Source organism: Mesorhizobium sp. M1273, assembly GCF_040318195.1.
GTDB lineage: Bacteria > Pseudomonadota > Alphaproteobacteria > Rhizobiales > Rhizobiaceae > Mesorhizobium.
In genome coordinates, this window is sequence record NZ_JAMYLV010000007.1 from 167,972 (window position 1) to 224,756 (window position 56,785).

Here is a 56,785-nt window from a genome sequence, read left to right on the forward strand (position 1 = left end):
CCAAATCTGGCTGGACCGACATCATGCTGATCGAGCGTTCGGAGCTCACTTCCGGCTCGTCCTGGCATGCGGCGGGCGGCTTCCATACGCTGAACGGCGATCCCAACGTCGCCAAGCTGCAGGCCTATACGGTGCAGCTTTACAAGGAGATCGAGGAGATTTCCGGCCAATCCTGCTCGCTGCACCTGACCGGCGGCGTGATGATGGCCGACACGCCCGAGCGCATGGACTTCTTGCGGCTCGCCCACGCCAAGGGCCGCTATCTCGGCATGGACACCGAACTGATCACGCCGTCCGAAGCCAAGGCAATGTTCCCGCTGATGGACGAGACGAATTTCGTCGGCGCCATGTGGGATCCAGTCGAGGGCCATCTCGACCCTTCCGGCACCACCCATGCCTATGCCAAGGCCGCCAGGAAGCTAGGCGCCGAGATCGTACTGCGCAACCGCGTCGTGGAACTGACGCAGGAGGTCGACGGCACCTGGAACGTCGTCACTGAGCAAGGCACAGTCAAAGCCGAGCATGTGGTCAACTGCGGCGGCCTGTGGGCGCGCGAGATCGGTCGCATGGTCGGCGTCGAACTGCCAGTGCTGGCCATGGAGCATATGTATCTCCTGACCGAGCCGATGCCGGAGGTCGAGGAATTCAACAAGTCGACCGGCCGCGAGATGATTGGCGTGCTCGATTTCAAGGGCGAGATCTATACCCGCCAGGAGCGCAACGGCATCCTGCTCGGCACCTATGAAAAGGCCTGCAAGCCGTGGTCGCCGGTCAGCACGCCCTGGGATTTCGGCCACGAGCTGCTGCAGCCAGACATCGACCGCATCGCGCCGTCGCTCGAGATCGGCTTCAAGCATTTCCCCGGCATCGAAAAGGCCGGCATCAAGCAGATCATCAACGGCCCCTTCACCTTCGCGCTGGACGGCAACCCGCTGGTCGGCCCGGTGCAGGGCCTGACCAATTTCTGGTGCGCCTGCGCCGTCATGGCCGGCTTCAGCCAGGGCGGCGGCGTCGGCCTGGCGCTGTCGAACTGGATGGTCCATGGCGACCCCGGCTTCGACGTCTGGGGCATGGACGTTGCGCGCTTCGGCGAATGGGCAACGCTGCGCTATACCAACGCAAAGGTCCGCGAAAATTATTCGCGCCGTTTCTCCATCCGCTTTCCCAACGAGGAATTACCGGCGGCAAGACCAGCGCAGACGACCCCGCTTTACGACACCATGATCGCCAACAACGCCGTCATGGGCGACAGCTGGGGTCTCGAAACCCCGCTCTGGTTCGCGCCGAGAGGCTCGGAGCCGAAGGACGTTGTGTCCTTCCACCGCTCCAATGATTTCGGCCCGATCAGCGAGGAAGTGCGCGCCACCCGCGAGAAGGTCGGCGTCACCGAGATCGCCAACTTCGCCAAATACGAAGTCTCCGGACCAGGGGCCGAGGACTTCCTCAACCGTCTGATGACCAATCGCATGCCGAAGACCGGCCGCATCGTGCTGACGCCCATGCTGAACGAGTTCGGCCGGCTGATCGGGGACTTCACCATCGCCAAGGCGAGCCCAAGGGGTGGGGAAGAACGCTTCATGATATGGGGTTCTTCGGCAGCGCAAAAATACCACATGCGCTGGTTCGAGAAGCATCTGCCGAAGGACGGAAGCATCCGCATCCACCGCTTCGACCAGACGCTGGTCGGTCTCTCCATCGCCGGGCCGAAATCCCGCGACCTGCTGCAGAAACTGGTCGATGTCGACATCTCGACCACGGCCTTCCGCTTTATGGATTTCCGCGAAATGGCGGTCGGCGGCGCGCCCTGCATGGTCAATCGCATCACCTACACCGGCGACCTCGGCTACGAGATATGGATGGCGCCTGCCTACCAGCGCTTGGTCTACAAGGCGATCAAGGAGGCTGGCGAAGAGTTTGGGCTTGTCGATTTCGGCATGCGGGCTTTGCTCTCTATGCGCCTTGAAAAGAACTTCCCGACCTGGTTCCGCGAGCTACGTCCGATCTACGGACCGTTCGAAGGCTCGATGGACCGCTTCATCAAGCTGGAGAAGAACGACTTCATCGGCCGGGAAGCAGCGGCCAAGGAACAGGCAGAAGGGCCGAAACTGCGCCGTGTCTCCTTCATCGTCGATGCCGCGGATGCAGACGTCATGGGCGACGAGCCGATCTGGGCCAAGGTCGGCGGCAAGGATTACGGCACCGTGGAAAAGCCGCATGGCTATGGCGCGCCGCGCTTCGACGCGGGCGGCAAGGAAGTGCGCGGCTCGAACGCCGCCGAAGGCGCGTCTGCCGTGCGCGGCATTGTCGACGGCGACTGGCGCGTGGTCGGCTGGGTCACCTCCGGCGGCTATGCGCATTATGTCGAGAAGTCGATGGCGCAGGGATATGTACCGGCGGCGCTTGCCGAGAACGAGAGCGCCGGCCTGTTCGAGATCGAAATCCTCGGGCACCGGCGTCCCGCACGCGTCAATGTCGAACCGCCTTTCGACCCGAGCGGCGAAAAGATGAGGACGTAGGCGCAGCCAGCCGGTCGCATTGTGCGGAGCATACTCTTCATGCTAGCGCAGCCGGCAACACTCTGCTGGCAAGGGCGATGAGATTTCATTGAAGTACAATCTGAGATGGGCCGAGTGGCTGGCCGAGGGACGGATCGGCCCCTTCCCGGCGGCGATCGTCATGGTCGCGGCTTACTTTGCCTTGCAGACCATCATACTGTCCCTGTTGAGCTCTTGGGCGGGAACCGGCGTCGGCATCGATGATGCGGAGCAGCTGATCTATGTTCCGTATCTCTGGGCTGGATATGGCGGCTCGCAACCACCCCTGTACACCTGGATCAACTGGCTGGCCGCGCATGTTTTCGGCACCAGTATCTTCACGCTGAAGCTCGTCAAATACTCCGTGCTGTTCCTTGCCGCCTGCAGCGTGTTCGCCGCCATGCGGCGGTTCAGCTACACCAAAGCGACAGCGGCGGCGGCCATGTTCGGCCTGTTTACGATCCCGCAGATCGTCTGGGAATCGCAGCGCGCCTTGTCGCATTCCGTCGCCGTCGTCGGCTTCTGCTCGCTGCTCCTGCTGGCCATGGCCTATCTTCTCGAGCGGCGAAGCATGATCGCCTATGCGGCGTTTGGCCTGGCCACGGCGGCGGCAATTCTTGCCAAATATAATGATGTCTTCCTCGTGGTGGCCCTTGTTGCGGCCGTGCTGTCGCTGCGCGAATGGCGCAGCGCGATTCTCGATCCGAAGTTCGCCATCAGCATAGCGGTCGCGATATTGGTGCTGGCGCCAACCACCTATTGGAGCCTCATGCATCCCGCCGATTTATTGTCGAGAGGCGAGAAGTTCGGAATAGACGCGCAACAAGGGCGCGTGGCGGCGGCCTTTGTCGGCGCCGGCAAGTTTATCATGGGCACCTTCAATTTCGCGGTCTTGCCGATGCTCGTTTCCGCCCTCACGTTCTGGCTGGCGAAGTTCCGTTTCTCCGAGCGGCACCCGAAAGGTCCGGCAAGGGAAATTCTGTTGTGGCGTACCTTGGCGCTCGGCTTGGCCATGCTTGCAGTACTTGTACTTGCCACCGGCGTGACGGTGGTCAAGGACCGCTGGCTGCTACCGGTCCTGTTCATGTTGCCGCTGGCCATCGTCGCCACTATGGAACGGCTGGCGCCGCGCGGCAGGAATGCGCAGCTCCTGGTGATCGCGGCTGGAGCGATCATCGCCGTGCTGCTCGCGCCCGCCACCTGGTACGTCCAGATAAACGGGACCAGTGGCCTCTCGCGGATGATCCGCGTGGATTACCCCGCCCTCTATCGCCAACTGACTGCGGACGGACCGGTCAAAACCGCAATATCTGATGGTGCATGGGTCGGAAACCTGCGGTTGGTCGACGAAAAACTGGTCGCACTTGACCAGGAAGTGCCTAATTTCGAAACGCTGATGCAGGAACCAGCCGTACTCGTCTGGCTTGACCGAGACGATCCGCGTCCGGTCATTTTGGAGCAGCTCAAAGCGGCCGGCTATGAGCCGGACGGCCAACCACGGCAAATGATGGTTCCGCTGTTGCGCGGCACCGGCAAGTCCGCCCGGGCCGGCGCCTATGTAAGATTGAAGAGAATGGCGGTGGGAGAAGCCACGGCGCCCAAGGAAGGCGTTAGCGGAGGAGCCGAGGGTGGACAGGAACCCGACTGACCGGCCCCGTCATCACCGCAAGATCATGCCGTTCGAGCCCGACGGATCGAATGATGTGCTGCGCAAAAAATCGCAGCTGAAGGCCGCTGAACTCAACCAGCATGCGCTGGGCTATGGAGCGCTGGCGGAAGCCGAATGGCAGGCGGCGGGCATTGCTGCTCCTGACCTGCCCGCCATGCGCCGATACCGGCTCGAGCGCATCCGCGCCGAGCTGAAGCGCCGCGACTATGCGGGAGCCCTGCTCTACGATCCGGTCAACATCCGCTACGCAACGGATGCGACCAACATGCAGCTCTGGGTCTCACACAATCGGACCAGGCATTGTTTCGTCGCCACCGATGGCCCGGTGGTGCTGTTCGACTATTTCTCCTGCGAGCACCTTTCCGATCATTCCGGCGTCGTCGACGAGGTGCGGCCGGCGGTGTCGTGGGCTTATCTGTACAGCGGCGAGCTGACCGGCCAAAAAGCCCGCCGCTGGGCAGCCGGCATCGCCGAACTGGTATTGGCACATGGCGGCGGCAATCGCCGCATCGCCGTCGATCATATCAACCCTGAGGGCATCGAAGAGCTCGCCCGTCTCGGCATTTCGACCGGCAATGGCGAGGCGGTGATGGAAAATGCGCGGCTGATCAAATCGCCCGACGAAATCCTTGCCATGCGCCGGGCGATCGTCGCTTGCGAGGCGGCGATGAGCGAGATGGAGCAGGCGCTGAGGCCTGGCATCTCCGAGAACGAATTGTGGGCCGAACTCCATCGCGGCAACATCGCGCGCGGCGGCGAATGGATCGAAACCCGGCTCCTGTCGTCGGGTCCGCGCACCAATCCATGGTTCCAGGAGTGTTCGTCGCGGACGATCAAGGCCGGCGAGCTCGTCGCTTTCGACACCGACCTGATCGGTCCTTACGGCTTCTGCGCCGACCTTTCGCGCACCTGGCTTTGCGGTGACGCGCCGCCGTCGCAGGAGCAGCGCGACCTGTTCCGCATCGCCGCGGACCAGATCGCCCACAACACGGAGCTGATGCGGCCGGGCATATCGTTCCGCGACCTCGTCGAGGGCTCGTCAGTGCCACCGGGAGACTGCTTCCCGGCCCGTTACGGGGTGCTCTATCACGGCGTCGGCCTTGCCGACGAATACCCGACTTTGCCGCATGCTAGCGACTGGACCGACGACACACCGGACGGAGTGCTCGAACCTGGCATGGTGCTGTGCGTCGAGAGCTATATCGGTCGGCTTGGCGGCTACGAAGGCGTCAAGATCGAAGAACAGATCCTGATCACTGAAACCGGCAACGAGAAGCTTTCGACCTACCGGCTCGACAATCGGCTGCTTGGCGGCTGAGCGACGCTAATGCGTGTCGCGCAAAACTGTGCAGCGGCTTTGCGATAACGACATGTATAAAACAAGAATCTAAAGCGCGTTGCATGAGGCCGATCGAACGCGACGCGCTTTACGTGAGCGCGGCGATCGCTTCGCGCATCGTGGCGACGATCGTTTCCGGCGTCGTCCTGGCGGTGATGAACGGCAAGCCTTTGCGCCGCCTTGTCCAGCCGACGACCGTCACCTTCTGCGCCGCCGGCTCGAAACGCTGCGCCAGCGCCCAGCTCTCGCAATCGATCGCCGCCACATCCGCCCTGCCCTCGGCAACGGCAACGACCGAAGCGCGGTGCCCGCAGCTCTCGCTCAGCCCGGAAAAGATATCCAGACTCTCGCCCAATGCTTGCAGGTCGCGTGCTGGCGCGATGATGCCCGACATGGAATCGAGGCTGTTGAAGGTGAAGCGCTTGCTGCGAAGCTGATCGAGCGGAATGACGGCACCGCCGTCGGCCGGCGCCCTTGCCGGCGGTGCCTCGCCCGCCCTCATGACGATGGCGCTCGAATAGAGTTCGCCCTGTCCACCCTCGAAGGCGTCGTAACGCGGCTGGCCGATGAGCTGGACACGCTGCGACAGGCCGAGTTCCATCGGTCCCCAGCAGGTTTGTGCAAAGAGCAGCGCCGGATGCAGCCAGAGCTGGTGAAAATCCAGTTCGTCCGGCGGCAATGTCGCCGGATCGGGCGCGATGGGTTTTCCCTGATCATCGCGAATACCGCCAGGTACGGGGGGCAAATCGCCGGTGCGGCGGATGATCGTCTCCGGCGCATCGATGCCTTTTTGTCTGAAAGCATCGCGCAGCCGCGCCCATTGCGCGTCGACATCGTCCCGCGCTTCCGGCCAGTCGTACATCGGCAAAGCCGCAATGAATTCGCTCATGCCGGGATTTGACCGTTATGCGGGGAAATTGACAAGGTCAGGAAAGCGTCGTCCGCGCGGCACCGCCTGCAACAACGCAAGAATCATTCTTTCGGCGGCTCGGCGGGTACCGGCGCGCTGCCAAGCCCATTGAGGCTGCGTGCCCTGACGCGCGGCTTGAATGCGCGTCCTGGTTCCGGCATGCGCCGCAGCACGGGATGGACGACCGGCTCCTTCGCCTTGAAGGCATAGGCCTTGAGCAGCGCGAAATAGTTCGGATAGGCGTAGCCATTGTTCATCCGCAGCCATTCGTCGCGGCGGTCGCGAAACACCTTCGGCAGCCTGTACCAGGCCACCGTCGGGCTCTTGTGATGGACGAAATGCAGATTGTTGTTGAGGAACAGGAAGGACAGCGGCGAGCGCTCGACGATGATCGTGCGGCCTTCCGGATGTTCAGACCATTGGTGCTCGGCGTAGGTGCGGATCGAAATCAGCGACTGCCCAAGCCACACCGACACCAGTATGTAGAGCCATAACGGCATGCCGAAGCCGAACTGCACGACAGGCAGCACCACGACGAGGCCGATCGCATGCAGCAGCCATGCCTTGCGGATGGACTTGTCGCCCGCGGCAACCTGCTTGGCGTCGTCGATGAAAAAGCCGATGCAGGAAAGCCACGGGCCTAGCACCAAACGCCCGATCATCGTGTTGTTGACCTTCAGCAGGAATTTCATCGCCGACGGCAGCTCCTCGTGCTGCCAGAGAGCCTTGTAATAGCTTTCGGGATCATCGAGCGGATCGGTCAGGCGCTCGTCTGCATGGTGGCGCAGGTGAATGGTCTTGAACCGGCGAAACGGCCAGACAAGGCCAATCGGCAGGAACACAAAGGCTTCGTTGAGCCGCGCATTCCGGGTTGGGTGGCCGTGCAGGACCTCGTGCATCAGCGAGGATTGTAGCGCCGCAATCAGGGTCAGAAAGGCGAGTGCCAGCAACGGGTAGGATGGCCACAGCAGAAAGCCGGCAGCGAGCCAGCCGCCGTAGCATAGAAGTGCGAGAAATACGGTCGGCCATTCGATGGTCGCTGCGCCGTGTCGCCTGTTGCCAATGCTCGTCATGCTATCGACCACTGCCTTCCAGTCGCCGGAACCCGTTTGATTCCTGACAACATTGTGTCAGGAGCGTTGCGTCGGCGCAACGCGATAAAGCGCACAAACTGTTGCGATTGCGCATTTTCAGCTACATATGTTATGTATTGTAAACAGCCAACAGGATTCATTTACGCCTGAAGCCCGCGTTCGCGGCTTTAAGCGCAAATTTTTCCTCCTATTGAATGGGGTAGCGATTTGGATAAGCGCGACCTGTCGACGATCTTTCGCGAGCGCCTGAAAATGCTCTTGACAAGGTCCGATTTGAACCAGTCGGCCTTCGCCGCCGCGGTTGGCATCGACCGTTCGGCGCTGTCGCAGCTGCTCTCCGGCGCGTCGATCCGCCTTCCCCGCGCCGAAACGCTGCTCAACATCGCCGCCGAATTCAAAGTCTCGCTCGACTGGCTGCTCGGCCTCAGCCACGACGAGGGCGTCACCGGTGAAATCCGCGAGAGCCTTGAGATCGAGGAGGCGCCGGACGGCTTCGACCGCACGCTGCTGGCTCGCTGGCATGCCGAGGCGGCGGGAACGAAAATCCGCTACGTGCCGGCCGGCATTCCCGATCTTCTGCGCACCGAGGCGCTTGTCGACTACGAAGCCGTTATCGCCAACAAGAGTCGCGAGGCACAGGCCGGCGAAACGCAGTACCGCATCGACTACAACCGACGGCCCGAAACCGACATGGAAGTCTGTATGCCGCGCCACACGCTGGAGATCTTCGCACGCGGGCTGGGCGTGTGGGACCGCTTTCCGGAGGCCGACCGCCACCAGCAACTCCTGCACATGGCGACACTGCTCGACGACCTCTATCCCACCTTCCGCCTGTTTCTCTATGACGGGCGGATGCGCTATTCGATCCCCTACACCATCTTCGGGCCCTATCGCGCCGCCATTTACGTCGGCGACATGTATCTGGTGCTGAATGCCACGCAGCCGATCCGCATCCTGACCAGCCATTTCGACAATCTGATCCGTGCCGCGGACGTCAACGCGCATGAAGCGGCCAGCTTCACGCGAAAGCTGGCGGAGATGCGATTTTGACCGGTTGCTCTACGTGCCGACATTGACGGCACATAAAGAATTCTTTATATCCTTATCTCAGTTATTCTTCCGGGAAGGCGTATTTCACATGACCAATCCGATCAACGCTCTGCTTGCCGAAAAGGGCGTCCTGCTCGCCGATGGCGCCACCGGCACGAATCTGTTCGCCATGGGCCTTGAGGCCGGAGAGGCTCCCGAGCTCTTGAACGAGACCGCGCCCGACACCATCACCAGCCTGCACCAGAACTTTGTCGATGCCGGCGCCGACATCATCCTGACCAACTCTTTTGGCGGCACCCGCCATCGGCTCAAGCTGCACCACGCGCAGGACCGGGTCTATGCGCTGAACAAGCGCGCGGCCGAGATCGCAAGCGCCGTCGCCGGCAACGCCGGCCGCAAGGTGATCGTGGCCGGCTCCGTCGGCCCGACCGGCGAGCTGCTGGTGCCGCTCGGCGCCATGACCTATGACGAGGCGGTCGAAGCCTTTGCCGAGCAGATTGAGGGGCTGAAGGCCGGCGGCGCCGAAGTCGCCTGGATCGAAACCATGTCGGCGCCTGACGAAATCCGCGCCGCCGCCGAAGCCGCCATCCGCGTCGGCCTGCCCTATACCTATACCGGCTCCTTCGACACCGCCGGCCGCACCATGATGGGACTGCTGCCGAAGGACATCCACGGCGTCGTCGATGGCCTGTCGCAGACACCGCTCGGTGTCGGCGCCAATTGCGGTGTCGGCGCCTCCGACATTCTCGCGTCGCTGCTCGACATGACCGAGGCGAAGCCGGAAGCAACGGTGATCGTCAAGGGCAATTGCGGCATTCCCGAATTTCGCGGTGCCGAGATCTACTATTCCGGCACACCCGAGCTGATGGCCGACTATGTGCGCCTCGCCGTCGATGCAGGCGCCAAAATCGTCGGCGGCTGCTGCGGCACCTCGTTCCAGCACCTCGCCGCAATGCGCAAGGCGCTCGATGCGCACACCAAGTCGGATCGCCCGACCGTCGAGCAGATCGTCGAACGCATCGGCCCGATGCGCAACAAGCAGGCTACGGTCAATGTCGCCGAGACCAGCGAAGCCCGCCGCGAGCGGCGCCGCGGACGCGCCTGACGCTTTCGTCTGCGACATGGTCCGCGCGAAGCGGTGCGGCCGCGAAAAAAGGCCGGCAAGGTTTCCCTCGCCGGCCTGCCTCACTCGCCCGTAGGCCGGCTCCCCCTATCAGAACGATCCCATCTGAAAGAAACCGGCCGTCATTGCCACTACCGGTTACCGCCGAGCGCCGAGGCAAGGCGCACAAGCGAGAGGAACTCGGACCGGTATCCAAACGGATCGGCTCCTCTGGCGGCGGTGGCAATCTGCATGATCTTGTCGTAGCCGAACTTCGCGGTAGCATCCTCGTCGCGCAGCTTCTGGCCGAAGGCAGCAACGGCAACAGAGAAACGCTGGTCGGTGCTGGCCTGGTCGAACGACGCCACCTCATTGGCTGACGTTACCGGCGTGGTGATCAGCTTCGAGGTGTCCTCGTTCGGCAGCTTGTAGCGGATCTTGACGAAAGCATATTCGTCGGCATTGGCGACACCGCCATTGTTCACCGAGGCCTGGCCGTAGCGCAACTGGTCGATCTGTTCGCCGCCGCTGCCCTTAGGCGTGATCTCGTAGATCGCGGTGACTGAATGACCTGAGCCGATCTCGCCGGCATCGACCCGGTCATTGTTGAAATCCTCTCGATTCAAGGCGCGGGTTTCGTAGCCAATCAGCCGGTACTCCGAGACCTTGTTCGGGTTGAACTCGACCTGGATCTTCACGTCCTTGGCGATGGTGAACAGTGTCGAGGAGGCATCCTCGACCAGCACCTTCTCGGCCTCCGCCAATGTATCGATGTAGGCAGCAGTGCCATTGCCGTTCTGGGCGATGGTCTGCATCATCTGGTCGTTCAGATTGTCGCGGCCGAAGCCGAACACCGACAGGAATACGCCTGTCTTGCGCTCCTTTTCGATCAGCCGCTTCAGGTCGTCGTCGTCGGTCTGGCCGACATTGAAGTCGCCATCGGTGGCGAGCATCACCCGATTGATGCCGTCCTTGACGAAGGATTTCTGCGCCAGCCTGTAGGCTTCCTTGATGCCGGCCTCGCCTGCCGTCGAGCCGCCGGATGTCAGATTGTCGATGGCAGCGAGGATCTTGTCCTTTTCCGAAGCCTTGGTGGGCTCCAGCACGGTACCGGCATCGCCCGCATAGGTGACGATCGAGACGGTGTCGTCAGGTCTCAGCTTGTTGACCAGCAGTCGGAAGGCCGACCGCAGGAGCGGAAGCTTGTCCTGCTCGTTCATCGACCCCGACACATCGATCAGGAAGACCAGATTGGCCCTGGGCTGCTCGGCCGGCTTCACGTCGAAACCCTTGATGGCGACATGCATCAGCCTGGTGTGTTCGTTCCACGGCGTCGGCATGACGCTGACGGTCGAGTTGAACGGCGTCGAGGCGGAGTCCGGGCCTTTCCAGTCATAGGGGAAGTAGTTGACCATCTCCTCGACGCGAACCGTGTCGGCCTGCGGGATAAAGCCTTCCTTCAGCGAGCGCCGGACGAAGGAATAGGAAGCGGTGTCGACATCGATCGAGAAGGTCGAGACCGGGTCTTCAAGTGCGGCATGCACCGGGTTGGTCTTGAAATTCTCGACGCGGTCGCGCTTTTCCTCTTGCGGCAGCATCTGGTCGGCCGGCGCAGCGGCGGGCTGCTGTGCCATCAGCTTGGGCTCGGCAACCGTGCCAGGCATGCGGCCGACCCGCGCGCCGCCATCGGCTGAAGGGGCCGCGGAGCTTGCGTCGCCGTTCAACGCAAGCTCGCTGCTCGGCTGCGGTTCGGGTGCATTGCGGCTGAGCACATCCTGCTGCGTCAGCCCGCCGACTGCGGTCGATTCCGCCTTCGGCGGCGATGTCGGCGCCACAAGCGCCTCGCCGGTGTCGCGGCTTTCACTGTCGGCGTCCGCCTTCTTCTGCTTGTCCGCTTCGGCAACGACCGGCGGTTTGACGGTCGTCGGCTTGTCAGCCAGCGTTTCGGTGATCTTATCCCTGCCGAATTCGGGCCCGCCGAATTTGGATTCCCCCAGCATGTAAATGGTAGCGTATCCGGCGATCGGCAGGGCAACGAGCCCGGCAATGGCCGGCGTGGCGAAGAGTTTCTTTTGCATGATTTCGCTCCAGAGCCTTTGTGCTCGCTCTGTGAGACGAACCCCGCCTGCCGATCCTTGGGCGGCAGGCAAAGTTTTTTCTTCCATGTCATAGGCGCGCAGCGCGGCCTGGAGGGCACGCGCCTTTGCGTCCGCGTCCGGCGCCGGTGCTGCGATGTCGCGCAGTCTGTTCAGTTCGTTGTCGTCGACCATGGTCACACTTCCCCGGCTGAACGCATCAGCGTCTTCAACCGTTTCTTCGCTTCATGGATGTGCCAGGAAACCGTCGTCTCCGAGATCGCCATCGCCTCGGCGGCGGCTGCGTGGCTCAGCCCTTCGCCATAGACCAGCAGCACCGCGTCGCGCTGCTTGTCCGGCAGCTTGCGTACCGCTGCCCAGAGCGCCTCGGCCGGGTCTTCCGGCTCGGCCGAGATTTCCGCCGAAATCAGCGCATAGGCGCCATAGGCCTCGGTCTTGATCGTCTCGCGGGCGGTCTTGCGCATCATGTCGCGCGCCGCATTCAGCGTCATGGTGTAGAGCCACGTCGTGAAGGCACCGCTGCCGTGATAGTCGCGGATCGCCCGCCCGAGCCGGACGCAGACTTCCTGGGCGATATCCTCGGCGTCGGCCTTTTTCCCGCACCAGCGATAGGCGGCGCGATAGACGAAACCATAGTGCCTTTCGAGCAACTTGCCGAAAGCACCCCGGTCTCCGCCCTTCGCCCGTCCGATCAGTTCGGCGTCGGAGGCTTCGCTTTCGTCCAGCATCATCGCCATCATTTGCCTGTTGGACGAAGGCTAATGGCGGTTCCTTGGGGCGATGGAAAGAATTTTTTGGCGGGCGGTCACGTCGTAATGGTTGGCGTGCCTTGGCCGAGCGTCTCCGCAAACAGCATCGTCAGCCGCTTCCAGTGGCGTTCGGCGCCGGCTGCATCGAAGGCACTATGGTCCGGCATGCACCAGCCATGCGCCATGCCGGCATAGTTCTCTATGACATGATCGACCTCGGCGGCGCGCAGTGTTTCGGCCAGCCGCGCCGATTGCTCCGGCGGAAAGCTGCGGTCGACACCGGCGGTGCCGATATAGACCCTTGCCTTGAGTGAGGCGGCCTTCCGGTGCGGACTGTCGGCGGCGTCACCGGCCAGATTGCCACCGTGGAAACTGGCAGCAGCGGCGATGCGGTCGGAATAGCTGGCCGCCGCGTTCAGCGCCCGCGCTCCGCCCATGCAGTAGCCGACAATGCCGACCGGCCCGGTCAGGCCTTGCGCAGCGAGCGCATCGAGGAACGCGCCGCTGTCGCGGATCGTCATCTCCTGGGTCGTGCCGCCGACGAGACCTGTGATTGCGGCCTTGCTCCTCTCGTCACTGAACGCAGTCTTGGCTTCGAAAGGGCCGTAGGGCGCGTTGCGGTAAAAAAGGTCCGGCACCAGCACCGCATAGCCTTCGTCGGTAAGCCTTTCCGCCATCTGGTCGAGCGCCGGTCGCGGGCCAAAAGCGTCCATGTAGAGGATGATCGCTGCCTTGGCTGGGGCTGCCGAGCGGAACAGCCCGGCTTTGGCCATGCCGTCACTCGTCTTGATCTGGATCGCTTGCTTGGCCATCGCCCGCTCCGTTGACGTGTCGTGCGATAGATATCCGCGCTGACCGTCGCCGCAAGCTGTAATGAGGCGATCTGCTTCAAGATTTCGTGCGGCATTCGGCGACGCTACAGACGCGCGAATGCTGCCATGTGAAAGGCCTGAACCTCGGCCGGATAGCGATAATCGGTGCCGTAAGGACAGGCGTTGCGATCAAGGCAGCCGCCGGTCCGGCAGGGCGCGCCGTTTTGCCCGCGCACATGGGCCAGACAGGTTTCATGTGCAAAACCATTCGCAGAATAAGCCTCGACCGGACAGGATTTCAGGCAAGGTTTTTCGGCACATGTGTCGCAAAGGTGAATCACGTCGCGGGGTTCTTGGAGCGCAATTTCGTCTTCGAACAGCAGCGCGCCGCGATAGGCATGCCAGAGCCCATATTGCGGATGCATGAGAACGCCGAGCGGCGACGGCTTCAGCCCCTCCGCACGCATCGCCCATTGCTGGAATGGCAGATAAGGCCTGTCGGACGGCGACACCGCGCGTGCCCCGAATCTTTCGGCCACCGCGCCGATCACTTCGCGAGACCATCTGTCGAGCGGATCGTCGATCGGCTGTGACTGTCTCTCCAGCCAGCGCAGGAAGTGCGGCCAAGGTGCGGCACCCGCCTGCCCCACCAGCAGAACGGATCTGGCGGCAGCGCCGGAGAGACCGGAAGGTGTCTCCTCAGCACCTGCAAAATTGAAGCCGCCGCGAAGCATAAGGCCATGGACGGAAAGTGCCGCCGCGATTGTTTGAGTCATGCCGCGCTCGGGATCACCCCTTCTTGTCCGGGTCGGAGAAGGCGCTCCGCCAGACTTCCTTGTGGATGATGTTGGCGACTTTAGCCCCGCCTGATTCGGGCTCCTTTCAGGTGAAGGCGTCGGCCATCGACGCCTTCTTCCTGGCGATGAAGTCCTTCAGCCCGTCGTCGATGCCCGGGTCGAGATACGGCGCCTCGTAGCTCTCCAGCCAGCGGCGGGCGAGCTCGTTGGCGCGCTGCGGCGCGGTCTTTTCGCCTTCGGCCAGCCATTGCTCGTAGGAATTGTTATCGGCGATGTTGGAACGGTAGAACGCGGTCTGGAAATTGGCCTGGGTGTGATCGCAGCCGAGATAGTGGCTGCCCGGGCCGACCTGGCGGATGGCGTCCATTGCCTGGCCGTTTTCCGACAGGTCGACACCCTCAGAGAACTTCTGCGTCATGCCGAGCTGGTCGATATCCATCATGAACTTTTCGTAGCAGGAGGCGAGACCGCCCTCGAGCCAGCCAGCCGAATGCAGCACGAAGTTGGTGCCGGCGAGGATCGTCGAGTTCAGCGTGTTGGCGCTCTCGTAGGCGGCCTGCGCATCGGGGATTTTTGAAGCACAGAGCGAACCGCCGGTGCGAAACGGCAGGCCGAGCCGACGGGCAAGCTGTGCGGCGCCATACGAGACCAGCGACGGCTCCGGCGTGCCGAAGGTCGGCGCGCCCGACTGCATCGAGATCGACGAGGCGAAGGTGCCGAACAGCACCGGCGCACCCGGCCGGATCAGCTGGGTGAACGACGCTCCCGCCAGAACCTCGGCTAAAACCTGGGTCAGCGTGCCGGCGACCGTCACCGGGCTCATCGCACCGGCAAGGATGAACGGCGTGACGATACAGGCCTGATTGTGGCGCGAATAGACCTTCAGCGCTCCCAGCATGGTCTCGTCGAAGACCATCGGCGAGTTGGCGTTGATCAGGCTGGTCAGCACCGTGTTGTTCTCGACGAAATCGTCACCGAACACGATCTTGGCCATCGCCACCGTATCTTCCGCGCGCTCGGGCGCGGTCACCGAGCCCATGAACGGCTTGTCCGAATATTTGATATGGCTGTAGACCATGTCGAGATGCCGTTTGTTGACCGGCACGTCGACCGGCTCGCAAACCGTGCCGCCCGAATGGTGGATCGACGGCGCCATATAGGCGAGTTTCACGAAATTCCGGAAATCCTCGATCGTCGCATAGCGCCTGACGCCGTCGAGATCGCGCACGAAGGGCGGTCCATAGACCGGCGCGAACACTGTCGCGTTGCCGCCGATCTGCACCGAGCGCTCGCCGTTGCGGGCGTGCTGGGTATAGACGGACGGAGCGGTCTTCAACAGCGAGCGGCAGAGGCCCTTGGGGAAATGCACCCGCTCGCCCTTGACGTCGGCGCCCGCCTCTTTCCAAAGCTGCAGCGCCTCGGCGTCGTCGCGGAAGATGATGCCGATCTCCTCCAGCACCGTGTCGGTGTTCTTTTCGATCAGCGCCAGCCCTTCCTCGTCCAGCACTTCATAGACGTTGATCTTGCGCTTGATATAGGTGAGCTGTGTGCCGGGGCCGCCGCCCGAACGCGCGGCCCGTCGGGCTGCGGCGCCACCGCTGGCAGCGCGCCCGCGCCGTGCGTTTGACGCTTCCTGATCGACCGGCGCGTTCTCACTCATAATCGTTCTTCCCTGGCTTTCGTTCTGGCCTGATTTACTCCGGCCGGGCTGTTGTACCGGCCTGAAATCCGTTTGCGGCCGCATATTGCGGTCTCTGGCCGGATCGTAGCCATGCACCCTATTCGAAACGGCCCGCCAGCGCCAACGCCTGTCGCAAAATCGACAAGAATTCCAAGAGATTTACGGTCGCTTTCGTTTTGCGGGAAGTCGCAAATCAGCTATGGACAACCGGCCCGTGCGGGTTAGGTATTGACGCGATATTTTTAAGCTGCCGCGATAGTTGTAGCCGGCAAGGAGCCTGAGAAAAAATGGCCGACGACGAGATCATCCTTTCGGAACTCTCCGACGACGAGTTGGTGCAGCAGATGCACGACGATCTTTATGACGGGTTGAAGGAAGAAATCGAGGAAGGCACCAATATCCTTCTCGAGCGCGGCTGGGCGCCTTACAAGGTGTTGACCGAGGCTCTGGTCGAGGGCATGCGTATCGTCGGCGAGGATTTCCGCGACGGCATCCTGTTCGTTCCCGAAGTGCTGCTGTCGGCCAACGCGATGAAGGCCGGCATGTTCATCCTGCGTCCGCTGCTTGTCGCCACAGGCGCGCCGAAGCAGGGCAAAATGGTGATCGGCACCGTCAAGGGCGACATCCACGACATCGGCAAGAACCTAGTCGGCATGATGATGGAAGGCGCCGGCTTCGATGTCATCGACCTCGGCATCAACAATGCGGTCGAAAAATATCTCGATGCCATCGAAAAGCACCAGCCCGACATCATCGGCATGTCGGCCCTGCTGACGACGACCATGCCTTACATGAAGGTCGTCATCGATACGATGAAGGAAAAAGGCATTCGCGACGACTATGTCGTACTGGTCGGCGGCGCACCGCTCAACGAGGAATTCGGCAAAGCCGTCGGCGCCGACGCCTATTGCCGCGACGCCGCGGTGGCAGTCGAGACCGCCAAGGACTTCATGAAGCGCAAGCACAACGTCCGCGCTTCGGCCTGAGCCAATAAGTCCGGCACGAACAAGAAAAGCCGCGCCTTGCAGTGCGGCTTTTTTATTCCCAAATGTTGAGAGCCGTGCGGATCAGGGTTTCTTGACGGTATCGTCAACTGCCTTCGCAGTGGATTTGATATCCTTACCGACGCCGCGCACCGTGTTGGCGCAGGCCGAAACAGCCAAGGCGCAGGCGAGAATAGCGATTGGCGCGACGCGGAACAATTTCATGATTGGTGTCTCCCTCAGCATATAAATTCGCTGGACAGCAACGAAGATCGATTAGACTGGTTCCATGACTACCGCGCGAAAACAACAATCCGATCAAGGCGACAGGCTGCTCGTCATCGCCTGCGGGATGATCGCGCGCGAAGTTTTGGCGGTCAAGGAGCAGCTCGGGCTCGACCATCTTGACCTGACCTGCCTGCCGGCGGAGTTCCATTTCTATCCGGACCGCATCGCGCCGGCCATGGACAGGGCTATCGAGAAGGCCAAGACCGACGGCTACAGACACATCTTCGTCGGCTATGCCGATTGCGGCACGGGTGGCCTGCTCGATCGGATCTGCGAGAAGCATGGCGTCGAGCGCATGGCCGGGCCGCATTGCTTTGCTTTCTACCAGGGCATGGATGCCTATGCGAAGGTCGCCGATGACGACATGATGTCGTTCTACATGACCGACTTCCTCTGCCGGCAATTCGATGCCTTCTTCATGAAGCCGCTCGGCCTCGACAAGCACCCGGAGCTGATCAAGGACTATTTCGGCAACTACGAGAAGCTGATCTATATCGCTCAGACCAACGACCCGGAACTCGACAAGGTCGCCGAAAAGGCGGCGAAAATGCTCGGCCTCGCCTATGAGCGCCGCTCGACCGGCTATGGTGACCTGACGAAGGAACTGGCCAGCGCCTCAGCACATTCGTAAAAGAAATAGCGTCCTCTAAGCGTTTGCCGGAGGCTGCCGTTCATTTTCGCCCACCGATTCACCGATCCGATATGACATCGATAATGCGCCCGGTTTCAAGGCGGATCGGCCCCCGCGCGGTTGGATCTTTAAGCAATATTTCGGCAAGCATTGCATCGACATTGTCGAAATTACTTTGCAGAATTGACGGATCACTTAGCTCCCAATACTCCCCTTCATCGACGACATTGAGACTGGAGAACAAGCGAGTAATTTCGCGAAGAAACCTGATGATCTCGATATGAGCGCCTGCACCTGAAAACTGAGTTTTACAATGTTGTTGAACGAAGAGGTGATTGTCGAACTCAAGCCGCAGCGGTTCCGAATTGGGATGCGGTTGAAGCTCTATTCCAAACACAGGGCCAATATAATCCACGTTTCGTTCATCAATGACTCGATTGAGCGTCTTCTCGCGCTCATCGATCTCGCGCACCGGCCAGTCTCGCGCAATGGCGAACGCCTTGGCTTCGTGCAGCAAAGCAGCATATTGCTCGTGACCCCGTAACTGTCCTTCAAAGTAGATTGTTACTCCCAACTACCTCTCCCAGTGACGCGCATTCCTGACGAATACCCGCGCTCTTATTCCGCCACAAGCCGGGCGAGCACATCGGCAAAGCTCGTCTTGCAGATGAAACCCAGCCGCTTCCTCGCCCGCGACGCATCATAGACCCGGTCGATCGACGAAAACATCGTCCAGCCTTTCTTCGCGTAGAGCGCCGGATAATCCGGAAAATAGCGCGCCACGACCGACGGCGCGTCGGCGATCAAGGCCGCGCAATCTTCGGGCTGGAAAGGCGTCGGTGCCGAGATGATGAAAGTGTCGAAGCCCAATTGCGGCGCTTTCTCCAGGGCAGCGATGTGGGCGTCGGCTGCGTCCTCCACCGTCAGCCGGCGGAACAACAGCTCATTGGCCTTGGTGTTGGCATCCGACTGTTCGATCACGTGCGCCATGTCGTCCGCCTCGGGAAAAAACCGGGCGGTGCGCAACACGATCACCGGCAGGCCGAACTGCAAATGATAGAGCCGGCAGAGCTGTTCGGCTGAAAGCTTGGTGACGCCGTAGATGTTGCGCGGTTCAGGCGACATGTCTTCCGTCAGCCATGCCGCCTTGCGCGTCCCGCCGGTGAAGCCGGCACGAATGGTTTGGGAAATCATCAGCGACGTCGTCGACGTGAACACGAAACGCTGAACGCCGAATGCTGCCGCCGCGTCGAGCAGGTTGAGCGTGCCGCGCACATTCGTCTCGACGAAATCCTCGTTGCGATAACGTTCGATGTCAGGCTTGTGCAGCGCGCCGCTATGGATGATGGCCTCGACGCGGTTCCCCTCGACCGCCCTTATGACCAGGTCGCGATCGGCGACTGAGCCGACGATCGGCGTTTCCGAAGACGGAACGGGATCGAGGCCGGTGACGTCATGGCCAAGAGCCCGCAGGCGCGGCGCCAAGGCGCTGCCCAGCCAACCGGACGATCCCGTCAGCAAGATCCGCATTCTTTCCACCTCGTTTCTGCTGTCGATGCTCAGGCACGGATGACAGAACGCGGCGAAACATTAAGGTATGCGCCAGACAAGAAAACAGCCTGCTCCAGCCATCAACAGGGAAACGCCACCGATGATCGCTCGCCTCATGTTTGCCGCAGCAACTGTCCTCTGCTTGACCATGCCCGCGTTCGCCGATGGCGAGGTGCAGACGCTGATAACGGCTGCCGACAAGGCGCGGCTCAACAAATATGGCGAGACGCGCAAGGCAGCGCTTGACGAGGCGAAGGCCGGCGATCCCGCCGAGGTCAAGCAGCTCGACGCTTTGCTGGCAAAGCCTCTGGTTTCCTTCTCCGACAAGGATTTGACCGGCAAGTGGCAATGCCGCACCATCAAGGCCGGCGGATTGAGCCCGCTCGTCATCTATGGCTGGTTCAAATGCAAGGTGAGCGACGACGGTTCCGGCTGGAGACTGGAAAAGATCACCGGCTCGCAGCGCACCAAGGGCCGCTTCTTCGACGATGGCGAAAAACGCGCGATCTATCTCGGTTCCTTCCACGTCAACGACGATCCGGCAAAGCCCTACGGCAGCGGCCCGGAAAGCGATCAGGTCGGCTATGCCTTCCGCAACAGCGCCAGTGAATGGCGCATCGAGTTCCCGGCGCCCTATTACGAATCGAAGCTCGATATCCTCGAATTCAAGCGCTGAGCCCCGATCACCAGGGGTTAACCCGGTCAGCCTAGCATTCGCGCGCAAAGAACAGGTTCTTTGCGGGGAGTCGCAGAGCATGGCACTGTCGAAAACAAACCAACGGCCGATCGTCGTCGTCACCGAAGGCGGCCCGCATATCTGGGCGATCGTCAACGCCCTCGCCGATCAACTCGGCCCGGTCAGCGTCATCCTCGAAGCTCCTGAATCCAAAAAGCAATTGCTTCTCGCGCGGGCGCGGCGGCAAGGCTGGACCTCGGCCATCGGTCAACTCGGCACGATGGTGCTGACGCGCCTCGGCAAGCGCTTCTTCGCCGGCCACGCAGCACGGCTTGCCGCCGGGCAGAAGCTGCAAACCGAACCGAAGCCTGGGCAAAAGATCATTTATGTCTCGTCGGCCAACGCGCCGGAGTGCCTGCAGGCGATTGCGGAAATCCAGCCGGGTGTGGTGCTGCTCGCCGGCTGCCGCTTGCTGTCGCGGCAGACGCTGGCGAAAATCCCTTGCCCGGTCCTCAACTACCATGCCGGCATCGCCCCGAAATATCGTGGCATGAACGGCGGCTACTGGGCGCTGGCCTCAGGCGATGCGGAGAACTTCGGCACCACCGTGCATCTGGTCGACGCCGGCGTCGACACTGGCGGCGTGCTGCGGCAGACGCGTGGCAAACCGCAGCCGGGCGACACAGTTTCGAGCTACGCGTTGCGGCAGGCGGCCTTCTCGCGCGACATCTGCGTCGAAGCGGTCAGGGATGCGCTGGCCGGCAAGCTCGGCACGGTGGATCCCGGCCTACCTTCGACACAATGGTATCATCCGACGATATGGTTTTATCTCTGGACGGGGATAAGGAACGGCGTCTGGTGACGCGCCGATTTACCGGACAGCCACCCGCCACTAACATTGCATCATGAGCGACATCGACCACCGCACCATCATTGCCGGCCTTTCGGTCGAGGACCGTCGCGACCTCACCGCCAGGGTTGACCGGCCAGGCATTGTCCGGCTGGCGGTCCATGCCGGGCTGGTTATCCTGCTAGGCGCGCTGATCGCCGCTCGCATCCCGTTCTGGCCCGCGCTCGTCTTGCCGCAGGGAATCCTGATCGTCTTCTTCTTCACGCCGTTGCACGAGACCATCCATGAAACTGCGTTCAGAACGGCGCGGCTCAATCGCACCATCGCCGCCGTGGCCGGCTTCCTTATCCTGCTGCCGCCGGCATGGTTCCGCTATTTCCATTTCGCCCATCACCGCCATACGCACGACCCGGACAACGACCCCGAACTGATGGCCCCGAAGCCGGAGACCATCAGCCAATATCTGCGCTATCTGTCAGGCGGCCCCTATTGGATCGCCATGGGCCGTGTGATCGCAACCAATGCGGCGGGCCGCAACCGCGACGGCTTTGTGCCGGAAAAGCGCCGCGGCAAGGTGGTTGCCGAAGCACGGCAGTTCCTGATCGGCTATGCGGCATTGCTGGCCGCATCGCTCGCCGCGCAGTCGGCGCTGCTGTTGTGGGTCTGGATCGTGCCGGTGCTGGTCGGACAGCCGTTTTTGCGTGCCTACCTGCTGGCCGAGCACGCGTTGTGCCCACATGTCGCCAACATGCTCGAGAACACCCGCACCACCTTCACCACAAGGCTGGTGCGCTTCGTGGCTTGGAATATGCCGTACCATTCCGAGCACCATTCCTATCCGGCCGTTCCCTTCCACCGCCTGCCGCGCTTCCATGACATCGTCGCGGAGCATTTACGCACGACCGAACGAGGTTACGTGCGCTTCCACAGGAAGCTGGTCGGCAGCTACGATGGCCGCGCCGGCTGACCAGTGCTGGAAGAAACTCCGCTTTCAACCGCGGCCGTCGATTGCGTCGCTTTTGAAGGCCCCCGCGTCGTCCCATAACAAGCAGCCCAACAGCGCTTCCGGCAATGCTCGAAACCACTGCATTGGCCAAAAGATCGGAATCGATCTTCGGAGAGCACGATGCAGCGGAGTTAAATGGTAGAGCATCGTTTGTGCGTCCGATTGGACGCACGGCGCTCTGCAGGAGCAGGAAATTATGGCCGATCTGATCGTCGTCTACTGGCGCGACATCCCCGCCCAGGTCATCGTCAAGAAGGGCCGGCAGAACGCCAAGCGCGAACTGCCGCTGCGCTTCACCGAGGCGATCGACATGTGCGCCATGCGCACCGGCGCTGGCGGCACCGACGACTATCTTGCCGAATGGCACAAGGCAGAACCCCTCCCGGTCAGTGACGATCTTGAAGCCGAGGCCGAGAAGGCTCTTCAGGAACTTGATGCGAAATACGACCGTGAGCGGCTGGTCGCTCTGGTCAAGGCGGGGGGCAAAGAGAATGTCTGATCCCCAATCAATGCCGGCGACGACGGCTCAAGCCGGCGTGACCCAGGCGACCATCGTCAAGAAGGCGGCGCCGAAATCCGACTACAAGCCGGCCGACGTGTCGCCGCAGCGGCGTGTGCAGCGCTCTTTCGCGGTGCGCCTTTGGTCTGTGCGGCATTCGCGGCTGCTCGAATGGTTCTACGGCAAATTCGCCGACATGTTCCTGCTCCTCCATCCGCTGTGGAAGGGCATCGGCTATAGCCGTGTCGAAGGGCCTGTGAAATTCGTCGAAAAGCGCGTCAAGGGATTCATGTTCGACTGCCGCATGTGCGGCCAGTGCATCCTTTCCTCGACCGGCATGTCGTGCCCAATGAACTGCCCCAAGCAATTGCGCAACGGCCCTTGCGGCGGTGTCCGCGCCAACGGCAATTGCGAGGTCGAGCCTGACATGCCTTGCGTCTGGGTCAAAGCCTGGGAAGGCTCGCGGAACATGGTGCATGGCGACAAGATTTTGGAAGTGCAGAAGCCGGTGGATCAGTCCTTGCGCGAAACTTCCGCCTGGCTGCGGGTCACCGCGCAGGCCGCGGCCGCCCGCAATGCGGCCCGGAATACTACGAAGACCGGAGCATCGGCATGATCGGCCGTCAGCCAGACGAGAATCCGGCCGGCATCCATTTGCCGCTCGATCCCCTGCCCGGCCACACCTCGCGTGGCCGGCTGGAACGCGTCCTCAGGCGCGGCGAGTTCGCAGTGACGACCGAGCTCAATCCGCCCGACAGCGCCGATCCGGAAGACGTCTACAACCGCGCCAGGATTTTCGACGGCTGGGTCGACGCCATCAATGCCGTCGACGCTTCCGGCGCCAACTGCCACATGTCGTCGGTCGGCATCTGCGCGCTGCTGACCCGCATGGGCTATGCCCCGATCATGCAGATCGCCTGCCGCGACCGGAACCGCATCGCCATCCAGGGCGACGTGCTTGGGGGTGCTGCGATGGGCGTCGCCAACATGCTGTGCCTGACCGGCGACGGCGTGCAGGCCGGCGACCAGCCCGGCGCCAAGCCGGTGTTCGATCTCGACTGCATGTCGCTGCTCGAAACCTGCCGCGTTATGCGCGATAACGGCAAATTCCTGTCCGGCCGCAAACTCACGACCCCGCCGCAGCTTTTCCTTGGCGCGGCGATCAACCCGTTTGCGCCGCCGATCGATTTCCGGCCCTATCGGCTGGGCAAGAAGATCGCCGCCGGGGCACAGTTCGTGCAGAGCCAGTACTGCTTCGACGTACCGATGTTCCGCACCTACATGCAGAAGGTCCGCGATCTCGGCTATACCGAGAAATGTTTCATCCTGTGCGGCGTCGGGCCGCTGGCCTCGGCCAAGACGGCCAAATGGATCCGCTCCAACGTACCGGGCATTCACATTCCCGATCAGATCGTCAAGCGCCTGGAAGGCGCTCAGGATCAGAAGAAGGAAGGCAAGCAGCTCTGCATCGACATCATCAATGAGGTGAAGGAAATTCCCGGTGTGTCCGGCGTCCATGTGATGGCCTATCGCCAGGAAGAATACGTCGCTGAGATCGTCGACGAATCTGGCGTGCTGAAGGGTCGCCGGCCGTGGAAACGCGAAATCCGCCGCGACGACCAGCTCGTTGCCGACCGGCTCGACCACATACTGCATGACGACCTCACCGAAACCCAGGTCGACATGGTCAAGACCGCGCATTGACAGCGCGAATCGTCAGCATTCGCTTGATCAGAAACAGATAACGATATAAAGAACTCTTTATATCACGATGGAGAGATTTCATGACCCGCACCATCGTCGCCTCGGCGACACGAGAAATCATCATCGGCTTCGATCAGCCCTTCTGCGTGATCGGCGAGCGCATCAACCCGACCGGCCGTAAGAAACTGGCCGCCGAAATGATCGCCGGCAATTTTGAGACCGTCATCAAGGATGCGCTGGAACAGGCCGCCTGTGGGGCGACCATGCTCGACGTCAATGCCGGCGTCACTGCAGTTGATCCCAACGCCACCGAGCCGGCGCTGCTGGTGCAGACGCTGGAGATCGTGCAAGGCCTAGTCGACCTGCCGTTGTCGATCGACTCCTCCGTGACTGCGGCAATCGAAGCGGCGCTGAAGGTCGCCAAAGGCCGGCCGCTGGTCAATTCCGTCACCGGCGAGGAGGAAAAGCTCGAAGCCATCCTGCCGTTGATCAAGAAATACAACGTTCCCGTCGTCGCCATTTCCAACGACGAGACCGGTATTTCGATGGACCCCGATGTGCGCTTCGCCGTCGCCAAGAAGATCGTTCAGCGCTGTGCCGACTTCGGCATTCCGGCGCATGATGTGGTCGTCGACCCGCTGGTCATGCCGATCGGCGCGCTGGGCGATGCCGGCCGCCAGGTATTTGCCCTGCTACGCCGGCTGCGCGAGGAGCTCAAGGTCAACACCACCTGCGGCCTCTCCAACATCTCATTCGGCCTGCCGCACCGTCATGGCATCAACGCCGCCTTCATCCCGATGGTGATCGGCGCCGGCATGACCTCAGCGATCATGAACCCGGTGCGGCCGCAGGAAATGGAAGCGGTGCGTGGCGCCAACGTGCTGAACGGCACCGACGAGAACTGCACCAACTGGATCAGGACCTACAAGGACTACAAGCCTGCTGAAGGCGGCCAGGCCGTTGCCGCCCGGACGCAGGTCAACGCGCCGGGCGATGGCAATGGCAATGGCGGACGCAGGCGCGGCGGCCGCGAAGCGCGTATGGCCCGGGGTTGAGCCAGGTCTTGGCCGACACGATATGGGGCCTAGGACTGGGGAGGAACCGAGACATAGCGGCATCGCTGCCGTAGCCAAGACCCGAGCTGCGTAGAAAGTAAAGTCTGGAACGTATGAACTCTCCCGTCAACATCACCGATCCGCTCGTGCTGTTCATGCCGTCGGGCAAGCGCGGCCGGTTTCCGGTCGGCACGCCGGTTCTGGACGCCGCGCGCCAACTCGGTGTCTATGTCGAGAGCGTGTGCGGCGGGCGTGCCACTTGCGGGCGTTGCCAGATCGAGGTGCAGGAAGGCAATTTCGCCAAGCACAAGATCGTTTCCTCCAACGATCACCTCTCGCCCAAGGGCGCCAAGGAAGAGCGCTACGAGCGCGTACGCGGCCTGCCCGAGCGCCGCCGGCTGTCCTGCTCGGCGCAGATTCTCGGCGATCTCGTCGTCGACGTGCCGCAGGACACCGTCATCAACGCGCAGACCATTCGCAAGGACGCCGACACCAGGGTCATCGCCCGCGATGCGGCAATCCGCATGTGCTATGTCGAGATCGAAGAACCCGACATGCACAAGCCGCTCGGCGACCTCGACCGTCTGAAGATCGCGCTGATGAAGGACTGGGGCCTCAAGAGCCTCGATTTCGATTTCCATCTGTTGCCGCAGGTGCAAGGCATTTTGCGCAAAGGCAACTGGACCGCGACCGCCGCCATCCACAAGGACACCGACAGCGAGACCGCACGGGTCATCGCTTTGTGGCCCGGCCTCAAGAACGAGGCGTACGGACTTGCCTGCGATATCGGCTCGACCACGATCGCCATGCATCTGGTGTCGTTGCTGTCGGGCCGCGTCGCCGCCTCGTCGGGCACATCCAATCCGCAGATCCGCTTCGGCGAGGATCTGATGAGCCGTGTCTCGTACGTGATGATGAACCCGGACGGCCGCGAAGGCATGACGGTCGCCGTGCGCGAGGCCATTTCGGGGCTTGTGGACAAGGTCTGCACCGAAGGCAACGTCCAGCGCAACGACATCCTGGATTCCGTGTTCGTCGGCAATCCGATCATGCACCATCTGTTCCTCGGCATCGATCCGACCGAGCTCGGCGGCGCCCCCTTCGCGCTAGCCGTCTCCGGCGCCGTGCACATCAAGGCATCGGATATCGGTTTGAAGCTCAACCAGGGCGCCAGGCTCTATATGCTTCCTTGCATTGCCGGCCATGTCGGCGCGGACGCTGCCGCAGTGACGCTGTCGGAAGGGCCGCACCGCCAGGACGAGATGATGCTGATCGTCGATGTCGGCACCAATGCCGAGATCGTGCTCGGCAATCGCCAGCGGGTCGTGGCGGCCTCATCGCCAACTGGCCCGGCCTTCGAAGGTGCGGAAATCTCCGGTGGCCAGCGCGCCGCACCGGGTGCCATCGAGCGCGTCCGCATCGATCCTGAAACGCTGGAACCGAAATACCGCGTCATCGGCTCGGAACTCTGGTCCGACGAGCCGGGCTTCCTCGACAGTGTGCAGGCGACCGGCGTCACTGGTATTTGCGGCTCCGGCATCATCGAGGTGGTCGCCGAGATGTATCTCGCCGGCATCATCTCCGAGGACGGCGTCGTCGATGGATCGCTGAGCGGCCACTCGCCCCGCGTCGTCGCCAATGGCCGCACCTTCTCCTATGTGCTGAAGGAAGGCGAGCCCAAGATCACCATCACCCAGACTGATGTGCGCGCTATCCAGCTAGCCAAGGCCGCCCTTTATGCCGGCACCAAGCTTTTGATGGAAAAGCAGCACACCGATCATGTCGACCGCATCCACTTCGCCGGCGCATTCGGCTCGTTCATCGACCCGAAATACGCAATGGTGCTGGGCCTGATTCCGGATTGCGACCTCGACAAGGTCTCGGCCGTTGGCAATGCGGCCGGCGCCGGCGCCCGCATGGCGCTGTTGAACCGTGGCTATCGCCGCGAGATCGAGGAAACCGTTAGCAAGATCGAGAAGATCGAGACGGCGCTGGAGCCGAAATTCCAGGAACATTTCGTTTATGCCATGGCGCTCCCGAACAAGATCGACCCGTTTCCCAAGCTGTCGGCGGCGGTGAAACTGCCGCCGCGCAAGACGGTGAGCGAAGACGGCATTGCCGGCGACGCTGCCCCGCGGCGGCGTTCGCGCGAAGGCCATGCCGCGCGGCGCGGGCGGGGATGACTCGCCTCCGCCAGGCTGTCAGAACTTCCATTTTCATTTGTATGCAAATGTTTCCAGATCGCGCCGATCTGGAAACGAAATCGCGTTTTCGTGAAATCCGCCAGATACATAGGCGGAGCATTTAACCGGCATCGAACGGCCGGCGGAAACAGTTTTCGGCCACCGCAACGCTCCAAGGAGATCAAGATGTCGATGTTCGAAAGCTTCGGCCGCTATGGTGCGGCCTTCAAGAAAACACGCGAAGCGCGCAAGTCGCTGCGCATCCTCAACAGCTTGCCGCCTGAGATCCAAAAGGACATTGGCTGGCCGGTGTCGCCGCGTTCGAGCGAAAGGCAGCTTGCGGTCGGATGGGGCACGCAGCGCGGATGAAATTCATCGACAAATGCAAGCTGCTCGGTATTCGCCGGAGCCGCAATGCGGCTCCGGCTGCACCCAGCAATTGGCTGCGCGCCGCGTTGCTGCCGCGGCGTTGAGCTGCACCGGTAGGCCAGAGACTTCATGGCCGGACGCTTTGTCGACAGCTGGGATCAAACGACCGTGTTGAGATTGCATCAATCTTGACTTTTTTGGTGGCGACACAATCTTCGAAATAGTCGGGGGTTCTCTTAGTCGGCTCAGCCGAAGTCCGTGTATCTGCATGCCCAGTCTCAAAAGCCACGTCGTGTCGTTCGTCCTCAGGTACAGCCGCAAGAAGGCGTTTTCCAGCCCCGAGAACCTGCAGCGCTGGATCGCCTATGCGCGCAAGACGGAAAACCATCAGCCGCCTGCGTCGCTGTGGTCACGCCTGGAGATCACAACCCGCACGATCAACGGCTTTCCCGTCTACGAGATCGCTCCCCAGGCTGGTGAGCGGAGGCGGATTCTCTACCTGCACGGCGGCGCTTACGTCTTTGAAATCACACCCTATCATTGGCGGCTGATCGCCGACATGGCCGACCGCCTCGGGTTCGGTATCACCGTGCCGATCTATCCCATTGCTCCCGAACACGATTTTCACGCCATGTTCGGCATGGTCGGCGCCGTCTACCGCCAGATGTTCGGCGAAACCAGGGCGAATGATATCATCTTCATGGGCGATTCCGCCGGCGGAAACATGGCCGTCGTGCTGACCATGATGGCTGCGCAAGACGGCCTGCCCTTGCCATCACGCCACGTGCTGATTTCGCCCGGTCTCGACGTGTCGCTCGCCAACCCAGAAATGTATGAGGCCGAACGCAACGATCCGTGGCTGGGCATTGCCGGCGGCCGCGAGGCGATCCGGCTTTACAGCGCCGGCATCGATCCCACCGACTGGCGCATCAGCCCGGTTTACGGCGACCTGTCGGTGCTGCCCAAAACGCTGCTGCTGACCGGTTCACGCGATCTGCTCACCCCCGACAATCTGATTTTCGCGGAAAAGGCACGCGCGGCCGGCGTCGAAATTGAGGTCGTCCACGAGCAAGGCATGTTCCATGTCTGGCCGTTGATCGACATGCCGGAGGCGCGTCGCGCGCGGGACAGCATAGTGGCCTTCTTGACCAACGAAACTGACAGTTATCATGCCAAGGCAGGAGAGTTGTCGCTGCAAAGGGCAGACCGCGACGGAACGCCTCGCGATCTGGTTGCGCCGCTCAGGTCGTAGTTTGGCTCAGAACTTCCCAGTTTCCCTGAACATCTCAAACGTCGCGCGGATATGGTCGGCGACTGCCTTCACCGGCGCGCTGGCGTCCGGCGTCACCACCATGGCGAGGTTGTAGGTGCCGATGTCAGGCATGCCGTCCTTCGGGCACAGCTCGACCATATCGCTGCCGAGGAAGGATTTCGGCAGCGGCGCCACCGCAAGATCCGCCATGATCGCGGCGCGCTGGCCGGCCGTGTGTGCGCTCATATATGCGATACGGTAGTTGCGGCCCTCGCGCCCAAGCGCCTCCAATGCCCCTGCCCGCCAGGCACAGCCCTCTTCCCACAATGAGACCGGCAGCGGCTCACGCAGATGCGCGCAACCGCCCTTGGCACCGGCCCAGACGATCGGCTCTGTGAGCAGCACTTCGGCGCCGATCGCGCTGGTCTTGTAGGAGTTGGTGAGCAGCGTGATGTCGAGCGCCCGGTCGTCCATGCGCCGGCGCAGATTGACGCTCTGGTCGATGGTGACGTCGACCGCGATCGATGGATGCGACTGTGCGAACCGCTTCAGTACATGCGGCAGCACACGTTCGCCGTAATCGTCCGGCGAGCCGAGCCGCACCACCCCGACAATGTCTGGAATGATGAACTTCGACACCACCTCGCGATTGATCGACAGCAGCCGGCGCGCATAGCCGAGCAGCATCTCGCCATCGGTGGTCAGCGTCACCGAACGGGCGTCGCGCGCGAACACCGAGCGGCCGAGAATGTCCTCCAGCTTCTTGATCTGCATGGAGACGGCCGACGGCGTGCGGAAGACCGCATTGGCCGCAGTGGTGAAGCTGCCGGTCTCGGCGATCGCGACGAAAGTGCGCAGAACATCCAGATCGAGCAGCGGCAGCGGATGATTGAGTGGGGCGTTCATGGCAAGCGACCTTCAATTTTTCTGATGCAAACCATCATTCCATTTCGTTTGATTGAACATCAGTTTGGGAGGATAGTCAACTCGGTCGGAGGCAGGACGCATCGAAGTGGTCCCGAAACAACCATGACACGGACCTGCAATCGACACGAAATGAAGCTGAAACAAAGCCGGTGTACCGCCTGACGCTGCAAGCGCCGGGACGACCCGGCCCAACGCGAAGGAGAATGAGATGTCTATCCTGTCATCCATCGGTCGGATCGCGACCGAGTTCAGCGAGGCCCGTGCCCGCTACCAGACGGAACGCGCCATCCGCGCGCTGCCGATTGAACTGCAGAAGGATATCGGCTGGCCGGAAGCTGCCGATGCCAAGGCCGGCACTCGCCATGGTGTGGGATCGTGGGCTGGAGCAAAGTAAACCGTGTGTATCAACAGCTGAAGGCCTGCCGCGCAGATCAGCCCGGCAGGCCTTTTTGTTTGTACTCCAATGATTTTCCCGAGCCATGTCGCCGTCGCATGCCGCATATGAGCAAGTCGCATAGCAGCCCGCACTGGCAATCAACGCATTGTAAATAATCGAAAATCCTGGGCAGAATGCCCAAATTTGTCGCATTCCGTGTCGCTTTTCATATCAAGTGCTTCGCTTTTGCGATTTAGTTTCCCCTCACGTAAGCCTATATCATCATCAACAAACGAGCTGCCCCACTCCATCAAGCGAAGGCGACCCGTCTGAGCAACCGAATGGAGATGATCATGAAGCTTTTTGCCCGCCTCTTTGCCCGTCGCGAAATGAACCTGACGACCGCGCTCGAGCGCCAGCGCCTGGCCAACACCATGCCTGGCCAGACCGGTGCCATGGCTGCCGCGCGCCTCGGCTTCGTCGCCTGAGACGCGGCAATCCCGGCGGAAGCAGCCTAGCGCTGCTTCGAAGTCGATCCAGCGCCGCTTCGGTTTTGCCGAGGCGGCGTTTTCGTGTGCGCAGACTGCGTAGGCTCGGTTGGTCGATCCGGCGGCATGTCGCGTCCTTCGCCGCATAGCGATCGCCCATTTGCGACCCGTGTCGCAAATAAAGTCGCTCCGTTGCCATCTAGCCAATTGACAGGAAACGTCTTTCCTGATGTCGCTGTGCTAATCGCGACATCCTGTTCGCGCCATTGCAGCGTGAGGATCTACCCGTGAACGTCGTAAAGCACCCGATCCGGCGATCGTTCGTGTTCTTCCTGGTCCCCGATTTCACCATGATCGCCTTCGCGACGGCGCTCGACCCGTTGCGTTCGGCCAACCGCATGCTCGGCTATGAAGCCTATCGCTGGCGGCTCGCCAGCATCGACGGCAAGCCGGTGCGCGCCTCGAACGGCGTCGAATGCGCCGTCAACACCTCGCTGGAGGAAGAGCGCAAGAAAATGTCCGGACCGGACCGGCCGAACATGGCCATCGTCTGCAGTGGCATCAATGTCGAGCGCTACCAGAACAAATCGGCCTTTGCCTGGTTGCGCGAGGAGTACAATCGCGGCGTTGCCGTCGGCGGCCTGTGCACCGGCGCGCATATCCTGGCCGCCGCAGGCCTGCTGTCCAACAAGCGCTGCGCCATCCATTGGGAGAACCTGCCGGGCTTTTCCGAGGCGTTCCCCAAGGCCAATGTCTTCGCCGACCTCTTCGAGATCGACCAGAACATCTACACCTGCGCCGGCGGCACCGCCGCGCTCGACATGATGCTGAAGCTGATCGGCGACGATTTCGACGAAAGCCTCGTCAACCGCGTCTGCGAGCAGGTGCTGACTGATCGCGTGCGCAGCCCGACCGACCGCCAGCGCCTGCCGCTGCGCGCCCGCCTTGGCGTGCAGAATTCCAAGGTTCTGGCCATTATCGAGCTGATGGAAGCCAATCTCTCCGAGCCGCTCTCGCTGATCGAGGTCGCTGATCATGTCGACCTGTCGCGCCGGCAGATTGAGCGCCTGTTCCGCACCGAGATGGGGCGCTCCCCTGCCCGTTACTATCTGGAGATCCGCCTCGACCGCGCCCGGCACCTGCTGATCCAGTCGTCGTTGCCGGTGGTCGAAGTGGCGGTCGCCTGCGGCTTTGTTTCCGCCTCGCATTTCTCCAAATGCTATCGCGAGTTGTACGCCCGCTCGCCGCAACAGGAACGCGTCGATCGCAAGCAATTGCTGGCGGCTTGATCTGGCAAATCAGCAGAGGACCGGCGAAGTGTGATATTCCCGCATCGAGAGATGTCGCATGACCACGAGTTCGAGCCTATCCCAAAAACCGGCCGACCCGCACAGCTTCCGCCTCGATGCAGAAAAATGGGCCGCGTTCATGGCGGCACTGGACGCCCCTACGCGCGACCTTCCACGCCTAAAGCGCCTGTTGAGCGAACCGAGCATCTTTTCCGGTCGCGGTCGAGTGTAGGTTGCGGCGACTATACCTGCGCCGTGCGCATAGCCTCGACGCGGATGTCTTCCGTCAGCCGCGCTTTCAGCGCCGAGAATTCCGGGCTGGTCTTCAGCGTGTAGTGGCGCGGATGCGGCAGGTCGACGGCAACGTCCGATTTGATGCGGCCTGGCCGTGCCGTCATCACGACCACGCGCGACGCCATGAAGATCGCCTCCTCGATGTCGTGGGTGACGAACAGCACCGTTTTTTGCCGGCGCTCCCAGATGCCGAGAAGCAGTTCCTGCATCAGCCCGCGGGTCTGGTTGTCGAGTGCGCCGAACGGCTCGTCGAGCAGCAGGATCTCCGGATCGTTGGCCAGTGCCCGGGCAATCGCGGTGCGCTGCTGCATGCCGCCGGAAAGCTGCTTCGGCCAGTGGTTTTCAAAACCTCTCAGCCCGACGAGATCGACGTAAGAAGCGACGATTTCGCTGCGCTCGTGCTCGGCCATTCCACGTTCGCGCAGGCCGAAGGCGATGTTCTCGGCGACCGTCAGCCACGGAAACAGCGTATAGGACTGGAAAACCATGCCGCGGTCTGGACCGGGCCGGTCCACCACCCTGCCGTCGAGCAGAACACGTCCCCCACTCGGCGCTTCGAGGCCGGCGACGATCCTGAGCAGTGTCGACTTTCCACAGCCGGATGGCCCCAGGATGGTGATGAAGTCGTTGGCGGCGACCGCCAGATCGATCGGCATCAGCGCCTTGACCGGCTGCCCACCGCCGACACCGGCGAAGGTGCGCGAGACGCCTTCGATGAGCAGCTTGCTCACGCCAGGCTCCATGGAAACAGCCAACGGTTGAGCGCCTTGAAGGCGAAATCGGACAACAGCCCGATCAGGCCGATGACGATGATGCCGAAGATGATCTGCCCTGTCGCCAGCCGCGACTGGCTGTTGATGATCATGTAGCCGATGCCCGACGACGAGCCGATCAGCTCGGCGACGATGACATAGGTCCAGGCCCAGCCGAGCACCAGCCGCAGGGTCTCGGCAATCTCCGGCGCATTGGCCGGCATGATCACGCGCCGCACGATGCCGTTGTCGGACGAGCCAAGCGTGTAGGCCGCCTCGACTAGGTCGCGCCGTGTGCCGCCGACCTTGACCGCGATGATCAGGATGATCTGGAACACCGAGCCGACGAAGATCACCAGCAGTTTTTCGAGCTCGCCAACGCCCGCCCACAGGATGAGCAGCGGGATGAAGGCCGATGCCGGCAGATAGCGGGCGAAGGAGACGAACGGCTCCAGGAACGCCTCCACGGGCTTCCAGGCACCCATCAAGATGCCGAGCGGCACGGCAACGATGGCCGCCATCAGGAACCCGCCGAAGACGCGCCAGATGGTGATAAGGATGTCGAGCCAGAAGCGGTCCTCGACCAGCAGCCGCCAGCCGTCTCTCACCATCGACAGCGGATCGGCAAGGAAAATGCGATTGACGTGGCCGCCAAGCGTGATCCACGCCCAGAACGCCACGAACAGCACGAAGAACGAAATGCCGAGCACGGTTCGAATGCCCGGCGAGACCGGATGCAAGGGGCGCGGCATCTTCGACCGTCCTCTGATCTGAATGAAAAAGCGGCGACGCACGCGCCGCCGCCGGGCGACAATCCTGGCGGTTAGTCGGCGACGGCGCTGGTGTCGGCCAACGTCGAGACGTCAGGCGCTTCCTTGATCAAACCCATCTGCAGCAGAAGCTCGCCAGCGGTCTTGGAAAAGTCCTGGAATTCCTTGGTGAAGAACTGCTTGTTTTCAGCCTTGTCGGCCCATTTCAGGTATTTGGCCGACTCTTCGAATTCCTTGGCCGACTGCTTCACGTCGGCACCCATCGTCTCATAGGATTTCGCCGGATCGCTCTTGATCAGGTCGAGTGCCTCGAAATAGCTGTCGGCAAGCGCCTTGCCCGCATCCGGATTGGCCTTGAGGAACTCCGGCGTGCAGCCGACCGTATCGAGCACCATCGGATAGTCGAGAGTGGTGACAAGGATATGGCCCTGGTCGGACTTTTCGCGCACCGCCGAGATGAACGGCTCATAGGTGACCGCCGCATCGTTCTGGCCGGCGAGAAACGCCTGCGCCGCCGCATCCGGCTCCAGGTTGACGACCGTCACGTCCTTGGTCGACATGCCGTTCTTGTTGAGCACCCAGGCCAGCATGAAATAGGGCGAGGTGCCCGGCGCCGAAGACGCGACCGACTTACCTTTGAGATCGGCGACGGTCTTGATGTCGTTGCGGGCGACGATGCCGTCGGCGCCGTAGGATTTGTCGAGCTGGAATATCTGCTTGGTCGTCACGCCATTGGCGTTCCAGACCAGCCAGGTCTCGACCGTGGTGGCGGCGCATTGCAGGTCGCCGCTGGCGATGGCGAGCGGCCGGCTGGCTTGCGGCACCTTCTTCAAGGTGACGTCGAGGCCGTGCTTTTCGAAGATGCCGGCCTGCTTGGCGAGCGTCAGCGGCGCAAAGCCGGTCCATCCACTGATGCCGATGCTGACCGATGTGGCGGCCATCGCCGGCGCGGACAATCCGATGGCAAGCGTCAAGCTTGCGGCAAGAATTCCGATCCTGTTCATGTCGGTTCCCCTTTTATGTGTTCGGATGCGGAATTGTGTCACAGACGCCCTCAGGCTTGTCAATGAAGCAGATGCTGCACTGCGGTATGTCACCATCGACAGCAAACTCCGCCATCAGCGGCTGTTGTACATCCAGCTGCGGTCGCGCCACATTTTTTCGCCAACCAGGCAGTCGGTGACGGGGATGTCCTGTGCCAGCACCAATGGCGGATGCGCCGCCCCTTCCGCCGCTCGCTGCGGCGAGGCCGGACCGGCAAGCTCCAGCACCAGCTTGCGGCGGATGGCCGCCGGAAACTGCGTCCAGTCATTGACCGGGATCATGAAGGAGCCCGGCCCGCCGATGACGCAGTCGCTGTAGTAGCGGTCGAGATTGTTGACATCGTAAGCGCTGCTGAACCCGCCCCTGGTCATCAGCGGCAGGCCGTTGATGGTGATGCCTTGCTTGATCACAGCGTCGCGGGTGATATCGACAGGTGCGCCCTGGTTGTTGGGGCCGTCACCCGAAATGTCGATCACCCGCTTGACGCCCTGGAAGCCGCTTTCAGCAAAGAGATCGCTGGCGAATTCCAGCGCGCCGGAGATCGAGGTGCGCCTGGCACTGGCCGGCGGATGAGCGGAAAGCTGCGCTGCCAGCCGCTCGGCGTCGGCACGATTGGCGATCACCGTCCACGGCACCACGACCTGCTGCCAGGTCGCGCCAGCCCATTCGACATAGGTGACGGCAATCTTGCCATGAGCGCCTTCGCCGATTGCCTGCAGGACATCGTCATGCGTCAGAGCCGCCGCATAGCCATGACGCTGGATTTCGAGCTCGTCCGGCGACATGGACAGCGAAACGTCGACCGCCAGCACCAGTTCGACGTCAACCGGCTCGGCGGCGCGGGAGTTTGCAGTCAGCCATAGCACCGACGCCAGCGCGGCGGCACCCGAGACGAGATGTCTTGCACGGGCAAAACCAGACATGCCGCACGGTAAGCGAAAATCGCCGATCGACAAAGAGAAAAGCCCGGCGGAGAGCCGGGCTCATTCGGTCACATTTTTGCGAACCGCCGGAAAACGAATTTCATTTGTGGATGCGGCGCCCGCCCCGTCCCCGCCATTCCACGGCCTTCTCGACATCCGTCTCGGAGGATGGGTCCGGCTTCGGTTTTCTAGCACCGACCCCACGCGCTGCCGTCCAGTTCGGCTTGAATGACGGCGGAAGCCACAACAGAATACCTGCAACCGCGGCAGGCAAGATGATCGCAAAACGCAGAATTGAAAGTACGATGCCGCAGATGCCGACGATCTGCGCGGCCCGGCGGACGCCGAAGCGTCTCAGGAACAAATGTCTTGCAATCACGCCGCCATCCAGATCGTAGGCGGGCAGGATGTTGAGAATGATAAGTGACACGTTCAACAATGCGCCAATCCAAAGCGTCCATTCCAGAGGACCGGCCGACCTTGACGGCAGCCACCCGAATGGCCTTTCGGGCACAACTGGGATGAGTTCTCCAAAAACCAGATAATAGGCCGCATCGAAAAACGCGGCGAGCGCGATGTTCGCCAGGGGACCCGCTATCGCAATCCGCGCCCAGGCAGGCGATGGCGCTGCGGCGCGTTTGAAACGCGTGAGCCCGCCGAAGAGATATAATTCTATCCTGTCGGTGGCGACGCCTTGTCGGCGTCCGATCCAGGCGTGTGCCAGTTCGTGCAGAAATATCGACGCAAACAGAAGCGCTGCAAAGATAGAGGTATGGATCAGTGCATCCTTGGGTCGGCTCGCCCACTCGTTCAGGAAGGGCAGCACAATGGGAATTGCGAAGGTCCAGCTGACGCGAACCGGGATATTCCGGTTCAGCTGAAACACAAGCGCATCGTTTTTTTCTGTCCCAGCCGATCCGCCGCAAAGGCACCCCCCAATCGCAGCGCGACGGTAAGCGAGAATCATCGCTCCACAAAGCGAAAAGCCCGACAATGAATCGGGCTTCTGCATTCAGGTCCTGCCGGCACTGCTCGGCTTGCCTGTGTGGAGAATCGGCAGGCAAGCAACGCTTAGCTGCGAGGATTGAGGTTCTCCGGGTCGTAGAGCGGCCTGTAGCCGACGGCGGCCACTTCGACCGGGTACTTCTCGCCGAAATATTCGACGCTCAGCTTGCGGCCCTCCTGGCAATACGCCCAGGGCAGGTAGGCGAGCGCGATGTTCTTGCCGAGGGTCGGACCATAGGCCACCGAAGTCGTGAAGGAGCGGCGGCCGAGCTCGTCGACGAGCGTCTCACCGGTTTGCGGGTCCATCACCGGCATCGTGCCGACCGGATAGCGGGGAACGCCATTGGAATCGGTATTGTCCGTCATGATAAGCGTGCAAAGCATGGCCGGCTGATGCACCCGGGCGCGATATTCCAGATGCTTTGCCTTGCCGCAGAAATCGGCCTCCTTGACTTTCGGACGGGCAAGGTCGGCTTCCAGCAGATTGTATTCGGTCAACAGGTCCGCATTCTGCAGGCGCAGGCTCTTCTCCATGCGGCGGCTGTTGGCATAGGTCTCGACGCCAAAGGCCATCACGCCGGTCGACCGCAGCGCGTCCCAGACAGCCAGACCGTCCTCGTAGCGCATATGCAGTTCCCAGCCTTGCTCGCCGACATAGGAGATGCGGAAGGCGGTCACGTCCTTGCCGGCGATCCTGACGGGCTTGATCGCGGCAAAGGGAAAATTCTCCGGCGTCAGCCCGTCGGGGTTTTCCACGCACTTGCTCAATGTCGCCCGCGCGTTCGGACCCCAGATGCCGACGGTCACATATCTCTCGGTCACATCGGTGACGCTAACGTCGAAGCCTTTGTCCTCTGCCGTCCGGCGCATGTACTGGAAGTCGCGCGGCCCGGCATCGGCGCCGTCGATGACGCGGCAGCGGCCGGCCATGCGGATGACGGTCAGGTCGGCGCGCACCATGCCTTCCTCGTCGAGGAAATGGGTATAGATGCCCTTGCCGATATTGCCGTCACCGCCGATTTTTGCCGCGCACAGCCATTCCATCAGCGCGACATGGTCCGGGCCTTCCACGTCGTACATGGCGAAATGCGACAGGTTGACGATGCCGCAATCCTCGCTCATCGCGAGATGCTCGGCGTTCGAGACGCGCCAGAAGTGGCGGTTATCCCATTCGTTTTGGCGCACCGGCACCCGGTTGCCGTATTTCTCGAGCAGATGCTCGTTGGCGGCGTAGCCATGGGCGCGCTCCCAGCCGCCGAGTTCCATGAAATAGCCGCCGAGTTCCTTCTCGCGCTCCCAGAAGGGCGAGCGGCGGACATTGCGAGCCTTGGAGAAGGGCTCGCGTGGATGGACCGCTGGGTTGTAGACCTTCATAGCGGTTTCGGTGCAGCGATCCCAGATGAACTGTTCTTTCGTCTGGTGCGGATAGAAACGCGAATAGTCGATGGCGTGGTGGTCGATCGCCGTGCGGCCGTCCGTCATCCAGTCGGCGATGAGCTTGCCCATGCCGGGGCCGTCCTTGACCCAAATCGCCACCGCATACCAGAGGCCCCTGACCTTCTGGCTTTCGCCCATCGAGGGGCCGCCGTCCGCCGTCACCTGCAATAGGCCGTTGAAGGAATGGCTCTCATTGTAGCCCAGCTCGCCCAGGATCGGCGTCAGTTCCATGGCGCGCTCGAGCGGCGCCAGGATCTGCTCCATGTCGAGATCGCGTTGCGACGGCGAAAGCCGCGCCTCGTTTTTCTCGAGAATATCGCGCGGATGGCAAAGGCGCGGATTGGTCTCTTCGTAATAACCCCATTCGATCTGCCCGCCTTCGGCGGTCTTGGGGTCGCCGGTATCGCGCATGTAAGCCGAGTTGCCCTGGTCGCGCAGCAGCGGCCAGCCGATCTCCTTGCCGGTGCCGGCGAACTCGGTGTACGGCCCGAAGAAGGTAAGCGGATGGTCGATCGGCATGACCGGCAGGTCCTCGCCCGCCATTTCCGCGATCAGCCGTCCCCAGATGCCGGTGCAGACCACGACATAGTCGGCCTCGATGGTGCCGCGGTCGGTCACCACGCCCTTGATGCGGCCGTTCTCGATGACGAGCGACCTGGCCGACGTATTGGCAAACGCCCTGAGTTTGCCGGAAGCTTCCGCCTGATCGACAAGCTTGCCGGCGACGGTCTGCGAGCGCGGGATGACGAGGCCGGCGTCGGGATCCCACAGGCCGCCCTGTACCATCTGTTCTTCGATCAGCGGGAATTTTTCCTTGATCTCGGCGGGATCGATCAGGCGGGCGCGTGTGCCGAAGGCCTTCGCCGAGGCGATCTTGCGCTTGATCTCCGCCATGCGGGCGCCGTCGCCGACGCGGGCGACCTCGAGGCCGCCGATGCGCGCGTAGTGACCCATCTTTTCGTAGAAATCGATGGAATAGAGCGTCGTCCAGCACGACAGGAAATCATGGCTGGTCGTGTAGCAGAAGTCGGAGGCATGCGCCGTCGAGCCGATATCCGTCGGGATGCCCGATTTGTCGATGCCGACAATATCGTCCCATCCGCGCTCGATCAGGTGATGGGCGACCGATGCGCCGACGATGCCGCCCAGCCCGACGATGACGACCTTCGCCTTTTCCGGAAACCCTGCCATTGCCCGCGACTCCAAGATGCTATTGCGAGCAGACTATAGGGCGGCGCGGCCCCGCGCTTGCAGCCTGTTTGCGACATCGCCAAAAAAGCCCGCGCCACCAGCCCGTCGAATGCAGTTAGACCTACGCCTTCGCCCTGCTCGGTACGAAGACGCTGCTAGAGCCCGTCCTGCGCAGCTTCGAAGAAAAATGCATACCTTCATCGCCGATTACCGGAAGCAAATAAAAGGCCGGGTGTTTGCCCGGCCTTCAAAAATCATGGCGTCGACTTTACTTGATGCGCGCGACGCCGCCCGAGATCTCGATCGTCTCCGAACCGGTCAGCGCCTCGAGGTCGCCATTCGGCAAGGTAACAAAACAGCCGCTCGGGCAAAATTCCACGGTTTCGCCAGCGGCCAGCGCCAGCTCGGTCTTGCCGCCGCCTTCCGTCACGATCAGCGTGCGGGTCTCGGCGTCCTTGTTGACCGCGCTGGCGGCATGGGCCGAACCGCCCACGGCCAGAAAAGCGACGGCGGCGACGAGAGACTTCCACATTTTGCAGTATCGGTGTTGCCACCGCCTCTGTTGCATTTCGCAAGGCATTCTCGCCGTTTGCAGGTGAGCTTATATGTAATGCAAGCTGAACGGCAACTGAATGCCGCATTCATGCCGCAATTGGTTTCCGAAGGCTTGAAGGCAAGCTCCAAACAGCTAGTCAGGATCGGGCTTCCGTACCTTGCGTCCCGACTTGGCGAGACGTTTCGCCTCGACTGCCGCTAGGGCTTTTGCTTGTTCCCGCTCGGCGAATTCGACTTCGATCTTGTCGTCGTCGATCGGCCACGCCTCGTGCTTTTTGGTCTCGACGACGGCGCGCGGTGTCGACGGAATTTCGATATGCTGGTCGGCGAACACATCGAAGATGGCAAAGCGGATGTCGTTCTGGACGATATTGCCACTAAGAACGTCTGCCAGGAATACGCGGATCTCGAATTCGAGCGCGGCCGGGCCGAAATTGGAAAACAGCACAAAGGGTTCCGGGTTCTTCAGCACCAGCGGATGGCTGCGTGCGATCTCCAACAGGACGCCATGCACGTGCTTGACGTCGCTGCCATAGGCAACGCCGACCTTGATGTCGACGCGGCCGAGCTTGTTGCGGTGCGTCCAGTTGCCGACCGCATTGTTGATCAGGTTTGAATTGGGCAGGATCACCGATTGCCGTTGGAACGTCTCGATCTCGGTGGCGCGCACGCTGATCTTCTTGACCGTGCCGCTGATGTCGCCGGCGACGATCCAGTCGCCGACCTTGAACGGCCGCTCGGCCAACAGGATCAGGCCCGACACGAAATTCGAGACGACATTCTGCAAGCCGAAACCGATGCCGAGGGACAAGGCGCCGGCGACCAGCGCGAGATTGGAGAGGTCGATACCGGCGGCCGAGATGCCGACCAGTGCCGCGACCGCGACACCGGCATAACCGACCGCCAGCCGGATCGAATTGCGCACGCCGGTGTCAACCCGGCCGCGCGCCATCACCGAGCCGTCGAGCCAGCCCTGGAACCAGCGCGTCAGGAAATAGCCAATGATGAAGACGACGACGCCGGTGAGAATGCCGGTGACCGAGATCGTCACCGAGCCGATGGTGAGGCCGGTCGCCAGCTTGTAGGCCCAGGCCTGGATGTCGCCGGGCTGGAAGCCCCACATCAACAGGATCAGCGGCAGGAACACCAGCACAATCATGATGTTGATGGCGGCGCTGACGACAAGCCCGAGCTGGTCGAGGGCGGTCTCTTCGTAGCTTGAATTGGCCGCTAGCCAGCGCCCGATCGAAGTTTTGGCGAAACCGCCTTCCTCGCCGATCGCTCGCGCCGACAGGAAGCCGATATAGGCGGTGACCAGGATGGTGCCGGTGACCACGACCTGCAGCGAGACGAAAATTGCAAGGCCGATATAGCCAAGCAGTGCCGATGCGATGGTGAATAGGCCTAGCGCGACGGCGGTGTAGCGCAGCCACGCCGGCCACGGGCGCCAGCTTCCGTCGGGGGCCTTGAACGGCTTCAGCAGGCCCATAAGGATCAGGATGATGCCGACGACAATGGTGGCGATGAAGCTTCTGGCGATGGTCAGCGACAGTGGCGAGCCCATCTTGTCGTTGACGACAGACAGGAAGTTGTTGCTGCCGATGACGACAGCCATGGCGGTCGTCAGCCGCACCAGCCAGCGCGCCGGGCCGGTTTCGACCGGGATCAAACGCCAGTTCGGCAGTCGGGGCTCGAGCGCTGCGTTGGTCAGGCGGTTGACGCAGAATACCACCGCGATAACGGCAACCAGCGAATTCAGGAAGATGCCGATGTCACCGCGTAAAACATTGTAATAATCGAAGAAGAAGATCGTCGAGACAAGGAAGGCGCCGACCGCCAGCGTCGGCAGCAACGTCGACCAGAACGCCACCGACAGGCGGCTGAGATAGGAGGGGTCCTCGACGGAGGGATCCGCTTCGAAGACGCGGCCGAACAGGCGTCGACCGCCGATAAAAAGCACTGCAGCGAATGCGAGCGCCATCAAAGTCGCGGCAAGAATGGCCTGGAACTTGAACTTGAAGGCGAAGCTCAGCCAGGACGACACCGCCTTATAGAAGCCGGAAAACTCAGCGTTGGCGTCGGAAAAGACTTCGGGGCTAAGCGCATCGGACAGCACGTAGCGTTTGGTAAGCACATTGCGGAACAGCTCGCTGCGCATGTTGCCGATCTTCTCGATCAGCCCACTGATGCGGATCGACAGGTTCTGCGCGCTGGCAATAACGGCGTTGATCTCGGCTTTTTCGGAAGCCAAGGCCTGGCGTTCACCGGTTACGATGTCTGGCTCGGCCGGCTGGCCCGCGGCCGGCGGAGGTCCCAGCATCTCAATCCGATCGTTGATATCGCCGAGACGCGAGCGGAACGCCAGCGCGCTGGTGAGCGCCGCCCGCGACAGATCCTCCAATTGCAGACGGATTTCCACGAGGGTGGCATCGTCTTGGCCGTCCTGCTGTATCTTCTTCTCGAGACCGTCGGTTTTGGCCGTCAGACTCTGGATGACCTTCTGCTGGTCGGCGATCAACCCGGCGGCGCCCTGCCCGAGTGCCTGCGCCATAGCAACGAGCGACGGCGGCGCCGAGACAACAAGCGCAAGAATCAAGACCAGGCGGAATAAACGAAAGAACATGATTTTTCTGGCGACTCGCGGGCGGCATCGGCAGTTTTGAAGCACGTCCTTGATAAAGAGGCTCATATCACGGGGCAAGTCATCCCAGGCGTCTCGTTTTTCGAAGTCCCGCCAATCGAAGTCGGCCAATCCAATCGAAGTCGGCCAAATCCAATCGAAGTCGGGGAGTCGAAAAGCGATGGCGCAATCTTGGCTTTGCGTTTGCAGCCTGCTCTATACTCTGCCGTAAAGCCTGAAATGGATGACAATAAGAATGGCGGAATATTCGGCCTTTTCGCTTCTCAAGAACGCGCTGACCGGAAACAAGGACTGGAGGCCGGCCTGGCGCAAGCCCGACCCGAAAGCGTCCTACGACGTGATCGTCATCGGCGGCGGCGGCCATGGCCTGTCGACCGCCTACTATCTCGCCAAGGAGCACGGCATCACAAATGTCGCGGTGCTCGAGAAGGGCTGGCTCGGCTCCGGCAATGTCGGCCGCAACACCACGGCGGTCCGTTCTAACTATCTCCTGCCGGCCAACACGCGTTTCTACGAACATTCGATGAAGCTGTGGGAGAACCTGGCCCATGACCTCAACTACAACGTCATGTTCTCGCAGCGCGGCTGCCTGAACCTCGCCCACACACCTGCTCAGCTCGACGACTATGCCCGGCGCGGAAACGCCATGCGCCATCTCGGCGTTGACGCCGAACTGATGACCACGGCCGAAATCGCGCGCCTGGTGCCGGCGCTCGACGTCTCGGCCACCGCGCGTTTCCCGATCGTCGGTGGCCTGATGCAGCGGCGCGCCGGCACCGCCCGCCACGACGCCGTCGCCTGGGGCTATGCGCGCGGCGCAGATCGCCGCGGCGTCGACATCATCGAAAATTGCGAGGTCACCGGCTTCCTGCGCGACGGCGACCGCATCATCGGCGTCACGACAACGCGCGGCGAAATCCGCGCAAAAAAGGTAGCGGTCGCGGTTGCCGGCAGCACCGGGCGGGTCATGCGGCTTGCCGGCATCGAGACGATGCCGATCGAGAGCCACGTGCTGCAGGCCTTCGTCACGGAATCGCTAAAACCGTTCATCGATACGGTCCTGACCTTCGGCATGGGCCATTTTTATATGTCGCAATCTGACAAGGGCGGGCTTGTCTATGGCGGCGATCTCGACGGCTACAACAGCTACGCCCAACGCGGCAGCCTGCCTATCGTCGATGAGGTGATGAGCGAGATGCTGGCGCTGTTCCCTGGGCTGGCCCGTGTCCGCATGCTGCGCTCATGGGGCGGCGTCTGCGACATGTCGATGGACGGCTCGCCAATCATCACCACCGGTCCGCTGCCGGGCATGTATCTCAACTGCGGCTGGTGCTATGGCGGCTTCAAGGCGACGCCGGCTTCCGGCTGGTGCTTTGCCTGGACCATTGCCAAGGACGAGCCGCACGGTCTCAACGCGGCCTTCACGCTCGACCGCTTCTACCGTGGCCTGGTGATCGACGACAAGGGCCAGGGCGCCACGCCCCGGCTGCATTAGGCCATGATCCCGAAAAGTGGAAACCGGTTTTCGGACAAGATCATGGTCAAACGAGAAGTTTAAGAGATCCATGCTCATCACCTGCCCCTATTGCGGCCCGCGCGACGTGATCGAATTCACCTATCAGGGCGACGGCAATCGCCAGCGCCCACAGCCCGCCTCGCAGAACCTCGACGCCTGGAACGCCTATGTCTACGACCGGCTTAACCCGGCCGGCGACCACAATGAGATCTGGCAGCATTCCGGCGGCTGCCGCGCCCATCTCAGGGTCGTGCGCAATACGCTGACGCACGAGATCTCCAGCACCGCGTTCGCGCGCGGCGACCACAACTCGGTTGCGCGGCACCGGGCCGAGGACAAGCCATGAGCCCGCGCCGTACAGAGGCCGGGGGGCGCATCGACCGGCTGCGGACCATCCGTTTCACCTTCGACGGCGCGCCTTATACCGGCCATGCCGGCGACACGCTGGCTTCGGCGCTGCTGGCCAACGGCGTCACCCTGTTTGGGCGTTCGTTCAAATATCACCGCCCGCGCGGCGTGCTGACCGCCGGCGTCGAGGAACCGAACGCGCTGGTCACAGTGTTGAGGGGCGAGGTTCGCGAGCCGAACATCCCCGCCACGATGGTCGAGATTTATGACGGGCTGGCCGCAATCAGCCAGAACCGCTTCCCTTCGCTTGCCTGGGACGTCAGTGCCGTGAACCAGCTCGGCGGCAAGCTTTTGTCGGCTGGCTTCTACTACAAGACCTTCATGGGACCGGTGATCGGTCCGCTGAAGGGCACTCGCTTCTGGATGTTCTGTGAGCATTTCATCCGCCGTGCCGCCGGCCTGGGCAAGGCAGGCACGGCTCCCGATACGGCGCGCTACGAACGCATGAACGCGTTTTGCGATGTGCTGGTAGTCGGCTCCGGCCCGGCGGGGCTGATGGCCGCCAGGGCGGCTGCCGATCAGGGTGCACGCGTCATCCTGGCCGAGCTCGAGCCGCATTTCGGCGGCTCGGCCAATTGGTCGCGCGAGACGATCGATGGCATGCCGGCCGCCGACTGGGCAGCGCGCGCCGCCGGTCAGCTTGAAGGCCGTGACAATATCCGCCTTTTGCCGCGCACTACTGTCTGGGGTTATTATGACGGCAACACGCTTGCCGCGCTCGAACGTGTCACCGACCACAAGGAAAAGGCCGGCAAGGGCGAGCCGCGCCATCGCTATTGGACGATCCGCGCCAAGTCGGTGGTGCTGGCCACCGGCTCCCTGGAGCGTCCGCTGGTCTTTCCGGGCAACGATCGGCCAGGCGTGATGCTGGCGCATGCTGCCGAGCGTTTTGCCAATGAATATGGCGTGCTGCCGGGCGACAGGGTCGCGCTGTTCACCAACAATGACAGCGCCTATCGCTCCGCGCTTGCGCTGAAGAAGGCCGGCGCCGTCGTCGTCGCCATCGTCGACGTGCGCCCAGAACTTTCGAGCGAAATGCGCAAGCTGGCCGGCGAAGCGGAGGCCGAGATCCTTTCTGGCCACGCGGTAATCGCCACCGAGGGCGGCAAGGCGCTTTCCGGCTTCAAGGTGCAGCGCTTCGACATGGTCAACGGCGCGCTTTCCGGCGAAGCGCGCAGCATCCACGCCGATTGCCTGCTGATGTCGGGCGGATGGTCGCCGACCATTCATCTGGCCAGCCAGGCCGGCGCGAGAGCGGAATGGAACGAAGCATTGCAAGCGTTCCTGCCGCCCAAGCCGACGACGCGGCAATGGATCGGCGCCGGCGCCTTCACCGGCAGTTTCTCCACCGCCGAGGCGATCGCCGAAGGCCGCGCCGCCGGCCTTTCCGCAGCGGGCGCAACCGCCACGCCGGCGGCCTTGCCTGCCGTCGAGGCAGCACCTGGCGATCCCGATCCGGCGCCGGTGCTCGAGATCAAGGCCAAGGGAAAGAGTTTCGTCGACTTCCAGCATGACGTGACGGCGGATGACGTGCGGCTGGCGCATCGCGAAGGCTTCGTCTCGGTCGAGCATCTGAAGCGCTACACCACGCTCGGCATGGCAACCGACCAGGGCAAGAGCTCCAACATACCCGGCCTCGCCATCATGGCCGAGGCGCTCGGCAAGCCGATCCCAGAGGTCGGCACGACGCGCTTTCGCCCGCCCTTTTCGGCGGTGTCGATCGGCTCGCTAGCCGCCGAACGCTTCGGCGATCTGAAGCCCGAGCGGCTGACGCCGATGCATGACTGGCACGTCGCCAACGGCGCCACCATGTATTCGGCCGGCCTGTGGTATCGGCCGATGATCTACGGCCATCCCGGCGAGACGATCGAGCAGGCCTATGTGCGCGAAGCGAGAGCCACGCGCGAGAGCGCCGGCATCGTCGATGTCTCGACACTGGGCAAGATCGCTGTGCAAGGCCCCGACGCGGCGGAATTCCTCGACCGCGTCTACACCAACGTGTTTTCGACGCTGGCCGTCGGCAAGGCGCGTTATGGGCTGATGCTGCGCGAGGACGGTCTCGCCTTTGACGACGGCACCACATGGCGGCTCGGCGAGCAGGATTTCCTGATGACCACCACCACCGCCAATGCCGGCAAGGTGATGCAGCATCTGGAATATTTCCTCGACGTGATCTGGCCGGAGCTGAAAGTCCACGTCGCCTCGGTCACCGACCAATGGGCCGGTGCCGCCATCGGTGGGCCGAAGGCAAGGCAGATACTGGCTGCTTGCGTCAGCGGCACCGCCGTCGACAATGCCGCCCTGCCCTTCATGGGCATCGTCCACGGCGAAATCGCCGGCGTGCCGGTGATGATCTGCCGGCTGTCCTTCTCCGGCGAAATGGCCTTCGAGGTCTATTCCGGCGCCGGCTACGGCACCCATGTTTGGGAGGCGCTGGTCGAAGCCGGCAAGCCGTTCGGGCTGGTGACCTACGGGCTGGAGGCGCTGGGCACCATGCGCATCGAGAAAGGCCACGTCACCGGTGCCGAGATCGACGGCCGTACCACGGCACGCGACCTGCATCTCGACTGGATGCTGTCGAAGAAGAAGTCGTTCATCGGCTCGGCGATGATGGATCGCGAGGGGCTGATCGCACCCGACCGCCTGGAACTCGTCGGTATTGTTTCGCTCGACAACCAGCCGCTCAATGGGGGCGCACATATCGTGGAGGAGCTTGACGAAGCCAATCCACACGGCTCGCTTGGCCACATCACCGCCTGCTGCTATTCGCCGGCGCTCGGCAAATATATCGCGCTTGCCCTGGTCAAGGGCGGCAAGGCGCGGCGCGGCTCGCGTGCCTACGTTTCCGATCCGTTGCGCAACCGGTTCGGGCCGGTCGAGATCGTCTCCAACCATTTCTTCGATCCGGACGGGAGCCGCATGCATGGTTGAACGCCAATCACCGCTTGAGCCGGTGCTGCATCCGGGCTCGCATGGCAATTTCGAGCATGGTGTCGAAATCATCCTCTCCGAAACCAGGCCGGGTTCGATCCTGCAGCTCGCCGCCTGGCCCGGCGAGGAGAAGACGTTGATGGCCGGCATCCATGCGGTCACCGGCCTGGCTTTGCCCGACGGCGCCGGTGGCGGTGTGACGAACGGCGCCAGGTCGGTGTTCGGCTTTGCGCCGGGAAAGTTCACTGTGGTCGATGAAGCCGAGGGATTGGCGCCGGCCTTTGCCGATGTCGTCACTTCGGCCATCGGTACGGTGACCGACCTTTCGCACGGCCGCACCGCGATCCGTATCGCCGGGCCGAAGGCCGAGTGGGTGCTGGCGAAATTCTTCGCAATCGACTTCGCGCTGCCGGCCTTCCCGATCGGCGCCGGCCGCTCGACCATGCATCACGACATCTTCGCGCAAATCCAGCGCACCGGCGCCGATCAGTTCGACATCTATGTGTTCCGCTCGTTTGCCCGCTCGTTCTGGAAAGCGCTCTGCCATGCGAGCGAGGAAGTCGGCTACGAAGTGCAGTAGAGCCGGACGGCGCTTCACGTCACTCCGCGAACGTCACCCACTCTTCCAGCGGCGCGCGGTCGGTGCGGAAGGCATTTTCGGGCTTGGACGTATCCTCATGGCCGAGCGCCATGCCGCAGACGACGATCTCCTCGTCGGGAATGTTGAGCACCGGCCTGATCTGCCGGTGATAGGGCGCGAAGGCGGCTTGCGGACAGGTGTGCAGGCCCCTGCCCCGCGCGGCGACCATGATGTTTTGCAGGAACATGCCGTAGTCGATCCACGACCCCTTGTTCAGCCGCCGGTCGACGGTGAAGATCATGCCGACAGGCGCATCGAAGAAGACGAAGTTGCGGTCGTGCTGCGCACGCATCCTGTCGACCTCGCGCCGGCCGATGCCGAGCACGCCGTAGAGGCCGAAGCCGTTGGCGCGCCGTCGCGTCAGATAGGGTTCGAAGAACTGGTCGGGATAGTAGCGGTACTCGTCCCACTCGGCCTTTTCGGCGCGGATGCCCGAGCTGAGGATGGCGTCGGTGATGCGCTGCTTGACCTCGCCCTTGGTCACATAGACCTTCCAGGGTTGCATATTGGTGCCTGAGGGCGCGCGCGCGGAAACGGCGAGAATATCGCGGATGGTCTCGTCGTCAACCATATCGGGCAAGAAGGCGCGTACCGACCGCCGCGAGGTGATCGCGTCATCGACGATCGCCGCCGCAATCCGGGAGTTGTTTTCCAGCATGGGCCGTCCTTTTGCGTATGATCCCGAACCCGATTTTCCGGAAGGATCATGCGCCGACTAGAAGTGATGGAGCATCCTTGCGCGTCTTTTTGAACGCCCGATAGCCTACCCGCCTCGACCGGACGCCCCACTCGCCGCTCGTGCGCCGAGCCTTTGCCCGAACCGTCAAAATGGCGCAAGTAAATCTTGTGATTTCGTGAAAATCCTCTTGATTTTTTCATGAACCCGCCATCAAATGAAATTTGCTGGGAATTTTTCACCAAGACAGGGATGGCTTTGCCCTCAACCGCCGCCAGATCGGAACAGGACAGCGGCGAACGGCTGCTGGCCGGCGACATTCGCGCGTTGCGCAAGGCGCGCGGCCTGACGCTTGCCGAAATCGCACTGAAGCTCGGCCGTTCCGTCGGCTGGGTCAGCCAGGTCGAGCGCGGTCTGTCGGTCCCGTCGCTCGGCGATCTCAGGGCCTTCGCCGAATTGTTCGGCGTGCCGGTCAGCCTGTTCTTCAGCCATGACGTACCTGTCGAGACCGAGCGCGGCGTGGTCGTGCGCGCCGGCAACCGGCGCACGCTTGGCACAAGCGATTCCGGCCTGGTGGAGGAGCTTCTGTCGCCCGATCTCGGCGGTAGCTTCGAGATGCTGCGTTCGGTCTTCGCCCCGGGTGCCGAGCTGCAGACCGAGTCGCGCCGGCCGACCGAGGAAGCCGGCTACGTCGCTTCCGGCAGTTTCGACATCGAAATTGCCGGCGTCTGGCACCGGCTTGGCGAAGGCGATTCCTTCCGCTTCGACGGCAAGCCGTTCCGCTGGCGCAATCCTGGAGCGGAACCGGCTGTGGTGATCTGGGTGGTTTCGCCGCCCGTCTATTGAACGAATGCATGTCGCCCAAAAGTGCGTGGCGGTTTTGGGACAACGACATGCATCAAAACAAATAGTCGGAGAAGAACATGGCCGGTTTGCCGACCACGGCACGCGTGGTGATCATCGGAGGCGGTGCCGTCGGCGCCTCCTCGCTCTATCATCTCGCCAAAGCGGGCTGGACCGACTGCGTGCTTCTGGAGAAGAACGAGCTGACTTCCGGCTCGACCTGGCATGCCGCCGGCAACGTGCCGACTTTCTCCTCGTCATGGTCGCTGATGAACATGCAGCGATATTCGACCGAACTCTATCGCCGGCTGGCCGACGAGGTCGGCTATCCCATGAACTACCACGTCACCGGCTCGCTCAGGCTGGCCCATAGCGCGGAGCGCATGCAGGAATTCCAGCGCGCCAAGGGCATGGGCCGCTACCAGGGCATGGATATCGACGTGGTCGGGCTCGACGAGATCAAGCGCCGTTACCCCTTCATCGAGACGCATGAGCTGGAAGGCGCGCTCTACGATCCGAATGATGGCGATATCGATCCAGCGCAATTGACCCAGGCACTGGCCAAGGGCGCGCGTGACATGGGCGCGAAGATCATCCGCTTCTGTCCGGTCACCGGCGTGCGCCGCGACAACGACGAGTGGGTGGTCGAGACAACGCAAGGCGAGATCCGCTGCGAGATCGTCGTCAACGCCGCCGGCTACCGCGCCGCCGAGGTCGGCAGGATGTTCGGCCGCGAGGTGCCGATGATGGTGATGAGCCATCAATACATCCTGTTTGAGGAAATCCCCGAACTGGCCGCATGGTCGAAGGAGCAGGGCAAGAAGCTGCCGCTGCTGCGCGACGTCGATACGTCCTACTATCTGCGCCAGGAAAAGAACGGCATGAACCTCGGCCCCTATGAGCGCAATTGCCGCGCCCATTGGGTCGGCCACAACGATCCGATGCCCGACGACTTTTCCTTCCAGCTGTTTCCCGACGATCTCGACCGGCTGGAACATTACCTGGCCGATGCTGCCGCCCGCGTGCCGATCCTCGGCACCGCCGGCCTGTCCAAGGTCATCAACGGGCCGATCCCCTATGCGCCGGACGGCAACCCGCTGATCGGCCCGATGCCCGGCGTGCCCAACGCCTTCGAGGCCTGCGTCTTTACCTTCGGCATCGCCCAGGGCGGCGGCGCCGGCAAGGTGCTGGCCGAATGGGTGACCGAGGGCCAGACCGAATGGGATATGTGGTCCTGCGATCCGCGCCGTTTCACCGCCTTTGCCTCGGCCCCGGATTATTGCGTCGCCAAGGGCATGGAGATCTACGGCAACGAATATGCCATCCAGTTCCCGCGCCATGCCTGGCCGGCCGGGCGCGACCGCAAGCTGTCGCCGCTCCACGACCGCATCAAGGCACTCGGCGCCCGGTTCGACGCTTATAATGGCTGGGAACGCGCCACCTGGTATGCGAAGCCAGGCGACGACATCTCCGAAGAATCCACGCTGACTTTCCGACGCGACGGGCCGTGGCAGCATCGTGTGCGCGAGGAATGCCTCGCCGTCCGCGATGCCGCCGGCATTCTGGACCTGCCGGGGTTTTCCCGTTTCAATCTCGACGGTCCGGGTGCCGCCGAATGGCTGAGCCTCCAGGTGACAGGCCTGGTGCCGAAACCCGGCCGCATCGGCCTCGTCTATTTTGCCGACGACAAGGGCCGCATCGTCACCGAAATGTCGGTGGTCCGCCACGACGAGAACCTGATGACGCTGATCACCGCCGCGGTGGCTCAGTGGCATGATTTCGAATGGCTGAAATCGCGCATCCCGAAGGACGCCACTTTCAAGCTGGTCGACCGGACGGAGGAATACTCCACCCAGATCCTCGCCGGCCCCAACTCGCGAAAAATCCTCGCCGAACTCTGCGCGGCCGACCTCACCCTGCCTTGGCTGACGCATCAGGAAACCAGTATCGCCGGACGTTGGGCAAAGCTGGTGCGCGTGTCCTTCGCGGGCGAGCTCGGCTGGGAAATCCACAGCAAGGTCGACGATACCGCAGCCATCTTCGACGCCGTCTGGGAGGCCGGGAAGAGGCATAGACTAAAACCGTTCGGCATGTACGCACTGGATTCGCTGCGGCTCGAAAAAGGTTACCGCACCTGGAAGGGCGACCTGTCGACCGACTATTCGATCCTGCAGGGCGGGCTGGACCGCTTCGTCAGATGGGATAAGCCCGACTTCCGCGGCAAGGCGGCGCTGCAGAACGAGAAGCAGCAGGGCGTAAAGAAACGCTTCGTCACGCTGGTCGTCGAAAACCCCGGCGACTGCGATGCGCCCACCATGTCGACGCTGTGGCATGACGGCCGGATCGTCGGCGAGACGACATCCGGCGGCTGGGGTCATCGCATCGACAGGTCGATCGCGCTCGGCATGCTGCGCGCCGACCTCACCGAGCCGGGAACCGCTGTCGAGGTCGAGATCTTCGGCGAACGTTTTCGGGCGGTCGTGCAGAGGGATGAGCCGTTATGGGATCCAAAGAACGAGAGGCTCAGAGCATGAAGACTGTTATCCTTACCGATGGTGGCATGGGCCAGGAGCTGGTCCGCCGCAGCAGTTCCGAGCCGACGCCGCTGTGGTCGGCCAGGGTGCTGATCGACGAACCGGATCTGGTGCGCGACCTGCATGCGGAATTCATCCGCGCCGGCGCCCGCGTCATCACCATCAACACCTATTCGGCCACGCCGGAGCGGCTGGCACGCGAAGGCGCGGAAGAGCTGTTCAAGCCGCTGCAGAAGCGCGGCATCGAACTGGCAAGGCAAGCCCGCGACCAGGCCGGCGACGCGGCGATTGCCGGCTGCCTGTCGCCGCTGTTCGGCAGCTATGCGCCGGCGCTGACGATATCCTTCCAGGATACGCTCGACATCTATCGCCGTATCGTTGCCGAGCAGGCGGACGGCGTCGATCTGTTTCTGTGCGAAACCATGGCGTCGGCCGAAGAGGCGCGCGCCGCCGTCACCGCGGCGTCGGAAAGCGGCAAGCCCGTATGGGTGTCGTGGACGCTTGCCGACCACGGCACGCCGCGCCTGCGCAGCGGCGAAGCCATTGCGGCGGCGTCGGGCGCTCTTGCCGGCCTGCCCGTCGCGGCCCGGCTGATCAATTGCTGCCGGCCCGAAGCGATCGCTGCAGCGCTGCCCGAACTGATCGCTCTCGGCGGTCCGGTCGGCGCTTATGCCAACGGCTTCACCTCGATTGAGGCGCTCAAGCATGGCGGTACGGTGGAAGTGCTGCACGCCCGCCACGACCTCGATCCGGATGCCTATGCCGGCCAGGCGGTCGATTGGGTCGAGGCCGGCGCCGGCATCGTCGGCGGCTGCTGCGAAGTCGGACCGGCCCACATCGCCGCGCTGCGCGACCGGCTCGAACAGGCCGGTTATGAAATTTCGGGAGCAGCATAATGCCCAGGCCATCATCGCGCATTTCCGGCATCGTGCCTTCGGGCAAGGATGGCTGGGAGGTTCATTCCGCTGCCTGGGCGCGCAAGCAGGCCGGCGAGGACATCATCATGCTGTCGGTCGGCGACCATGATTTCGACACGCCGAGCGAGACGATCGAAGCCTGCGTGACGGCGGTTCGCGCCAGCAATCACCACTACACCCCGCTTGCCGGCGTTCCGCGCCTGCGCAAGGCGATGGCGGCGGCCTCGACGCGGTGCACCGGGGTTGCGACAAATCCCGACCAGGTCATCGCCACCCCGGGCGGGCAGGCCGCGCTTTACGCGGCCATACAAGCGGTTCTCGACCAGGGCGACCATGCCATCGTCGTCGCGCCCTATTACGCCACCTATCCCAACACCTTCAGTGCGGCGGGCGCCGAGTTCAGCGTCGTCGAGACCCCCGCCGAGGATGGCTTTCAGCCGCGCGCCGCCGACATTCGCGCCGCCCTTCGGCCGAACACCCGCGCCATCCTGATCAACACGCCGAACAATCCCACGGGCGCCGTCTATTCGCGCGAGCGCCTGGAAGAGCTGGCGCAGATCTGCCGCGAACATGACCTCTGGCTGCTGTCGGACGAGGTCTACTGGACGCTGGGCGGCGGCGAGCACGTCTCACCACGCTCGCTGCCCGGCATGGCGGAACGCACGCTGGTCATCAATTCGATGTCCAAGAGCCACGGCATGACCGGCTGGCGCATGGGCTGGCTGACCGGGCCGGAACCGATGGTCTCGCTGCTGACCGACCTCAATCTGGTGATGACCTACGGCCTGCCGGCCTTCATCAGCCTCGCCTGCGCCGAGGCGCTCGAAAATGGCTACGGCGTCAAGGAAATCGCCGAGCGCTACGCCGCGAGGCGCACCGTCGTCCTCGATGCCATGCGCGGTATGAACAACATCACCGTGCGCGGCTCCGAAGGCGGCATGTACGTCATGCTCGACATATCGGCGATCGAGCCGGACGACGAAAAATTCGCCTGGGCCTTCCTCGACCAGGAAAATGTCGGCGTCATGCCCGGCTCAAGCTTCGGCGAGGCCGCCGCCGGCCACATCCGCTTCAGCCTCTGCCAGCCTGAGCCGGTGCTGATGGAGGCTGCCACGCGCCTGCGCCGCTTCGCCTCCAGCTATGGTCGCGAGGCCGCATGAACGCCCCGCCCACCAAAACCATTCCGACGAAGGCCATTCCTCCCAAAGCGCGGGCGGTCATCATCGGTGGCGGCGTCTCCGGCTGCTCGGTCGCCTATCATCTGGCCAAGCTCGGCTGGACCGATATCGTGCTGCTCGAGCGCAAGCAGCTGACGTCGGGCACGACATGGCACGCCGCCGGCCTGATCGGCCAGCTGCGCGGCTCGCAGAACATGACGCGGCTGGCGAAATACTCGGCCGACCTCTACGTCAAGCTGGAGGCCGAGACCGATGTCGGCACCGGCATGCGCCAGGTCGGCTCGATCACGGTGGCGCTTACCGAGGAGCGCAAGCACGAGATCTATCGGCAGGCGTCTCTCGCCCGCGCCTTCGATGTCGATGTGCGCGAGATTTCGCCTAGTGAGGTCAAGCAGATGTACCCGCATCTCAATGTGTCAGATGTGGTCGGCGCCGTGCACCTGCCGCTCGACGGCCAGTGCGATCCGGCCAATATCGCCATGGCGTTGGCCAAGGGCGCGCGCCAGCGCGGTGCGACGATCGTCGAGAACGTCAAGGTGACCAAGGTGCATACCAGGGCCGGCCGCGTCACCGGCGTTTCCTGGGTGCAGGGCGACGAGCAAGGCCTGATCGAGACCGATATCGTCGTCAACTGCGCCGGCATGTGGGCACGCGAACTTGGCGCCCGGAACGGCGTCACCATCCCGTTGCACGCCTGCGAACATTTCTATCTCGTCACGGAACCGATCCCCGGCCTTTCCCGCTCGCCGGTGCTGCGCGTGCCGGACGAGTGCGCCTACTACAAGGAAGATGCCGGCAAGATGATGCTCGGCGCGTTCGAGCCGGTGGCCAAGCCCTGGGGCATGAACGGCATAAGCGAGGATTTCTGCTTCGACCAGTTGCCGCAGGACATGGACCATTTCGAGCCGATCCTGGAAATGGGCGTCAACCGCATGCCGATGCTGGCCACCGCCGGCATCCACACCTTCTTCAACGGCCCCGAGAGTTTTACCCCCGACGATCGCTATTATCTCGGCGAGGCGCCGGAGCTTTCCGGCTACTGGATGGCGACCGGCTACAATTCGATCGGCATCGTCTCCTCCGGCGGCGCCGGCATGGCGCTGGCGCAATGGATCAATGACGGCGAGGCGCCCTTCGATCTCTGGGAGGTCGACATCCGCCGCGCCCAGCCGTTCCAGAAGAACCGCCGCTATCTCAAGGAGCGCGTCTCCGAAACGCTCGGCCTGCTCTATGCCGATCATTTTCCGTACCGGCAGATGGCAACCTCGCGAAACGTCCGCCGCTCGCCGCTGCACGAACATCTGAAGGCGCGCGGCGCGGTGTTCGGCGAGGTCGCCGGCTGGGAGCGCGCCAACTGGTTTGCGCGGGAGGGCCAGGAGCGCGAATACCGCTATTCCTGGAAACGGCAGAACTGGTTCGACAACCAGCGCGAGGAGCATCTGGCGGTCCGAAACGGCGTCGGCCTGTTCGACATGACCTCGTTCGGCAAGATCCGCGTCGAGGGCCGCGACGCCTGCGCCTTCCTGCAAAGGCTCTGCGCCAACGACATGGACGTGACGCCGGGCAAGATCGTCTACACCCAGATGCTCAACCAGCGCGGCGGCATCGAGAGCGACCTCACCGTCTCGCGATTGTCCGAAACCGCCTTCTTGCTCGTCGTGCCCGGCGCCACGCTGCAACGCGACCTGGCCTGGCTGAGAAAACATCTTGCCGACGAGTTCGTCGTCATCACCGATGTGACCGCTGCCGAAGCGGTGCTTTGCCTGATGGGCCCGGATTCGAGGAAGCTGATCCAAAAGGTCAGCCCGAATGATTTCTCCAATAACAACAACCCGTTCGGCACGTTTCAGGAGATCGAGATCGGCATGGGCCTGGCCCGCGCCCACCGCGTCACCTATGTCGGCGAGCTCGGTTGGGAGCTTTATGTCTCGACCGATCAGGCTGCCCATGTCTTCGAGGCCATCGCGGAAGCCGGCACCGACGCCGGCCTGAAGCTATGCGGCCTGCATACGCTGGATTCCTGCCGCATCGAAAAGGCCTTCAGGCATTTCGGCCACGACATCACCGACGAAGACAATGTGCTGGAGGCCGGCCTCGGCTTTGCCGTGAAGACGGCCAAGGGAGACTTCCTCGGCCGCGATGCGGTGCTGAAGAAGAAAGAAACCGGCCTGTCACGCCGGCTGGTGCAGTTCCGCCTGAACGACACCGAGCCGCTGCTCTTCCACAATGAGGTGATCCTGCGCGACGGCAAGATCGTTGGTCCGATCACCTCGGGCAATTACGGTCATCATCTCGGCGGCGCAATCGGGCTTGGCTACGTGCCTTGCAAGGGCGAGAGCGAGGCGGATGTCCTGTCGTCGTCCTACGAGATCGAGATCGCCGGCGAGCGCTTTGCCGCCGAGGCCTCGCTCAAGCCGATGTACGATCCAAAATCGGAACGGGTGCGGATGTAACCCTTGTCCTTCTGCCCTTGTGAGGGCTTTGCATGAAGGGTGTGCTTAACCTGATTGGCCTACTGGGCGTCTTTTGAAGGCGTCTAAGGCCTCGCCCTGTCGCCCTGGCGCGACCGG

At 62.6% G+C, this 56,785-nt stretch carries 50 protein-coding genes (1 of these 50 only partly in view); 30 read left to right on the forward strand and 20 right to left on the reverse strand.

Translation table 11 applies throughout. From position 1 onward, the window contains the following. The 3 genes from NKH30_RS10880 to NKH30_RS10890 form a co-directional block, all read left to right on the forward strand. A protein-coding gene (locus NKH30_RS10880) for a GcvT family protein (protein ID WP_352995363.1) crosses the window boundary here: on the forward strand, positions 1-2,516 show its 3' portion. The gene continues 70 nt to the left of window position 1, outside the view; the window shows 2,516 of its 2,586 coding nt (coding positions 71-2,586); the start codon falls outside the window, past its left edge; it ends in the stop codon at positions 2,514-2,516. Positions 2,517-2,604: 88 nt separating this feature from the next. Next, on the forward strand, positions 2,605-4,182 hold the full coding sequence (locus NKH30_RS10885) for an ArnT family glycosyltransferase (RefSeq protein WP_352995366.1): 1,578 nt from the start codon (positions 2,605-2,607) through the stop codon (positions 4,180-4,182). Between the two features lie 25 nt (positions 4,183-4,207). Continuing rightward, positions 4,208-5,521: a M24 family metallopeptidase gene (locus NKH30_RS10890; protein ID WP_352995414.1), complete on the forward strand. Its 1,314-nt coding sequence runs from the start codon at positions 4,208-4,210 to the stop codon at positions 5,519-5,521. 109 nt (positions 5,522-5,630) lie between these two features. Here NKH30_RS10890 and NKH30_RS10895 read toward each other — a convergent pair whose 3' ends face one another. Further along, positions 5,631-6,431, reverse strand: coding sequence for a phosphate/phosphite/phosphonate ABC transporter substrate-binding protein (locus NKH30_RS10895; protein ID WP_352995369.1), 801 nt, complete (start codon positions 6,429-6,431; stop codon positions 5,631-5,633). An 83-nt stretch (positions 6,432-6,514) separates the two neighbouring features. Continuing rightward, positions 6,515-7,525, reverse strand: a complete 1,011-nt coding sequence (locus tag NKH30_RS10900) for a fatty acid desaturase (protein ID WP_352995372.1) — start codon at positions 7,523-7,525, stop codon at positions 6,515-6,517. Positions 7,526-7,753: 228 nt separating this feature from the next. Between NKH30_RS10900 and NKH30_RS10905 the strand changes: the two genes are divergently transcribed. Both NKH30_RS10905 and bmt read left to right on the forward strand, forming a co-directional pair. Further along, positions 7,754-8,596 (forward strand): helix-turn-helix domain-containing protein, encoded by an 843-nt coding sequence (locus tag NKH30_RS10905; protein ID WP_352452091.1) that lies wholly within the window; start codon positions 7,754-7,756, stop codon positions 8,594-8,596. Positions 8,597-8,684: 88 nt separating this feature from the next. Beyond that, positions 8,685-9,701 carry a betaine--homocysteine S-methyltransferase gene (bmt, locus tag NKH30_RS10910; RefSeq protein ID WP_352470298.1) on the forward strand — a complete coding sequence of 339 codons (1,017 nt, stop codon included), beginning with the start codon at positions 8,685-8,687 and terminating at the stop codon, positions 9,699-9,701. Positions 9,702-9,850: 149 nt separating this feature from the next. Here bmt and NKH30_RS10915 read toward each other — a convergent pair whose 3' ends face one another. From NKH30_RS10915 to NKH30_RS10935, 5 genes are all read right to left on the reverse strand, one after another. After that, positions 9,851-11,968 carry a vWA domain-containing protein gene (locus tag NKH30_RS10915; protein WP_352995376.1) on the reverse strand — a complete coding sequence of 706 codons (2,118 nt, stop codon included), beginning with the start codon at positions 11,966-11,968 and terminating at the stop codon, positions 9,851-9,853. Between the two features lie 2 nt (positions 11,969-11,970). After that, positions 11,971-12,531, reverse strand: a complete 561-nt coding sequence (locus tag NKH30_RS10920; RefSeq protein ID WP_352995379.1) for an RNA polymerase sigma factor — start codon at positions 12,529-12,531, stop codon at positions 11,971-11,973. A 68-nt stretch (positions 12,532-12,599) separates the two neighbouring features. Beyond that, entirely contained in the window at positions 12,600-13,355 is a 756-nt protein-coding gene (locus NKH30_RS10925) for a dienelactone hydrolase family protein (protein WP_352679974.1), read from the reverse strand. Positions 13,356-13,459: 104 nt separating this feature from the next. Continuing rightward, a complete protein-coding gene (locus tag NKH30_RS10930) occupies positions 13,460-14,131 on the reverse strand; it encodes a hypothetical protein (protein ID WP_352679972.1) in 672 nt (223 codons plus the stop codon). A 106-nt stretch (positions 14,132-14,237) separates the two neighbouring features. Then, positions 14,238-15,812, reverse strand: a complete 1,575-nt coding sequence (locus NKH30_RS10935; RefSeq protein WP_292654762.1) for a trimethylamine methyltransferase family protein — start codon at positions 15,810-15,812, stop codon at positions 14,238-14,240. Between the two features lie 308 nt (positions 15,813-16,120). On the opposite strand from NKH30_RS10935, the gene NKH30_RS10940 reads away from it, so the two are divergent. Continuing rightward, positions 16,121-16,819 carry a cobalamin B12-binding domain-containing protein gene (locus tag NKH30_RS10940; RefSeq protein WP_023676506.1) on the forward strand — a complete coding sequence of 233 codons (699 nt, stop codon included), beginning with the start codon at positions 16,121-16,123 and terminating at the stop codon, positions 16,817-16,819. An 81-nt stretch (positions 16,820-16,900) separates the two neighbouring features. Here the strand turns inward: NKH30_RS10940 and NKH30_RS10945 are convergent, their stop codons facing one another. Then, on the reverse strand, positions 16,901-17,041 hold the full coding sequence (locus NKH30_RS10945) for an entericidin A/B family lipoprotein (RefSeq protein WP_023676507.1): 141 nt from the start codon (positions 17,039-17,041) through the stop codon (positions 16,901-16,903). A gap of 64 nt (positions 17,042-17,105) precedes the next feature. Between NKH30_RS10945 and NKH30_RS10950 the strand changes: the two genes are divergently transcribed. After that, positions 17,106-17,735, forward strand: a complete 630-nt coding sequence (locus NKH30_RS10950; protein ID WP_352500949.1) for a DUF1638 domain-containing protein — start codon at positions 17,106-17,108, stop codon at positions 17,733-17,735. Between the two features lie 58 nt (positions 17,736-17,793). Here the strand turns inward: NKH30_RS10950 and NKH30_RS10955 are convergent, their stop codons facing one another. Further along, positions 17,794-18,309, reverse strand: a complete 516-nt coding sequence (locus NKH30_RS10955) for a hypothetical protein (protein ID WP_352500950.1) — start codon at positions 18,307-18,309, stop codon at positions 17,794-17,796. A 44-nt stretch (positions 18,310-18,353) separates the two neighbouring features. Next, on the reverse strand, positions 18,354-19,265 hold the full coding sequence (locus NKH30_RS10960; RefSeq protein ID WP_352995383.1) for an NAD-dependent epimerase/dehydratase family protein: 912 nt from the start codon (positions 19,263-19,265) through the stop codon (positions 18,354-18,356). A 121-nt stretch (positions 19,266-19,386) separates the two neighbouring features. On the opposite strand from NKH30_RS10960, the gene NKH30_RS10965 reads away from it, so the two are divergent. From NKH30_RS10965 to NKH30_RS11010, 10 genes are all read left to right on the forward strand, one after another. Continuing rightward, positions 19,387-19,962, forward strand: coding sequence for a DUF4893 domain-containing protein (locus NKH30_RS10965; protein WP_352995386.1), 576 nt, complete (start codon positions 19,387-19,389; stop codon positions 19,960-19,962). 79 nt (positions 19,963-20,041) lie between these two features. Continuing rightward, positions 20,042-20,824: a formyl transferase gene (locus NKH30_RS10970; protein ID WP_352679962.1), complete on the forward strand. Its 783-nt coding sequence runs from the start codon at positions 20,042-20,044 to the stop codon at positions 20,822-20,824. 43 nt (positions 20,825-20,867) lie between these two features. Continuing rightward, complete coding sequence (locus NKH30_RS10975) at positions 20,868-21,779, forward strand: fatty acid desaturase (protein ID WP_352679959.1); 912 nt, start codon at positions 20,868-20,870, stop codon at positions 21,777-21,779. A 235-nt stretch (positions 21,780-22,014) separates the two neighbouring features. After that, positions 22,015-22,317: a virulence factor gene (locus NKH30_RS10980; protein ID WP_352470289.1), complete on the forward strand. Its 303-nt coding sequence runs from the start codon at positions 22,015-22,017 to the stop codon at positions 22,315-22,317. Further along, positions 22,310-22,933 (forward strand): methylenetetrahydrofolate reductase C-terminal domain-containing protein, encoded by a 624-nt coding sequence (locus tag NKH30_RS10985; protein ID WP_352454616.1) that lies wholly within the window; start codon positions 22,310-22,312, stop codon positions 22,931-22,933. The genes NKH30_RS10980 and NKH30_RS10985 overlap by 8 nt, the downstream gene beginning before the upstream one ends. Further along, positions 22,930-24,021, forward strand: a complete 1,092-nt coding sequence (locus tag NKH30_RS10990) for a methylenetetrahydrofolate reductase (RefSeq protein WP_023676515.1) — start codon at positions 22,930-22,932, stop codon at positions 24,019-24,021. The genes NKH30_RS10985 and NKH30_RS10990 overlap by 4 nt, the downstream gene beginning before the upstream one ends. 80 nt (positions 24,022-24,101) lie before the next feature. Then, positions 24,102-25,076 carry a methyltetrahydrofolate cobalamin methyltransferase gene (locus NKH30_RS10995; RefSeq protein ID WP_023676516.1) on the forward strand — a complete coding sequence of 325 codons (975 nt, stop codon included), beginning with the start codon at positions 24,102-24,104 and terminating at the stop codon, positions 25,074-25,076. Between the two features lie 113 nt (positions 25,077-25,189). Then, entirely contained in the window at positions 25,190-27,259 is a 2,070-nt protein-coding gene (locus NKH30_RS11000; protein ID WP_023676517.1) for an ASKHA domain-containing protein, read from the forward strand. Positions 27,260-27,445: 186 nt separating this feature from the next. Further along, a complete protein-coding gene (locus NKH30_RS11005; protein ID WP_352500957.1) occupies positions 27,446-27,628 on the forward strand; it encodes a hypothetical protein in 183 nt (60 codons plus the stop codon). Between the two features lie 268 nt (positions 27,629-27,896). Next, positions 27,897-28,880, forward strand: coding sequence for an alpha/beta hydrolase (locus NKH30_RS11010; RefSeq protein WP_352500958.1), 984 nt, complete (start codon positions 27,897-27,899; stop codon positions 28,878-28,880). Positions 28,881-28,886: 6 nt separating this feature from the next. On the opposite strand, the gene NKH30_RS11015 is transcribed toward NKH30_RS11010, so the two are convergent. Further along, positions 28,887-29,786: a LysR substrate-binding domain-containing protein gene (locus NKH30_RS11015; protein ID WP_023676521.1), complete on the reverse strand. Its 900-nt coding sequence runs from the start codon at positions 29,784-29,786 to the stop codon at positions 28,887-28,889. Between the two features lie 229 nt (positions 29,787-30,015). Between NKH30_RS11015 and NKH30_RS11020 the strand changes: the two genes are divergently transcribed. From NKH30_RS11020 to NKH30_RS11035, 4 genes are all read left to right on the forward strand, one after another. Then, the gene (locus NKH30_RS11020) at positions 30,016-30,201 is read left to right on the forward strand and encodes a hypothetical protein (protein ID WP_352452109.1); all 186 of its coding nucleotides are present in this window, start codon (positions 30,016-30,018) and stop codon (positions 30,199-30,201) included. 335 nt (positions 30,202-30,536) lie between these two features. Continuing rightward, positions 30,537-30,671 carry a hypothetical protein gene (locus NKH30_RS11025; RefSeq protein ID WP_013894968.1) on the forward strand — a complete coding sequence of 45 codons (135 nt, stop codon included), beginning with the start codon at positions 30,537-30,539 and terminating at the stop codon, positions 30,669-30,671. A gap of 350 nt (positions 30,672-31,021) precedes the next feature. After that, on the forward strand, positions 31,022-31,960 hold the full coding sequence (locus tag NKH30_RS11030) for a GlxA family transcriptional regulator (RefSeq protein ID WP_352501106.1): 939 nt from the start codon (positions 31,022-31,024) through the stop codon (positions 31,958-31,960). A 58-nt stretch (positions 31,961-32,018) separates the two neighbouring features. Continuing rightward, complete coding sequence (locus NKH30_RS11035) at positions 32,019-32,192, forward strand: type II toxin -antitoxin system TacA 1-like antitoxin (protein ID WP_352500959.1); 174 nt, start codon at positions 32,019-32,021, stop codon at positions 32,190-32,192. Positions 32,193-32,202: 10 nt separating this feature from the next. Here the strand turns inward: NKH30_RS11035 and NKH30_RS11040 are convergent, their stop codons facing one another. From NKH30_RS11040 to NKH30_RS11075, 8 genes are all read right to left on the reverse strand, one after another. Continuing rightward, positions 32,203-32,985: an ABC transporter ATP-binding protein gene (locus NKH30_RS11040; protein WP_352500960.1), complete on the reverse strand. Its 783-nt coding sequence runs from the start codon at positions 32,983-32,985 to the stop codon at positions 32,203-32,205. Next, complete coding sequence (locus NKH30_RS11045) at positions 32,982-33,758, reverse strand: ABC transporter permease (RefSeq protein ID WP_352539653.1); 777 nt, start codon at positions 33,756-33,758, stop codon at positions 32,982-32,984. The genes NKH30_RS11040 and NKH30_RS11045 overlap by 4 nt, the downstream gene beginning before the upstream one ends. 71 nt (positions 33,759-33,829) lie before the next feature. Next, positions 33,830-34,780: an ABC transporter substrate-binding protein gene (locus NKH30_RS11050; RefSeq protein ID WP_352766919.1), complete on the reverse strand. Its 951-nt coding sequence runs from the start codon at positions 34,778-34,780 to the stop codon at positions 33,830-33,832. A 114-nt stretch (positions 34,781-34,894) separates the two neighbouring features. Then, positions 34,895-35,743, reverse strand: coding sequence for a DUF1194 domain-containing protein (locus NKH30_RS11055; RefSeq protein ID WP_352470280.1), 849 nt, complete (start codon positions 35,741-35,743; stop codon positions 34,895-34,897). Between the two features lie 100 nt (positions 35,744-35,843). Continuing rightward, on the reverse strand, positions 35,844-36,755 hold the full coding sequence (locus NKH30_RS11060; RefSeq protein WP_352995391.1) for a site-2 protease family protein: 912 nt from the start codon (positions 36,753-36,755) through the stop codon (positions 35,844-35,846). Between the two features lie 59 nt (positions 36,756-36,814). Continuing rightward, positions 36,815-39,376 carry a GcvT family protein gene (locus tag NKH30_RS11065; RefSeq protein ID WP_352995394.1) on the reverse strand — a complete coding sequence of 854 codons (2,562 nt, stop codon included), beginning with the start codon at positions 39,374-39,376 and terminating at the stop codon, positions 36,815-36,817. A 268-nt stretch (positions 39,377-39,644) separates the two neighbouring features. Next, positions 39,645-39,908, reverse strand: a complete 264-nt coding sequence (locus NKH30_RS11070) for a hypothetical protein (RefSeq protein WP_352452117.1) — start codon at positions 39,906-39,908, stop codon at positions 39,645-39,647. Between the two features lie 156 nt (positions 39,909-40,064). Continuing rightward, positions 40,065-42,554, reverse strand: coding sequence for a mechanosensitive ion channel family protein (locus NKH30_RS11075; RefSeq protein ID WP_352500963.1), 2,490 nt, complete (start codon positions 42,552-42,554; stop codon positions 40,065-40,067). Positions 42,555-42,807: 253 nt separating this feature from the next. On the opposite strand from NKH30_RS11075, the gene NKH30_RS11080 reads away from it, so the two are divergent. From NKH30_RS11080 to NKH30_RS11095, 4 genes are all read left to right on the forward strand, one after another. After that, positions 42,808-44,067, forward strand: coding sequence for a sarcosine oxidase subunit beta (locus tag NKH30_RS11080; protein WP_352500964.1), 1,260 nt, complete (start codon positions 42,808-42,810; stop codon positions 44,065-44,067). A gap of 70 nt (positions 44,068-44,137) precedes the next feature. Continuing rightward, positions 44,138-44,434 carry a sarcosine oxidase subunit delta gene (locus NKH30_RS11085; protein ID WP_023676536.1) on the forward strand — a complete coding sequence of 99 codons (297 nt, stop codon included), beginning with the start codon at positions 44,138-44,140 and terminating at the stop codon, positions 44,432-44,434. Continuing rightward, entirely contained in the window at positions 44,431-47,427 is a 2,997-nt protein-coding gene (locus NKH30_RS11090; protein ID WP_352995397.1) for a sarcosine oxidase subunit alpha, read from the forward strand. Before NKH30_RS11085 ends, NKH30_RS11090 begins: the two co-directional genes overlap by 4 nt. Continuing rightward, positions 47,420-48,007 carry a sarcosine oxidase subunit gamma gene (locus tag NKH30_RS11095; protein WP_352452120.1) on the forward strand — a complete coding sequence of 196 codons (588 nt, stop codon included), beginning with the start codon at positions 47,420-47,422 and terminating at the stop codon, positions 48,005-48,007. The genes NKH30_RS11090 and NKH30_RS11095 overlap by 8 nt, the downstream gene beginning before the upstream one ends. A 19-nt stretch (positions 48,008-48,026) precedes the next feature. Here the strand turns inward: NKH30_RS11095 and NKH30_RS11100 are convergent, their stop codons facing one another. Further along, positions 48,027-48,725 (reverse strand): nitroreductase, encoded by a 699-nt coding sequence (locus NKH30_RS11100; protein ID WP_352500967.1) that lies wholly within the window; start codon positions 48,723-48,725, stop codon positions 48,027-48,029. 270 nt (positions 48,726-48,995) lie between these two features. On the opposite strand from NKH30_RS11100, the gene NKH30_RS11105 reads away from it, so the two are divergent. From NKH30_RS11105 to NKH30_RS11125, 5 genes are all read left to right on the forward strand, one after another. Continuing rightward, the gene (locus tag NKH30_RS11105) at positions 48,996-49,589 is read left to right on the forward strand and encodes a helix-turn-helix domain-containing protein (RefSeq protein ID WP_352500968.1); all 594 of its coding nucleotides are present in this window, start codon (positions 48,996-48,998) and stop codon (positions 49,587-49,589) included. Positions 49,590-49,666: 77 nt separating this feature from the next. Then, positions 49,667-52,120 (forward strand): GcvT family protein, encoded by a 2,454-nt coding sequence (locus NKH30_RS11110; protein WP_352995400.1) that lies wholly within the window; start codon positions 49,667-49,669, stop codon positions 52,118-52,120. Further along, positions 52,117-53,016 (forward strand): homocysteine S-methyltransferase family protein, encoded by a 900-nt coding sequence (locus NKH30_RS11115; RefSeq protein WP_352500970.1) that lies wholly within the window; start codon positions 52,117-52,119, stop codon positions 53,014-53,016. Before NKH30_RS11110 ends, NKH30_RS11115 begins: the two co-directional genes overlap by 4 nt. Then, positions 53,016-54,197: a pyridoxal phosphate-dependent aminotransferase gene (locus NKH30_RS11120; protein WP_352500971.1), complete on the forward strand. Its 1,182-nt coding sequence runs from the start codon at positions 53,016-53,018 to the stop codon at positions 54,195-54,197. Before NKH30_RS11115 ends, NKH30_RS11120 begins: the two co-directional genes overlap by 1 nt. Further along, positions 54,194-56,668: a GcvT family protein gene (locus tag NKH30_RS11125; protein WP_352995403.1), complete on the forward strand. Its 2,475-nt coding sequence runs from the start codon at positions 54,194-54,196 to the stop codon at positions 56,666-56,668. Before NKH30_RS11120 ends, NKH30_RS11125 begins: the two co-directional genes overlap by 4 nt. Positions 56,669-56,785 lie beyond the last annotated feature (117 nt).

What these genes read in the sequence shown, in the direction of transcription:
- NKH30_RS11020 (WP_352452109.1), top strand. Translation starts at nt 30,016, where the DNA reads ATGTCTATCCTGTCATCCATCGGTCGGATCGCGACCGAGTTCAGCGAG.
- NKH30_RS10965 (WP_352995386.1), top strand. Translation starts at nt 19,387, where the DNA reads ATGATCGCTCGCCTCATGTTTGCCGCAGCAACTGTCCTCTGCTTGACC.
- bmt (WP_352470298.1), top strand. Translation starts at nt 8,685, where the DNA reads ATGACCAATCCGATCAACGCTCTGCTTGCCGAAAAGGGCGTCCTGCTC.
- NKH30_RS11035 (WP_352500959.1), top strand. Translation starts at nt 32,019, where the DNA reads ATGACCACGAGTTCGAGCCTATCCCAAAAACCGGCCGACCCGCACAGC.
- NKH30_RS11095 (WP_352452120.1), top strand. Translation starts at nt 47,420, where the DNA reads ATGGTTGAACGCCAATCACCGCTTGAGCCGGTGCTGCATCCGGGCTCG.
- NKH30_RS10940 (WP_023676506.1), top strand. Translation starts at nt 16,121, where the DNA reads ATGGCCGACGACGAGATCATCCTTTCGGAACTCTCCGACGACGAGTTG.
- NKH30_RS11120 (WP_352500971.1), top strand. Translation starts at nt 53,016, where the DNA reads ATGCCCAGGCCATCATCGCGCATTTCCGGCATCGTGCCTTCGGGCAAG.
- NKH30_RS11055 (WP_352470280.1), bottom strand. Translation starts at nt 35,743, where the DNA reads ATGTCTGGTTTTGCCCGTGCAAGACATCTCGTCTCGGGTGCCGCCGCG.
- NKH30_RS10970 (WP_352679962.1), top strand. Translation starts at nt 20,042, where the DNA reads ATGGCACTGTCGAAAACAAACCAACGGCCGATCGTCGTCGTCACCGAA.
- NKH30_RS10980 (WP_352470289.1), top strand. Translation starts at nt 22,015, where the DNA reads ATGGCCGATCTGATCGTCGTCTACTGGCGCGACATCCCCGCCCAGGTC.
- NKH30_RS10945 (WP_023676507.1), bottom strand. Translation starts at nt 17,041, where the DNA reads ATGAAATTGTTCCGCGTCGCGCCAATCGCTATTCTCGCCTGCGCCTTG.
- NKH30_RS10930 (WP_352679972.1), bottom strand. Translation starts at nt 14,131, where the DNA reads ATGACTCAAACAATCGCGGCGGCACTTTCCGTCCATGGCCTTATGCTT.
- NKH30_RS10915 (WP_352995376.1), bottom strand. Translation starts at nt 11,968, where the DNA reads ATGGTCGACGACAACGAACTGAACAGACTGCGCGACATCGCAGCACCG.
- NKH30_RS11065 (WP_352995394.1), bottom strand. Translation starts at nt 39,376, where the DNA reads ATGGCAGGGTTTCCGGAAAAGGCGAAGGTCGTCATCGTCGGGCTGGGC.
- NKH30_RS11045 (WP_352539653.1), bottom strand. Translation starts at nt 33,758, where the DNA reads ATGCCGCGCCCCTTGCATCCGGTCTCGCCGGGCATTCGAACCGTGCTC.
- NKH30_RS10925 (WP_352679974.1), bottom strand. Translation starts at nt 13,355, where the DNA reads ATGGCCAAGCAAGCGATCCAGATCAAGACGAGTGACGGCATGGCCAAA.
- NKH30_RS11100 (WP_352500967.1), bottom strand. Translation starts at nt 48,725, where the DNA reads ATGCTGGAAAACAACTCCCGGATTGCGGCGGCGATCGTCGATGACGCG.
- NKH30_RS10890 (WP_352995414.1), top strand. Translation starts at nt 4,208, where the DNA reads ATGCCGTTCGAGCCCGACGGATCGAATGATGTGCTGCGCAAAAAATCG.
- NKH30_RS10995 (WP_023676516.1), top strand. Translation starts at nt 24,102, where the DNA reads ATGACCCGCACCATCGTCGCCTCGGCGACACGAGAAATCATCATCGGC.
- NKH30_RS11015 (WP_023676521.1), bottom strand. Translation starts at nt 29,786, where the DNA reads ATGAACGCCCCACTCAATCATCCGCTGCCGCTGCTCGATCTGGATGTT.
- NKH30_RS11105 (WP_352500968.1), top strand. Translation starts at nt 48,996, where the DNA reads ATGGCTTTGCCCTCAACCGCCGCCAGATCGGAACAGGACAGCGGCGAA.
- NKH30_RS11060 (WP_352995391.1), bottom strand. Translation starts at nt 36,755, where the DNA reads ATGCAGAAGCCCGATTCATTGTCGGGCTTTTCGCTTTGTGGAGCGATG.
- NKH30_RS10990 (WP_023676515.1), top strand. Translation starts at nt 22,930, where the DNA reads ATGATCGGCCGTCAGCCAGACGAGAATCCGGCCGGCATCCATTTGCCG.
- NKH30_RS11070 (WP_352452117.1), bottom strand. Translation starts at nt 39,908, where the DNA reads ATGTGGAAGTCTCTCGTCGCCGCCGTCGCTTTTCTGGCCGTGGGCGGT.
- NKH30_RS11050 (WP_352766919.1), bottom strand. Translation starts at nt 34,780, where the DNA reads ATGAACAGGATCGGAATTCTTGCCGCAAGCTTGACGCTTGCCATCGGA.
- NKH30_RS10900 (WP_352995372.1), bottom strand. Translation starts at nt 7,525, where the DNA reads ATGACGAGCATTGGCAACAGGCGACACGGCGCAGCGACCATCGAATGG.
- NKH30_RS11005 (WP_352500957.1), top strand. Translation starts at nt 27,446, where the DNA reads ATGTCGATGTTCGAAAGCTTCGGCCGCTATGGTGCGGCCTTCAAGAAA.
- NKH30_RS10975 (WP_352679959.1), top strand. Translation starts at nt 20,868, where the DNA reads ATGAGCGACATCGACCACCGCACCATCATTGCCGGCCTTTCGGTCGAG.
- NKH30_RS10950 (WP_352500949.1), top strand. Translation starts at nt 17,106, where the DNA reads ATGACTACCGCGCGAAAACAACAATCCGATCAAGGCGACAGGCTGCTC.
- NKH30_RS11125 (WP_352995403.1), top strand. Translation starts at nt 54,194, where the DNA reads ATGAACGCCCCGCCCACCAAAACCATTCCGACGAAGGCCATTCCTCCC.
- NKH30_RS10920 (WP_352995379.1), bottom strand. Translation starts at nt 12,531, where the DNA reads ATGGCGATGATGCTGGACGAAAGCGAAGCCTCCGACGCCGAACTGATC.
- NKH30_RS10985 (WP_352454616.1), top strand. Translation starts at nt 22,310, where the DNA reads ATGTCTGATCCCCAATCAATGCCGGCGACGACGGCTCAAGCCGGCGTG.
- NKH30_RS11010 (WP_352500958.1), top strand. Translation starts at nt 27,897, where the DNA reads ATGCCCAGTCTCAAAAGCCACGTCGTGTCGTTCGTCCTCAGGTACAGC.
- NKH30_RS11090 (WP_352995397.1), top strand. Translation starts at nt 44,431, where the DNA reads ATGAGCCCGCGCCGTACAGAGGCCGGGGGGCGCATCGACCGGCTGCGG.
- NKH30_RS11030 (WP_352501106.1), top strand. Translation starts at nt 31,022, where the DNA reads ATGATCGCCTTCGCGACGGCGCTCGACCCGTTGCGTTCGGCCAACCGC.
- NKH30_RS11075 (WP_352500963.1), bottom strand. Translation starts at nt 42,554, where the DNA reads ATGTTCTTTCGTTTATTCCGCCTGGTCTTGATTCTTGCGCTTGTTGTC.
- NKH30_RS10960 (WP_352995383.1), bottom strand. Translation starts at nt 19,265, where the DNA reads ATGCGGATCTTGCTGACGGGATCGTCCGGTTGGCTGGGCAGCGCCTTG.
- NKH30_RS11110 (WP_352995400.1), top strand. Translation starts at nt 49,667, where the DNA reads ATGGCCGGTTTGCCGACCACGGCACGCGTGGTGATCATCGGAGGCGGT.
- NKH30_RS11000 (WP_023676517.1), top strand. Translation starts at nt 25,190, where the DNA reads ATGAACTCTCCCGTCAACATCACCGATCCGCTCGTGCTGTTCATGCCG.
- NKH30_RS11085 (WP_023676536.1), top strand. Translation starts at nt 44,138, where the DNA reads ATGCTCATCACCTGCCCCTATTGCGGCCCGCGCGACGTGATCGAATTC.
- NKH30_RS11080 (WP_352500964.1), top strand. Translation starts at nt 42,808, where the DNA reads ATGGCGGAATATTCGGCCTTTTCGCTTCTCAAGAACGCGCTGACCGGA.
- NKH30_RS11115 (WP_352500970.1), top strand. Translation starts at nt 52,117, where the DNA reads ATGAAGACTGTTATCCTTACCGATGGTGGCATGGGCCAGGAGCTGGTC.
- NKH30_RS10895 (WP_352995369.1), bottom strand. Translation starts at nt 6,431, where the DNA reads ATGAGCGAATTCATTGCGGCTTTGCCGATGTACGACTGGCCGGAAGCG.
- NKH30_RS10935 (WP_292654762.1), bottom strand. Translation starts at nt 15,812, where the DNA reads ATGAGTGAGAACGCGCCGGTCGATCAGGAAGCGTCAAACGCACGGCGC.
- NKH30_RS11025 (WP_013894968.1), top strand. Translation starts at nt 30,537, where the DNA reads ATGAAGCTTTTTGCCCGCCTCTTTGCCCGTCGCGAAATGAACCTGACG.